The 55,092-nt window shown below is 71.4% G+C and carries 59 protein-coding genes; 35 read left to right on the top strand and 24 right to left on the bottom strand.

Annotation, left to right across the window (positions count from 1 at the left end):
- Positions 1–38 precede the first annotated feature (38 nt).
- From tatA to ABEA34_RS20090, 5 genes are all read left to right on the top strand, one after another.
- Positions 39–317 (top strand): Sec-independent protein translocase subunit TatA, encoded by a 279-nt coding sequence (tatA, locus tag ABEA34_RS20110; protein WP_345523353.1) that lies wholly within the window; start codon positions 39–41, stop codon positions 315–317.
- A gap of 63 nt (positions 318–380) precedes the next feature.
- Positions 381–1,175: a twin-arginine translocase subunit TatC gene (tatC, locus tag ABEA34_RS20105; protein ID WP_345523352.1), complete on the top strand. Its 795-nt coding sequence runs from the start codon at positions 381–383 to the stop codon at positions 1,173–1,175.
- Positions 1,172–1,573, top strand: a complete 402-nt coding sequence (locus ABEA34_RS20100) for a hypothetical protein (protein WP_345523350.1) — start codon at positions 1,172–1,174, stop codon at positions 1,571–1,573. Before tatC ends, ABEA34_RS20100 begins: the two co-directional genes overlap by 4 nt.
- Positions 1,574–1,592: 19 nt before the next feature.
- Entirely contained in the window at positions 1,593–2,474 is an 882-nt protein-coding gene (locus ABEA34_RS20095; RefSeq protein ID WP_345523348.1) for a diacylglycerol kinase, read from the top strand.
- A 21-nt stretch (positions 2,475–2,495) separates the two neighbouring features.
- Positions 2,496–5,303: a DEAD/DEAH box helicase gene (locus tag ABEA34_RS20090; protein ID WP_345523346.1), complete on the top strand. Its 2,808-nt coding sequence runs from the start codon at positions 2,496–2,498 to the stop codon at positions 5,301–5,303.
- Here the strand turns inward: ABEA34_RS20090 and ABEA34_RS20085 are convergent, their stop codons facing one another.
- Positions 5,304–5,960, bottom strand: coding sequence for an SDR family oxidoreductase (locus ABEA34_RS20085; RefSeq protein ID WP_345523345.1), 657 nt, complete (start codon positions 5,958–5,960; stop codon positions 5,304–5,306). It abuts the gene before it with no gap.
- Positions 5,961–6,701: 741 nt separating this feature from the next.
- On the opposite strand from ABEA34_RS20085, the gene ABEA34_RS20080 reads away from it, so the two are divergent.
- Complete coding sequence (locus tag ABEA34_RS20080) at positions 6,702–7,985, top strand: HNH endonuclease (protein ID WP_345523344.1); 1,284 nt, start codon at positions 6,702–6,704, stop codon at positions 7,983–7,985.
- 46 nt (positions 7,986–8,031) lie between these two features.
- On the opposite strand, the gene ABEA34_RS20075 is transcribed toward ABEA34_RS20080, so the two are convergent.
- Positions 8,032–8,511, bottom strand: a complete 480-nt coding sequence (locus tag ABEA34_RS20075) for a hypothetical protein (RefSeq protein WP_345523343.1) — start codon at positions 8,509–8,511, stop codon at positions 8,032–8,034.
- 354 nt (positions 8,512–8,865) lie between these two features.
- On the opposite strand from ABEA34_RS20075, the gene ABEA34_RS20070 reads away from it, so the two are divergent.
- From ABEA34_RS20070 to ABEA34_RS20060, 3 genes are all read left to right on the top strand, one after another.
- The gene (locus tag ABEA34_RS20070) at positions 8,866–9,381 is read left to right on the top strand and encodes a hypothetical protein (protein WP_345523341.1); all 516 of its coding nucleotides are present in this window, start codon (positions 8,866–8,868) and stop codon (positions 9,379–9,381) included.
- Positions 9,382–9,523: 142 nt separating this feature from the next.
- A complete protein-coding gene (locus ABEA34_RS20065; protein WP_345523340.1) occupies positions 9,524–10,156 on the top strand; it encodes a hypothetical protein in 633 nt (210 codons plus the stop codon).
- Positions 10,157–10,311: 155 nt separating this feature from the next.
- The gene (locus ABEA34_RS20060) at positions 10,312–11,046 is read left to right on the top strand and encodes a DinB family protein (protein ID WP_345523339.1); all 735 of its coding nucleotides are present in this window, start codon (positions 10,312–10,314) and stop codon (positions 11,044–11,046) included.
- On the opposite strand, the gene ABEA34_RS20055 is transcribed toward ABEA34_RS20060, so the two are convergent.
- A complete protein-coding gene (locus ABEA34_RS20055) occupies positions 11,036–11,968 on the bottom strand; it encodes a 5'-3' exonuclease (RefSeq protein ID WP_345523338.1) in 933 nt (310 codons plus the stop codon). The two genes, ABEA34_RS20060 and ABEA34_RS20055, sit on opposite strands and share 11 nt — an antisense overlap.
- 40 nt (positions 11,969–12,008) lie before the next feature.
- On the opposite strand from ABEA34_RS20055, the gene ABEA34_RS20050 reads away from it, so the two are divergent.
- Entirely contained in the window at positions 12,009–12,461 is a 453-nt protein-coding gene (locus ABEA34_RS20050; RefSeq protein WP_425576899.1) for an Lrp/AsnC family transcriptional regulator, read from the top strand.
- 39 nt (positions 12,462–12,500) lie between these two features.
- Positions 12,501–12,968 (top strand): hypothetical protein, encoded by a 468-nt coding sequence (locus tag ABEA34_RS20045; RefSeq protein WP_345523337.1) that lies wholly within the window; start codon positions 12,501–12,503, stop codon positions 12,966–12,968.
- On the opposite strand, the gene ABEA34_RS20040 is transcribed toward ABEA34_RS20045, so the two are convergent.
- The 5 genes from ABEA34_RS20040 to ABEA34_RS20020 all read right to left on the bottom strand — a co-directional run bounded on the left by ABEA34_RS20040 (position 12,936) and on the right by ABEA34_RS20020 (position 18,816).
- Positions 12,936–14,402: a KamA family radical SAM protein gene (locus ABEA34_RS20040; protein ID WP_345523336.1), complete on the bottom strand. Its 1,467-nt coding sequence runs from the start codon at positions 14,400–14,402 to the stop codon at positions 12,936–12,938. The genes ABEA34_RS20045 and ABEA34_RS20040 overlap by 33 nt on opposite strands.
- A gap of 62 nt (positions 14,403–14,464) precedes the next feature.
- Positions 14,465–15,055 (bottom strand): GNAT family N-acetyltransferase, encoded by a 591-nt coding sequence (locus ABEA34_RS20035; protein ID WP_345523335.1) that lies wholly within the window; start codon positions 15,053–15,055, stop codon positions 14,465–14,467.
- A complete protein-coding gene (locus ABEA34_RS20030; RefSeq protein ID WP_345523334.1) occupies positions 15,052–16,653 on the bottom strand; it encodes an amidohydrolase in 1,602 nt (533 codons plus the stop codon). Before ABEA34_RS20030 ends, ABEA34_RS20035 begins: the two co-directional genes overlap by 4 nt.
- The gene (locus ABEA34_RS20025) at positions 16,650–18,074 is read right to left on the bottom strand and encodes an AMP-binding protein (protein ID WP_345523333.1); all 1,425 of its coding nucleotides are present in this window, start codon (positions 18,072–18,074) and stop codon (positions 16,650–16,652) included. The genes ABEA34_RS20030 and ABEA34_RS20025 overlap by 4 nt, the downstream gene beginning before the upstream one ends.
- Positions 18,067–18,816 carry an enoyl-CoA hydratase/isomerase family protein gene (locus tag ABEA34_RS20020; RefSeq protein ID WP_345523332.1) on the bottom strand — a complete coding sequence of 250 codons (750 nt, stop codon included), beginning with the start codon at positions 18,814–18,816 and terminating at the stop codon, positions 18,067–18,069. Before ABEA34_RS20020 ends, ABEA34_RS20025 begins: the two co-directional genes overlap by 8 nt.
- Positions 18,817–18,905: 89 nt before the next feature.
- On the opposite strand from ABEA34_RS20020, the gene ABEA34_RS20015 reads away from it, so the two are divergent.
- From ABEA34_RS20015 to ABEA34_RS20000, 4 genes are all read left to right on the top strand, one after another.
- Positions 18,906–19,496: a TetR/AcrR family transcriptional regulator gene (locus ABEA34_RS20015; RefSeq protein WP_345523331.1), complete on the top strand. Its 591-nt coding sequence runs from the start codon at positions 18,906–18,908 to the stop codon at positions 19,494–19,496.
- Between the two features lie 369 nt (positions 19,497–19,865).
- Positions 19,866–21,419 carry an apolipoprotein N-acyltransferase gene (lnt, locus tag ABEA34_RS20010; protein ID WP_345523330.1) on the top strand — a complete coding sequence of 518 codons (1,554 nt, stop codon included), beginning with the start codon at positions 19,866–19,868 and terminating at the stop codon, positions 21,417–21,419.
- Positions 21,420–21,432: 13 nt separating this feature from the next.
- Positions 21,433–22,218: a polyprenol monophosphomannose synthase gene (locus ABEA34_RS20005; protein ID WP_345523329.1), complete on the top strand. Its 786-nt coding sequence runs from the start codon at positions 21,433–21,435 to the stop codon at positions 22,216–22,218.
- Complete coding sequence (locus ABEA34_RS20000) at positions 22,215–22,682, top strand: FxsA family protein (RefSeq protein WP_345523328.1); 468 nt, start codon at positions 22,215–22,217, stop codon at positions 22,680–22,682. Before ABEA34_RS20005 ends, ABEA34_RS20000 begins: the two co-directional genes overlap by 4 nt.
- A gap of 30 nt (positions 22,683–22,712) precedes the next feature.
- Here the strand turns inward: ABEA34_RS20000 and ABEA34_RS19995 are convergent, their stop codons facing one another.
- From ABEA34_RS19995 to ABEA34_RS19985, 3 genes are all read right to left on the bottom strand, one after another.
- Positions 22,713–23,096 (bottom strand): RNA polymerase-binding protein RbpA, encoded by a 384-nt coding sequence (locus tag ABEA34_RS19995; RefSeq protein WP_345523327.1) that lies wholly within the window; start codon positions 23,094–23,096, stop codon positions 22,713–22,715.
- Positions 23,097–23,272: 176 nt separating this feature from the next.
- A complete protein-coding gene (locus ABEA34_RS19990; protein WP_345523326.1) occupies positions 23,273–24,637 on the bottom strand; it encodes an MFS transporter in 1,365 nt (454 codons plus the stop codon).
- A complete protein-coding gene (locus ABEA34_RS19985; RefSeq protein WP_345523764.1) occupies positions 24,634–25,386 on the bottom strand; it encodes a glycerophosphodiester phosphodiesterase family protein in 753 nt (250 codons plus the stop codon). Before ABEA34_RS19985 ends, ABEA34_RS19990 begins: the two co-directional genes overlap by 4 nt.
- 137 nt (positions 25,387–25,523) lie before the next feature.
- Here ABEA34_RS19985 and ABEA34_RS19980 point away from each other — a divergent pair, with 137 nt between their 5' ends.
- A complete protein-coding gene (locus ABEA34_RS19980; RefSeq protein ID WP_345523325.1) occupies positions 25,524–25,796 on the top strand; it encodes a TFIIB-type zinc ribbon-containing protein in 273 nt (90 codons plus the stop codon).
- A 156-nt stretch (positions 25,797–25,952) separates the two neighbouring features.
- Here ABEA34_RS19980 and ABEA34_RS19975 read toward each other — a convergent pair whose 3' ends face one another.
- Entirely contained in the window at positions 25,953–27,479 is a 1,527-nt protein-coding gene (locus tag ABEA34_RS19975; protein WP_345523324.1) for a UDP-N-acetylglucosamine 1-carboxyvinyltransferase, read from the bottom strand.
- Between the two features lie 103 nt (positions 27,480–27,582).
- On the opposite strand from ABEA34_RS19975, the gene ABEA34_RS19970 reads away from it, so the two are divergent.
- On the top strand, positions 27,583–28,599 hold the full coding sequence (locus ABEA34_RS19970; RefSeq protein WP_345523323.1) for a zinc-dependent alcohol dehydrogenase family protein: 1,017 nt from the start codon (positions 27,583–27,585) through the stop codon (positions 28,597–28,599).
- 10 nt (positions 28,600–28,609) lie between these two features.
- Here ABEA34_RS19970 and ABEA34_RS19965 read toward each other — a convergent pair whose 3' ends face one another.
- On the bottom strand, positions 28,610–29,020 hold the full coding sequence (locus ABEA34_RS19965) for a hypothetical protein (RefSeq protein WP_345523321.1): 411 nt from the start codon (positions 29,018–29,020) through the stop codon (positions 28,610–28,612).
- Positions 29,021–29,417: 397 nt separating this feature from the next.
- Between ABEA34_RS19965 and ABEA34_RS19960 the strand changes: the two genes are divergently transcribed.
- From ABEA34_RS19960 to ABEA34_RS19945, 4 genes are read left to right on the top strand one after another with little or no spacing between them, the layout of a single operon-like run.
- Positions 29,418–29,810, top strand: a complete 393-nt coding sequence (locus tag ABEA34_RS19960; protein WP_345523763.1) for a helix-turn-helix transcriptional regulator — start codon at positions 29,418–29,420, stop codon at positions 29,808–29,810.
- Between the two features lie 5 nt (positions 29,811–29,815).
- On the top strand, positions 29,816–30,226 hold the full coding sequence (locus ABEA34_RS19955) for a VOC family protein (protein WP_345523319.1): 411 nt from the start codon (positions 29,816–29,818) through the stop codon (positions 30,224–30,226).
- A gap of 1 nt (position 30,227) precedes the next feature.
- Complete coding sequence (locus ABEA34_RS19950; RefSeq protein ID WP_345523317.1) at positions 30,228–30,464, top strand: hypothetical protein; 237 nt, start codon at positions 30,228–30,230, stop codon at positions 30,462–30,464.
- A gap of 16 nt (positions 30,465–30,480) precedes the next feature.
- On the top strand, positions 30,481–32,826 hold the full coding sequence (locus tag ABEA34_RS19945) for an ATP-binding cassette domain-containing protein (RefSeq protein ID WP_345523316.1): 2,346 nt from the start codon (positions 30,481–30,483) through the stop codon (positions 32,824–32,826).
- A 167-nt stretch (positions 32,827–32,993) separates the two neighbouring features.
- Here ABEA34_RS19945 and ABEA34_RS19940 read toward each other — a convergent pair whose 3' ends face one another.
- Genes ABEA34_RS19940 through ABEA34_RS19930 form a run of 3 tightly spaced genes read right to left on the bottom strand, consistent with a single transcriptional unit; the run spans position 32,994 to position 34,191 of the window.
- A complete protein-coding gene (locus tag ABEA34_RS19940) occupies positions 32,994–33,392 on the bottom strand; it encodes a VOC family protein (RefSeq protein ID WP_345523314.1) in 399 nt (132 codons plus the stop codon).
- A complete protein-coding gene (locus ABEA34_RS19935) occupies positions 33,392–33,877 on the bottom strand; it encodes an SRPBCC family protein (RefSeq protein ID WP_345523312.1) in 486 nt (161 codons plus the stop codon). The genes ABEA34_RS19940 and ABEA34_RS19935 overlap by 1 nt, the downstream gene beginning before the upstream one ends.
- On the bottom strand, positions 33,874–34,191 hold the full coding sequence (locus tag ABEA34_RS19930; RefSeq protein WP_345523310.1) for an ArsR/SmtB family transcription factor: 318 nt from the start codon (positions 34,189–34,191) through the stop codon (positions 33,874–33,876). Before ABEA34_RS19930 ends, ABEA34_RS19935 begins: the two co-directional genes overlap by 4 nt.
- A gap of 81 nt (positions 34,192–34,272) precedes the next feature.
- Here ABEA34_RS19930 and lepB point away from each other — a divergent pair, with 81 nt between their 5' ends.
- Positions 34,273–35,046, top strand: coding sequence for a signal peptidase I (gene lepB, locus ABEA34_RS19925; RefSeq protein ID WP_345523308.1), 774 nt, complete (start codon positions 34,273–34,275; stop codon positions 35,044–35,046).
- Positions 35,047–35,068: 22 nt separating this feature from the next.
- Complete coding sequence (locus ABEA34_RS19920) at positions 35,069–35,566, top strand: VOC family protein (RefSeq protein WP_345523306.1); 498 nt, start codon at positions 35,069–35,071, stop codon at positions 35,564–35,566.
- Here the strand turns inward: ABEA34_RS19920 and ABEA34_RS19915 are convergent.
- On the bottom strand, positions 35,563–36,435 hold the full coding sequence (locus tag ABEA34_RS19915) for an LLM class F420-dependent oxidoreductase (protein ID WP_345523304.1): 873 nt from the start codon (positions 36,433–36,435) through the stop codon (positions 35,563–35,565). The two genes, ABEA34_RS19920 and ABEA34_RS19915, sit on opposite strands and share 4 nt — an antisense overlap.
- Before the next feature lie 10 nt (positions 36,436–36,445).
- Positions 36,446–37,165 carry a M50 family metallopeptidase gene (locus ABEA34_RS19910; protein ID WP_345523302.1) on the bottom strand — a complete coding sequence of 240 codons (720 nt, stop codon included), beginning with the start codon at positions 37,163–37,165 and terminating at the stop codon, positions 36,446–36,448.
- 55 nt (positions 37,166–37,220) lie between these two features.
- On the opposite strand from ABEA34_RS19910, the gene ABEA34_RS19905 reads away from it, so the two are divergent.
- Genes ABEA34_RS19905 through ABEA34_RS19885 form a run of 5 tightly spaced genes read left to right on the top strand, consistent with a single transcriptional unit; the run spans position 37,221 to position 40,516 of the window.
- Positions 37,221–37,433 (top strand): hypothetical protein, encoded by a 213-nt coding sequence (locus ABEA34_RS19905; protein ID WP_345523300.1) that lies wholly within the window; start codon positions 37,221–37,223, stop codon positions 37,431–37,433.
- Between the two features lie 4 nt (positions 37,434–37,437).
- A complete protein-coding gene (locus ABEA34_RS19900; RefSeq protein ID WP_345523298.1) occupies positions 37,438–37,878 on the top strand; it encodes a hypothetical protein in 441 nt (146 codons plus the stop codon).
- A gap of 13 nt (positions 37,879–37,891) precedes the next feature.
- Complete coding sequence (locus ABEA34_RS19895; RefSeq protein ID WP_345523296.1) at positions 37,892–38,728, top strand: aldo/keto reductase; 837 nt, start codon at positions 37,892–37,894, stop codon at positions 38,726–38,728.
- On the top strand, positions 38,725–39,789 hold the full coding sequence (locus ABEA34_RS19890) for an alanine racemase (protein WP_345523295.1): 1,065 nt from the start codon (positions 38,725–38,727) through the stop codon (positions 39,787–39,789). Before ABEA34_RS19895 ends, ABEA34_RS19890 begins: the two co-directional genes overlap by 4 nt.
- A 19-nt stretch (positions 39,790–39,808) precedes the next feature.
- A complete protein-coding gene (locus ABEA34_RS19885; protein WP_345523294.1) occupies positions 39,809–40,516 on the top strand; it encodes a peptidylprolyl isomerase in 708 nt (235 codons plus the stop codon).
- Here the strand turns inward: ABEA34_RS19885 and ABEA34_RS19880 are convergent, their stop codons facing one another.
- Complete coding sequence (locus tag ABEA34_RS19880; protein ID WP_345523293.1) at positions 40,517–41,413, bottom strand: oxidoreductase; 897 nt, start codon at positions 41,411–41,413, stop codon at positions 40,517–40,519.
- A gap of 1 nt (position 41,414) precedes the next feature.
- On the bottom strand, positions 41,415–41,852 hold the full coding sequence (locus ABEA34_RS19875) for an OsmC family protein (RefSeq protein ID WP_345523292.1): 438 nt from the start codon (positions 41,850–41,852) through the stop codon (positions 41,415–41,417).
- A gap of 112 nt (positions 41,853–41,964) precedes the next feature.
- On the opposite strand from ABEA34_RS19875, the gene ABEA34_RS19870 reads away from it, so the two are divergent.
- Positions 41,965–42,249 carry a Fe-S cluster assembly protein HesB gene (locus ABEA34_RS19870; protein ID WP_345523291.1) on the top strand — a complete coding sequence of 95 codons (285 nt, stop codon included), beginning with the start codon at positions 41,965–41,967 and terminating at the stop codon, positions 42,247–42,249.
- 102 nt (positions 42,250–42,351) lie between these two features.
- A complete protein-coding gene (locus tag ABEA34_RS19865) occupies positions 42,352–43,344 on the top strand; it encodes an NADP-dependent oxidoreductase (RefSeq protein ID WP_345523290.1) in 993 nt (330 codons plus the stop codon).
- 19 nt (positions 43,345–43,363) lie between these two features.
- On the opposite strand, the gene ABEA34_RS19860 is transcribed toward ABEA34_RS19865, so the two are convergent.
- Positions 43,364–44,701, bottom strand: coding sequence for an MFS transporter (locus tag ABEA34_RS19860; RefSeq protein ID WP_345523289.1), 1,338 nt, complete (start codon positions 44,699–44,701; stop codon positions 43,364–43,366).
- Between the two features lie 130 nt (positions 44,702–44,831).
- Between ABEA34_RS19860 and ABEA34_RS19855 the strand changes: the two genes are divergently transcribed.
- Positions 44,832–45,902, top strand: coding sequence for an NADH:flavin oxidoreductase/NADH oxidase (locus ABEA34_RS19855; RefSeq protein WP_345523287.1), 1,071 nt, complete (start codon positions 44,832–44,834; stop codon positions 45,900–45,902).
- Here the strand turns inward: ABEA34_RS19855 and ABEA34_RS19850 are convergent.
- Genes ABEA34_RS19850 through ABEA34_RS19840 form a run of 3 tightly spaced genes read right to left on the bottom strand, consistent with a single transcriptional unit; the run spans position 45,899 to position 49,572 of the window.
- On the bottom strand, positions 45,899–47,548 hold the full coding sequence (locus ABEA34_RS19850) for a bifunctional 3'-5' exonuclease/DNA polymerase (protein ID WP_345523286.1): 1,650 nt from the start codon (positions 47,546–47,548) through the stop codon (positions 45,899–45,901). The genes ABEA34_RS19855 and ABEA34_RS19850 overlap by 4 nt on opposite strands.
- Positions 47,549–47,588: 40 nt before the next feature.
- Positions 47,589–47,741, bottom strand: coding sequence for a DUF2200 family protein (locus tag ABEA34_RS19845; protein ID WP_345523285.1), 153 nt, complete (start codon positions 47,739–47,741; stop codon positions 47,589–47,591).
- 10 nt (positions 47,742–47,751) lie between these two features.
- Positions 47,752–49,572, bottom strand: coding sequence for a hypothetical protein (locus ABEA34_RS19840; protein WP_345523284.1), 1,821 nt, complete (start codon positions 49,570–49,572; stop codon positions 47,752–47,754).
- A 201-nt stretch (positions 49,573–49,773) separates the two neighbouring features.
- On the opposite strand from ABEA34_RS19840, the gene pepN reads away from it, so the two are divergent.
- The 4 genes from pepN to ABEA34_RS19820 all read left to right on the top strand — a co-directional run.
- Positions 49,774–52,218, top strand: coding sequence for an aminopeptidase N (gene pepN, locus ABEA34_RS19835; RefSeq protein ID WP_345523283.1), 2,445 nt, complete (start codon positions 49,774–49,776; stop codon positions 52,216–52,218).
- Positions 52,215–53,048, top strand: a complete 834-nt coding sequence (locus tag ABEA34_RS19830) for a formate dehydrogenase accessory sulfurtransferase FdhD (protein ID WP_345523282.1) — start codon at positions 52,215–52,217, stop codon at positions 53,046–53,048. The genes pepN and ABEA34_RS19830 overlap by 4 nt, the downstream gene beginning before the upstream one ends.
- Positions 53,049–53,107: 59 nt before the next feature.
- Entirely contained in the window at positions 53,108–54,289 is a 1,182-nt protein-coding gene (locus ABEA34_RS19825) for an exonuclease SbcCD subunit D (protein ID WP_345523281.1), read from the top strand.
- Positions 54,286–55,092 (top strand): AAA family ATPase (locus ABEA34_RS19820; RefSeq protein ID WP_345523280.1); only part of this gene is annotated, 807 nt, incomplete at its 3' end. The genes ABEA34_RS19825 and ABEA34_RS19820, both read left to right, overlap by 4 nt.

The raw sequence follows: 55,092 nt of genomic DNA, 5'->3' as shown, positions 1-55,092 counted from the left end.
GCCGACTACCAACAGATGAGGTCACGATGCTCAACCCCATGATCGGAATGCCCCAGGGAGCCGAGTGGCTCGTGATCCTGGTCATCGTGGTGCTGGTCTTCGGTGCCGCCAAGCTGCCCGATCTGGCCCGCGGGACCGGCCAGGCGTTGCGCATCTTCAAGGCGGAGACCAAGGGTCTGCGCGACGACGACGACGATGACGACGTCAAGGACACCACGACGCCGCCCGTCGCCCCGCCGCCGGTCGAGCTGCCGCCGACGACGACGCAGGACCAGGCACCCGTCGAGGACCGCCAGGCCGACAAGAACAACGGCTGAGACCGGACGCCCCGCACGCCCGTGGCGCTACGAGGTATTTTTCGGCTGTTCTCCGGCAAACCGATGCACCCGGTGGGTGCCGACGGCCGGATGGCGCTCTCGGACCACTTCCGCGAGCTCCGTGCACGCGTCCTCCGGGTCGCACTGACCTTCCTGGTCGTCTTCGGCGTCTCGCTGTTCTTCTTCGACCAGCTCTACGACTTCGTGTACGGGCCCTACAAGACGGCCAGGGAGAACCTTCCCCAGGGCGCCACGCTGCCCACGACCCAGGGCGCCGGCGGCGGCCTGATGCTGTACCTCAAGCTCTGCGGCTTCACCGCCCTGATCGTCACCTGCCCGGTCTGGCTCTACCAGATCTGGGCGTTCATCGTCCCGGGCCTGCACCCCAGCGAGAAGCGCTGGACCCGCATCTTCGTCGTCATCGCGGCACCCCTCTTCCTGGTCGGTGTGCTCCTCGGCTGGCTCACCTTGCCGAAGGGCCTCGAGGTCCTGATCGGGTTCAACCCCGACGGCATCACCAACCTGATCGACTTCAACGACTACCTGCAGTTCTTCACCCGCACCCTGCTGGTCTTCGGGCTCGCGTTCGAGATCCCGGTCTTCGTGGTGATGCTCAACCTGGCCGGCGTCGTCAAGGGCAAGACGCTCGCGCAGTACCGACCCTGGATCATCATCGGCATCTTCGTCTTCGCCGCGATCGCGACCCCCTCCACGGACCCGTTCACGATGACGATCATGGCCGTCCCGATGGTCATCCTCTACGGCATCTCCGAGGTCCTGGCGCGCACGCACGACCGCCGCAAGGCCGAGGCCAACCCCAACGCAGGTCTCTCGCCCGACGAGGCGTCGCCACTGTGAGGGAGGCGCTCACCCCCGTCGACCCCTTCGACCTCCCCGAGTGGCTCGGGGTCGCGGAGGTGACCTGGTCGGCGCTGGGCGGCCTGCGCACCGGGTACGCCGTACGGGGCGAGCTCCTCGCCGAGGACCACGAGCCGCTCGCGTGCGACCTGGTCGCGGTGGACGAGGCCTACCCCGAGCCGGTCGCCAGCGACGCCGTCCGGCTGCGGGCCCACCAGGCGTGGCGGCACGGTGAGGTGCACCTGGTCCGGCGCGACGACCGGCTGGCCCTCGCCGTGCCCGGCACGTCCTTCACCGCCGACCTCGTGCTCGACGCCTTCGCCCGGCTGGCGCGCTCCGTGGGCGCCTCGGCCGAGCGGTACGCCGTCCTGCTCAGGATCGGCGACTCCGGCCGGTAGTCGGCGCTACTCTTCGCCCGTGACCGGCAGCCTGGGCGAGATCGCGCTCCTGACCAACCCGACGTCCGGCAAGGGACGGGGCGCGAAGGCGCGCGACGCGGCGCTGGAGCGCTTCAAGGAGGCGGGGCTGACCCCGCGGAGCCTGGCCGGCCGCGACGCCGACGAGGCCCTCGACATCGCCCGCCAGTGCGTGGCCGACGGTTTCGACACGCTCGTCATCGCCGGCGGGGACGGCATGGTCCACATCGGGGTCCAGGCCATCGCCGGAACCCCGACCCGGCTGGGCATCATCCCGGCCGGCACGGGCAACGACGTCGCCCGCTACTTCGACCTGCCGCGCAAGGACCCGCGCGCCGCCACCGAGCGCCTGCTCGCCGGCCGGACCCGCACCGTCGACCTGGCCCGCAGCGGGTCGCAGTACTTCACCACCGTGCTCTGCGCCGGGTTCGACGCCGTCGTCAACGAGCGGGCCAACCAGATGACCTGGCCCAAGGGGCAGATGCGCTACAACATCGCCACTCTCGCCGAGCTGCGGACGTTCAACCCCCTGCCGTACACCCTCGAGCTCGACGGCGAGACCCTCTCGCTCGAGGCGATGATGGTCTCGGTCGGCAACGGCCCGTCGTTCGGCGGCGGCCTGCGGATCACCGAGGGCGCGGTCCTCGACGACGGCCTGCTCGACGTCGTCATCATCAAGCCGATGAGCAAGGGTGCGCTGGTGCGCACCTACCCGAAGCTCTTCAAGGGCACCCACACCACCCACCCGGCGTACCAGCACCACCGGGTGCGCTCCGTGACGGTCGCGGCGCCGGGGATCGTCTCGTACGCCGACGGCGAGCGTTTCGGCGCGCTGCCGCTCACGGTGGAGTGCGCTCCCGGCGCGCTGACCGTCCTGTACTGACCCGCCGCCTAGGCTGGCTCCATGAGCACCGCGGACGACCAGCAGCTTTCGCCGTCCGAGCGGTACTCGTCGTACCGCAAGCTCAAGCAGCACCCCGTGCTCCGCGACTTCGCCGGCCTCTACGACTTCCCGCTCGACGACTTCCAGCTGCGCGGGTGCGAGGCGATCGAGGAGGGCCGCAGCGTCCTCGTCGCGGCACCGACCGGGTCGGGCAAGACGATCGTCGGCGAGTTCGCCGTGCACCTGGCCCTCGAGACCGGGCGCAAGTGCTTCTTCACCACCCCGATCAAGGCGCTGTCCAACCAGAAGTACAACGACCTCGTGTCCCGCTACGGCACCGACAAGGTCGGCCTGCTGACCGGCGACAACGTCGTCAACGGCGAGGCCCCGATCGTGGTGATGACCACCGAGGTGCTGCGCAACATGCTGTACGCCGGGTCGCGCACCCTGCTCGGCCTGGGCTTCGTGGTCATGGACGAGGTGCACTACCTCGCCAACCGCGAGCGCGGCGCCGTCTGGGAAGAGGTGATCATCCACCTCCCGGAGTCGGTGGCCCTGGTCTCGCTGTCCGCGACCGTCTCCAACGCGGAGGAGTTCGGCGAGTGGCTCGAGACGGTCCGGGGCGACACCACCGTGATCGTCGAGGAGAAGCGGCCGGTGCCGCTCTACCAGCACGTGATGGTGGGCAAGCGGCTGCTGGACCTCTTCGCCTCCTCGGACGTCGATGCCGCCGCCGGCTTCGTCAAGGAGGGTGCCCCCGTCAACGACGAGCTGCTCAAGGTGGCGCGCGACGACTGGGCGAGCACGCGCATCAAGGACCGGCGTACCCCGCGGGGAGCGAAGAAGACCGGGCAGCGCCAGGTCGGCAACGGCCGCCGGGTGTGGATCCCGAGCCGCGTCGACGTGATCGACCGCCTCGACCGCGAGGGCCTGCTCCCGGCGATCGTGTTCGTCTTCAGCCGGGTGGGCTGCGACGCCGCCGTCACGCAGTGCCTCAGCGCCGGCATCCGGCTGACGAAGCCGGAGGAGCGTGACGAGATCTTCGCGTTCGTCGAGGAGTCCTGCCGCCACCTCCCGCCCGACGACCTCCAAGTGCTCGGCTACCACGACTTCCTCGACGGCCTGACGCGCGGCGTGGCCGCGCACCACGCCGGGATGCTGCCGGCGTTCAAGCAGTGCGTCGAAGAGCTCTACGTGCGCGGGCTGTGCAAGGTCGTCTTCGCCACGGAGACCCTCGCGCTCGGCATCAACATGCCGGCGCGGACGGTCGTGATCGAGAAGCTCGACAAGTGGAACGGCGAGACCCACGCCGCGATCACGCCGGGGGAGTACACCCAGCTCACCGGCCGCGCCGGTCGTCGTGGCCTCGACGTCGAGGGCCACGGCGTCGTGCTCTGGCAGCCGGGGATGAACCCGCGCGAGCTGGCCGGCCTCGCCTCCACTCGCACCTACCCGCTGCGCTCGTCGTTCCGGCCGTCGTACAACATGGCCGTCAACCTCGTGCACCAGTTCGGCCGCACCCGCTCGCGCGAGCTGCTGGAGCAGTCGTTCGCGCAGTTCCAGGCCGACAAGGCCGTCGTGGGGCTGGCGCGGCAGCTGCGCAAGGCCGAGGACGCGCTGGCCGGCTACCGGGAGGCGGCCACGTGCGACCGGGGCGACTTCATGGAGTACGCCGCGATCCGCCAGCGGATCAGCGACCTCGAGAAGGGCGCCAGCAAGGCGCGCAAGGCCGACCAGCGCGAGGAGGCCGTGGAGTCGCTGAAGGAGCTCAAGCCAGGGGACGTGATCATGGTGCCGACCGGCAAGTTCGCCGGCTGGGCCGTCGTCATCGATCCCGGTTGGTCGCCGGAGGGGCCGCGGCCGTACGTCGTGACCTCCGACCGCCAGGCGCGCCGCCTCGCGATGATCGACTTCCCGGCCCCGGTGGAGGCCATGGGGAAGGTCCGGATCCCCAAGAACTTCAACGGCCGCAACCCGCAGATGCGTCGCGACCTCGCCTCGTCGCTGAAGGCCAAGACGCACGACCTGGCACCGCCTCGGCTGACCAAGCAGCGTGGGGTGCGTGGCGACCAGGTCCGCACGCACGCCGACGAGGAGATCAGCCGGCTCCGGGAAGAGCTGCGTACCCACCCGTGCCACGCCTGTCCCGACCGGGAGGACCACGCACGCTGGGCGGAGCGCTACGGCAAGCTCGACCGGGACGCGCAGACGCTGCGCCGCCGCGTGGAGCAGCGGACCAACACCGTGGCCCGTCAGTTCGACCGGGTCTGCGACGTGCTGACCGCGCTGGAGTACCTCGAGGGCGACACGATCACCGACCGCGGTCGCCACCTGATGCGGCTCTACTCCGACATGGACCTGGTCGCGGCGGAGTCGATCCGCCTGGGCCTGTGGGACGAGCTCTCGCCGTCGGGGCTGGCGGCCGTGCTGTCGGTGCTCGTCTTCGAGGCGCGCCGTCCCGACGACGCCTCGTCGCCGCGGCTGCCCGGCGGCGCCGTGCGCGAGGTCATCGGCGAGATGGTGAAGCTGTGGGGGAGCCTGGACGCCCTCGAGCGGGACCACAAGCTCGACTTCCTGCGCGCGCCCGACCTCGGCTTCGCGTGGATCGCCTACCGCTGGGCCGAGGGGGACGACCTCGACGACGTGCTGAAGGTCAGTGACCTCGCCGCGGGTGACTTCGTCCGGTGGATGAAGCAGCTGATCGACCTGGCCGGTCAGGTCGCCGGAGCCGCCGGGGACAGCCCGGTGCGCGAGACCGCGCGCCAGACCGTCGCGGCCCTGCGCCGGGGCGTCGTCGCCTACAACAGCCTGGTCGACGACGAGGTGTAGTCAGCTCGCGGTGGCGATCGCCTCGCCGACCGAGGTGGTGCCGCTGACCAGGACCCACTGCTTGCCGATCGTGCGCGGGGCGTCCAGCACACCGGCGACCACGGCCGCCACGTCGGCGCGGGGAACGTCGCCTCCGCCGAGGTCCGCGCCGAGCGACACGAGTCCGGTCGCGGGGTCGTCGGTGAGACGGCCCGGGCGGATGATCGTCCAGTCGAGGTCGCTGGCCCGCAGGGCGGCGTCGGCGTCGCGCTTGGCCTCGACGTACGCCCGCCAGACGTCGGAGGTGTCCTCCGGCAGCGGGTCGTCGACGCCGATCGCGGAGATCTGGACGAAGCGCCGGATGCCCGCTTGCCGAGCGCCCTCGATCGACTTGAGGGATCCCTCGAGATCGACGGTGCGCTTGCGCTCGATGTTGCCGTCCGGCCCACCGCCCGCCGCGAAGACGACCGCCTCGCAGCCCTCGAAGGCCCGGGCGAAGTCCTCTGCGCCCTGCTGCTCGATGTCGAGGATTCGCACCTCCGCGCCCTTGCTCTCGAGCTCGTCCCGGTACTCCTCCTTGCGCACGAGCGCCACCGGGTCGTGGTCGGACCTGCGTAGGTCGTGGATGAGGTGCCGGGCCACCTGCCCGTGCCCCCCGACGATCGCGATGCGTGTCATGCCGTCCACCGTACGAGGTCGGGGCCTCGAAAGCACCACGACTGACAGAGGCTTGCGGGTGGTCTCGGGTGGGCCGCCGATAGGCAGCTGCGACGGGTACGGCGCGCGCGGGTCGGCGCCGCCTCCCGGCTTGCAGGCTTGTCGGTGGTCGAGCAGCGAGCGCCAGCGAGCGTCGTCGAGACCCCGGAAGGCTGACCGTGGCCTGCGGGTGGTCAGTGGCAGACCGACAGGCAACAACGCGGATACAGCGGGCTCGGGTCGGCGCCGACTCCCGGCGCGCCGGCCTTCCGGTGGTCGAGCAGCGAGCGCCAGCGAGCGTCGCCGAGACCGCGGAGGGCTGGCTGCGGCCTGCGGGTGGTTCGTGGTGCAGACCGATGGCAGTTATGCGGGTACGGCGGCCTCGGGTCGATGCAGGCTCCCGGCTTGTCGGTGGTCGAGCAGCGAGCGCCAGCGAGCGTCGTCGAGACCCCGGAAGGCTGACCGTGGCCTGCGGGTCGTCAGTGGTGTCAGACCGAGAGGCAGCTATGCGGGTACGGCGGTCTCGGGTCGACGCCGTGTGCCGGCTTGCCGGTGGTCGAGCAGCGAGCGCCAACGAGCGTCGTCGAGACCCCCGCACCCAAGCGCCCGCCTTGGGCTGCGGGGATCTCGACACGGTTGCTGAGCAACCTGCTCGATCAACGGGAACCAGAAAAGTTCTTGATACAGACTTGTCATTCGAACACACGTTCGATACCATGAGACATGACCACGCCCTTCGTCCCCGACACCGCCACCACGGCGGCGCCCACGGACGAACGCGCCCTCCTCGACCAGATCCGCGCCCTCGAGGACACCAAAGCCCGGATCGCAGCAACCCAGGCCGAGCTGACCGTGCAGCTCGACCACCTGGTCCGGACCCGCCACGCCACCTCCCGGATCCCCGCTGCCCGGCAGGGCCGCGACGTCGCCAGTCTGGTCGCCTACGCCCGGCGTGAGTCCCCCGCGAAGGGATCGCGGCTGCTGGGGCTCGCGCATGCGTTGACCGAGCAGCCGCACCTGTGGGCCGCGATGCGCGCCGGCGTGATCTCCGAGTGGCGCGCCACCCTCATCACCCGCGAGACCTCCTGCCTCTCCCGTCAGGACCGGGCACTGGTCGACGCCGAGATCTGCCAGCCAGGTCCGGACGGCACCTACCCCTTCGACGGGTGGGGCGACCGACGTCTGACCGCGGAGACCCAGAAGGCCGTCATCCGCATCGACGCCGCCGCCGTGGTCAACCGCCGGTCCAAGGCCGAGGCCGACCGTCACGTGTCGATGCGGCCCGCACCCGACACCATGGCCCGCCTCTCCGCCCTGCTCACCGCCAAGCAAGGCGTCGCCGTCTGGGCGACGCTCACCCGGATCGCGGACCAAGCCAGGTCCGCCGGCGACCCAAGAACCCGCGGCCAGGTCATGGCCGACACCCTCGTGGAGCGCATCACCGGCGTCCCACGCGCCGATCAGATCCCGGTGGTCGTGAACGTCGTGATCTCCGACCAAGCCCTCCTCGACGACAGCATCGAGCCCGCCTGGCTCCACGGATACGGACCCATCCCCGCCGACACCCTCGACCCCGACCACCTGACCGCGATCCGCCGCCTCTACGCCAAGCCCGCCACCGGCACCCTGGTGGCGATGGAGTCCGTCGCCCGCGAGTTCCCCACCGCACTCGCCCGCTTCATCGAGCTGCGCGACCGCACCTGCCGCACCCCCTTCTGCGACGCCCCCATCCGCCACCGCGACCACGCCGAAGACCACGCAACCGGCGGACCCACCACCGCGATCAACGGCCAAGGCCTCTGCGAACACTGCAACCACACCAAACAAGCACCCGGCTGGCGCAGCCGACCCGTCAACGGACCACCAGACACCCGCCACACCATCGAAACCCGGCTGCCCACCGGCCACGTCGCCCGGTCAACCGCACCCGCGACTCCCACACCAGCCACCCTGCAACCAGTCAGTCGCGCCGAGACCTACCTCCTCGAAGTCATCCTCGCCGCCTAGTGGCACCGCATTGCTGCACGCGCTCACATACCGATGACCGTGCGCCCTAACGCAGTCGTGGGCGGACGAAGCCGCTTCTGAACATGCCCTCGCCCACAGCGCAACGCAGCGCCTCGGCCGTCGACAGCTGGGCTCCGAGATTCCGCATCTCTTGAGCCATGAATGCGAAGGCATCAAGACGGGCTTCGGGGCCAAGGAGGTCGTGCGTGTGGTCGAAGACCATCGTGAAGTAGGAGCGATGGTCGTTAAATCTTGTGCCAACCGCGGCAGGCGGCACTCCCAACGGCATCAGGGTGTAGTCGATAACCACGTCGCAGTCGGCGACGCGTCTCGGGTCAGTCTGATGCCACGCACGAACAGCGCATCCCACGAGCGGAGCCCAGCGAGACCACGACGCGCCGCGATCAAGCTCGAACACCCACAACAGCTCATCGGTCGCGATCGACCAACGGGAGGCTCGACCCTGGCGCTCGGCGACCTCCCCGATCGCACGCGCAGCCGCCTTCCTGATCTCCGCAGCGTCCACGGTTGCACCCTGTCAGGCGCGGGCCGACTGCGACCGCGAGTTGCCGGATCTGCCGCGTTCCGCTCGGTCGTGCCGCGACCCGAGCGTCCGTTCATTTCGAGGAGCAGGCGTCGCTCATGCCCGATGCGTGTCAACGCCGTCGTCCCGCAACAAGTCGTGAATGCTTGATGAGTTCGGCAAATCGCTCGGATAGTGGTGGCAAATGAGTCGCACTGAAGAGTGCTTCTGAGGTTGCCGACAACGAGGGTGGCAGTGTGGCTCGTGGGGCCTGCATCTGCCATCAGTGTTCGGAGAGCTGGCGAAACTGCGTCAAGGCGGAGTGCGTGGCCGCGCGCCGATGGCACGATGTGCGGCGTGAGCCTGATCGAGGACCAGATCCTCACCGATCGACCTCGCTGTCGTTGGCGCCGCATCGCCGCGGTCGTTGCGGCGACGCTCATCCTCTGCGCTGTTCTCGGCGTGCTCGTAGTTCGCGACCTCGAGCGGAACCGGGTCGTGGAGGTGGGCAGCGCAGTTGTCGCGATCGAAGGACGAGACATCCACTTCTGGCCGCCGACGCGGGTTGTGGTGCACATCGGCGTCGGCGTCATGGGTCAGCTGGGTCTTGTCGGCGGCCGGTGCGTGGGATTCGTGAACGATGTGGATCCGTCGTCCGGGAAGGCCGCTGGCGTCGTCATCGTTTGGCCGCCCGGGACGTCCGTCAGCGGCGAGGGTGACGAACTCCGCATCAAGACGCCGGGGAATACCCTGCGCCTCGGGCAGCAAGTCGACGGCGGCGAGGACTTCGGCCACGACTTCAGGGGCATCAGGGACCAACTTCCAGACGAGTGCCGCAAGTACGAGCTGACCCAGTTCGGCCCAGCGGAGTAGCCCGGGCCGGGCAGGGCCAGAGCTTGAGAAGGTTCGGCCGGACGCGGTTCCGCGGGAAGTGACTGCCGCGGGAGTGTTGAACGAGAGGCCGCTCGGGCTTCGCCCGGGCGAGTGCTTCTGCGTAGGGGCCGACGACCCAGTCGTGCAGGTCGTGCCGACCGTCGTAGGTGGTCCCAACCGGCGGGTCGCATGCCTGGAGGATGGCGTCGACGTCGGCGAGCGCGTCACGGATCGCCGATCGGCAACCATCCAGATCTGCCGCGTTCCGCCCGGTCGTGCCGATGAGCGAGCTCACCCGATCGGCGACTGGGATACTGCCGGGGTGGATGAGATCCAGGTCCTTCCGGTCGACGAACGCGACGGCAGCTGGGAGGTCGACACGCCTCGCTTCCGGGTCTACCTCCACGGCAGCGGCGAGGCGACGACGCATGGCTGGACTGCCACCTACGACATCACGGGTGCCGATGTTCTACAGGTGATCGATTGGGCGCAACGTGAGGCGGGTGACTCCCTCACGTACGCGGTGGCACTCGTCTATGACGACAATGCAAAGGCGCAGCTCAACTCAGGCGGCGGTCGCGGGCTGCTGTGGCTTGTCGGCACGGACGGCAACACAAACGCGCGATCTCCCGAGGAGACAGCGGTCCTGAACCGGATGCTGGCGCGGCGTACAGATCGCGTAGGTGTGCCCCAGGCCGACCGCATCCCCGAGGGGGCGCTGTCCGTCGGGAAGGACTTGATCGCGCGCCTCAATGGAGCGCAGTCACCGCACTAGAACATCCTCTTCTGCCGCGATGAGGCGGCCCCGTCGGAGAGCCTTCTGGATCGCCTCAGGCGCGCCCGGCATCGTCGCCCTGTGCTTCGGGCCTACGTGTGTTCCATCCTGCCGTCGTCGTGGCTGTCGTGGCCCGCAGCGGTGATGATGGAGCGATGACGACCTATTCCGACACGAAGGAGTTCGAGGGCGCGTCGTTCGTGAAGGCGAGCCTCAAGGGCGCCACGCTGCGGTTCTCCGACGTCAGTGGCGTGACCATGCGCAGCGTCGACGTGGGCGGGCTCGACATCGACAGCCACGACCTGGCCTTCGGCACGCTCTTCGTCAACGGCGTCGACGTGGTGCCGCTCGTGGAGGCGGAGCTCAACCGACAGTTCCCGGGACGGGAGCTGCAGAGTGCCCAGACACCCGAGGGCCTGCGCGAGGGCTGGGTCGCCGTGCAGGCCGCGTGGGCGACGACGGTGGTGGACACGCCGCCGGAGCTGGTGGACGCCCACGTCGAGGACGAGTGGTCCCTGGCCGAGACCCTGCGGCACCTGGTCCTGGCGACCAACGCGTGGTTGGGCGGCGGCATCCAGCGGTTGGAGCAGCCCTTCCACGAGATCGGCCAGATCTTCACCGGCGCCGGCGAGATGGGCTTCGACCTGTCGATCTTCCGCACGGACACACCGTCGTACGACGAGGTCCTCGCGGTGCGGGCCGAGCACCAACAGCTGGTGACCGACTTCCTGGCCACGGCCACGCCCGAGCTGCTCGCCGAGGAGCGCGTCAACCCGTGGGGCGGCGGCGACTGGCACCCCAGCGTCGGCGACTGCATCCGCGTGATCCTCGAGGAGGAGTGGGCGCACCTGCGCTACATCCGACGAGACCTGGCGCTGCTCAGAGCTTGAGCAGCACCTCGGTGAGCCGCTGCACGGGGCTCTCGATGCCCCACTTCGTGCCGAGCTCGGCAACGCGGGCGAGGTCGACCGGTTCGGACGGCAGTCGCGTGGCGGGGGAGCCGAGGTCGATGTCGCGGGCGACGGCCACCACCTGCGGCGCGACGGCCAGGTAGTCGGCGGCCGCCTTGATCTTGCCGCGCGGGCCAGGGCCCATGTCGCCGTCGGGGTCGATCGCCGCCGCGACGATGCCGTCCATGTCGCCGAACCGCTGGAGCAGGGTGGCCGCGGTCTTGTCCCCGACGCCGGCGACGCCCGGCAGCCCGTCGGACGCGTCCCCGCGCAGGGTCGCGAAGTCGGCGTACTGCCGGGCGCCGATGTCGTACTTGGCCCGCACCCAGTCGTTGGTGACGCGCTCGTGGTTGCGCACGCCCCGGGCGATGTAGAGCACGCGTACGTCGGCGTCGTCGTCGACGAGCTGGAAGAGGTCGCGGTCTCCCGTCACGATGTCCACCGGCTGCCGCGCCTGGGCGGCGAACGAGCCGATGACGTCGTCGGCCTCGTAGCCGTCGACGCCCTTCACGCACAGCCCGAAGGCCTCGAGGACGTCGAGGATGATCGGCACCTGGACCTGCAGCGGGTCCGGCACCTCCTCGATGTCCGGGGCGCCGGTCTTCTCGGCGACCACACGGTGGGCCTTGTACGACGGCAGCAGGTCGACCCGCCACTGCGGGCGCCAGTCGTTGTCCCAGCAGCACACCAGGTCGGTGGGCTCGTAGTCCCCGACCAGCCGCGAGATGAAGTCGAGGAAGCCCCGCACCGCGTTGACCGGCGTACCGTCCGGCGCCTTGATCTCCGGGACCCCGAAGAACGCGCGGAAGTACATCGAGGCGCTGTCGAGCAGCATCAGCCGGCCGGTCTGCGAGTCGGTCACGTCCGCATCCAATCATGGGATCGCGGCTAGTCTGTGCGCCGTGAGCCAGTCGGAACTCGAAGCAACGGACCGCAAGATCCTCGAGCTTCTCGCGAACGACGGGAGGATGTCGTTCACCGACCTGGGCAAGGCCACCGGTCTTTCGACGTCCGCCGTCCACCAGCGTGTCAAGCGACTCGAGTCACGCGGCCTGATCCGTGGGTACGGCGCGAGCATCGACCACGAGCAGCTCGGGCTGCCGCTGACGGCCTTCATCTCGATCCGTCCGATCGACCCCTCGCAGCCCGACGACTCACCGGAGAGGGTCCGCGGCATCCCGGAGATCGAGTCCTGCTGGTCGGTCGCCGGCGACGAGTCCTACATCCTCAAGGTCCGGGTGGCGACGCCCAGCAGCCTCGAGGACCTGCTTGCCCGGATCCGGGCGTCCGCCAACGTCTCGACGCGCACGACGATCGTGCTGTCCACGCCGTACGAGAACCGCTCCGTCACCTGAGCCGGAGGCCGACGCCCCCGGGAGGGGTAGCGTCGGAGCATGGGGGCCGGCACCGGACGCGCGACGCGGGCACATCTGCAGCTCGCCGCCGCGATGGTGCTGGTCGTGGTCGGGGTGGTCATGAGGATGCTGACCGTCAGCTACGACGCGCAGACGACCGCCCACGTCACGGACGTCATCCGCAGCGCTGACACCGCCTCCGGGTCCGGATGGGGAGCCGGGACGTCGTTCGCGCCCATCCCGGCATGCCAGGTCCGGGTCGACTTCACGGCCGCCGGCCGCCACGAGCAGGCCACCGTCTCCGACCACCCGACCCTGTGCGGCCGGCACGAGGGCGACCCGGTCACGGTCTACTACGCCTCCGACAACCCCATCCAGGTCGGCCTGGCGCCGAGCTCAGGCTTCGGGGCGTTCCCGATCGTGGTCGGTCTCACCTGGCTGGTCGTGCTGGGCGTACGACGCAGGTTGCCCGGCTCACCAGGCCTGGAGCGCCGCCGTACGTCGTGATGCCTCGGCCATCTCGGCGGCCCGCAGCGACGACTCGTCCAGGTCGCCGTGCTCGGCCCACCACTGCTGGCCCTCGGCGGGCAGCGTGTGGATCGGGTCGTAGTACTCGTAGGTCTTGGTGAGCGCGTCGGAGGCGGTGGCCTCGATCGAGGTCCGGTAGTTCTTGGTCCAGTACGAGATGCCGCGCTCGGCGTCGTAGTCGGCGAGCTGGTGCACCCAGCGCTTGCCGACGAACGGCACGTCGCACACGATCCGCGGCGTCGCGAAGCCGGGCAGGTAGCCCATGATGTGGTGCTGCAGCCGCTGGGCGTCGGCGACAGAGACCCGCCAGTGCTCCGAGTAGGGGATCAGGTCGCACATGTAGAAGTAGTAGGGCATGATCTGCGCGCCGTCGAGCAGCCGGAAGCACAGGTCGAGCAGCGCGTGCGGGTCGGCGTTGACGCCGTTGAGCAGCACGCCCTGGTTGCGCACGTCGCGTACGCCGGCGTCGAGCATCGCGCGCGACGCCTGGGCGACCAGCGGCGTGATCGAGTTCGCGTGGTTGGCGTGGGTGTGGATGGCGAGCGACACCCCGCGCGACCGGGCGAGCGTCGCGACCCGCTCGACCCCGGCGCGGACGTCGTCCTGCAGCCAGTGCTGGGGGAGCCCGATGAGCGCCTTGGTGGCCAGCCGGATGTCGCGGATGTTCTCGATCTCCAGGAGCTGTGTCAGGAAGTCCTCGAGGCGCGGCCACGGCATGTTGGCCACGTCGCCGCCGGAGACGACGACGTCGCGCACCTGCGGCGTACGACGGAGGTAGTCCATCATCGAGCCCAGCCGGTCAACCGGCTTGCCCACGAACTTGAGCTTGTCGACCGTCGGCGTCGAGTTGCCGACGAGGTCCATGCGCGTGCAGTGACCGCAGTACTGCGGGCAGGTCGGCAGCAGCTCGGCGAGCACCTTGGTGGGGTAGCGGTGCGTCAGCCCCTCGGCCACCCACATGTCGTGCTCGTGGAGGGAGTCGCGGGTCGCGTGGGGGTGCGACGGCCAGTCGGTGCGTCGGTCCGAGAAGACCGGGATCATGTAGTGCCGGACCGGGTCGGCGTAGAACGCCTCGGTCAGCGAGCCTGGGCCGGCGGGCGTCTCGTGCGGCACCATCGTGTTCATCATCTGCGGGGGCACGAGCATCGACATCGTGGCCCGCTCGGACTGGTCGCGCTCCAGGTCGGCGTAGAACCGGTCGTCGACCAGGTCGCCGAGGAGCTCACGCAGCTGCTTGACGTTCTTGACGCAGTGCGAGCGCTGCCACTGGACGGACGCCCACTCGTCGGCGGTGACGTCACGCCACCCCGGGAAGCGGGTCCAGTCGGGCTCGACGAGCTCGACCCGTTGGTACGGGTACGGCTGGCCGGTCTGGTCCTCGACGAGGGCTGCGATCGACGTCTCGATGCTCATGGAGGGAGCGTAGACGGAGATCTTGCGGCGGACCAATCGAACCGCCGGATGTTCTCCCGTTGTTACAAGTCGCTGGCCAGCAACGTCCGGCGTACGACGGGATCGGTCGCAGGGACGCCGTACCGCCGCAGGTAGACGGTCTCGACCAGCACACGCAGCGGGGGGTCGGGCTCGTCCGCGAGCGGGACGTCCATCAGCAGCAGCTGCGGGGCGTGGCCGTCGTCGTGCGGCGGCAGGTAGTCGCGCACCGGCTGGAGCCGCCCGCCCAGGCGCTCGTAGAACACGATCCGGCGCCGGTGCTCGTCGACCAGCTCGGGGGAGAGGCCGGCCTCGTCGGGGTCCTCGACGTCCCAGATCAACCGCGTCCTGCCGTCGGCCGCCAGCCGGGCGGTGAGCTGGCCCCACATCGTCGAGCCGGTGCCGCGGCCGCGACGGCCGACGGCGTAGTAGCGCAGGAAGGTCCAGCGCGTCTCGGGGAGGTCCCGCACCAGCGCGAAGCCGGCCGGGCCGTCCTCGTCGAGCAGCACCAGCATCCGGTCGACGAAGAGGTCGTCGAACGGGACCTGGAGCTCCTCGGGGAACGCGTCCTCGTAGATCGCCCGGACGATCCCACGCTGCTGCGGTGTCAGGCTCCCTGCCTCGACGAGCGTCATCGCTCCCACACCACCTCTCCGGCCAGCACGGTCCGGAGCACCTCGATGTCGCGGATCGTCGTCGGGTCGACGGTAGCGGGGTCGTCCGAGAGGACCGCCAGGTCGGCGTACTTGCCGACGGCGATGGTGCCGCGGTCCCGCTCCCCGTGCGAGGCGTACGCCGAGCCGAGCGTGTACGCGGTCAGCGCCTCGAGCCCCGAGATCGCCTCCTCCGGGCCGCAGGCGAGCCCGCTGTCGGTGCGCCGGTTGACCATGTCGTGGAGGCCGAGCAGCGGGGCGCCGTCGACGACCGGCCGGTCCGAGCTGCCCGGTGGGGTGATGCCCGCGTCGAGCAGGGAGCGGTAGCGGTAGGCCCATCCCGCGCGGTCCGGACCGAGCGCGCGCAGCATGCCGTCACCGATCTCGCCGACGAACCGGCCCTGGGGGACCGGCACCACGCCGAGCGCCGCGGCCCGGGCGACCTGGTCGGGGCGGGACACACCGAAGTGCTCGATCCGGTGGCGTACGTCGGGCCGCGGCCAGCGCCGCTGCGCCTCGTCGACGGCGTCCAGGACCAGGTCGATCGCCGCGTCGCCGATCGCGTGCGCCGCGACCTGCCACCCCGACCGGTGGGCGTCGAGGATCCGGGTGTGCAGCGCCGTGGCGTCGTCCTGCAGGTAGCCGCGCTCGCCGGGGGTGTCGGCGAAGTCCTCGGTCATCGCACACGTGTGCCCGATGAGCGAGCCGTCGCTGAAGACCTTCACCGGCCCGATGCGCAGCCGGTCGTCGCCGAGCCCACTGCGGATGCCCAGGTCGAGGCCGAGCACGATCCCGTCGGTCTCGTGCGCCGCCAGGCCGTGCAGCACGTCCATGGCGACCATCAGCTCGACCCGCACCGGCAGCCGACCGAGGTCGAGCGCGCGTTGGTACGCCGCCACCTCGACCGGGCTCTTGCCGATCCAGCCGCCGCCCACGCCGGCCTCGACGACGCTGGTGATGCCCTGCGAGAGGTACATCTGCCCGGCCCGCTCGATGGCGTCGACGAGCGTGTCGACGGGGTAGGGGAGGACCAGCCGGTTGAGCAGCTGCTGGGCCTGCTCCTGGAGCAGGCCGGTCGGGCGTCCCGCGGAGTCGACCACGACGAGGCCGCCGGGCACGTCGACCGGGGCGTCCGCGATGCCGAGGTCGGACAGCAGCGGGCCGTTGGCCACGCACATGTGCCCGGACGTGTGCTTGAGCCAGACCCGCCGGCCCGGCGCCGCGCGGTCGAGCGCGTCCCGGTCGGGGTGGGCGCCGAGCTTGTTCTCGTCGTACCCCGCGCCGACGATCCAGGCGCCCTCCGGCGCGGACGCTGCCCGCGCGGCGACGGCGTCGTACAGGGCGTCGAGGCTCGGCAGGCGCAGGTCGACCTCGTCTAGGGACAGGCCGTACCACGCCATGTGGTTGTGGGCGTCGTGGAAGCCAGGCGTGACGACGGCGCCGTCGAGGTCGATGGTCCGCTCGGCGGGGACGTCCTCGAGCGCGACCACCCGGTCCCGCCAGATCGCCACGGCCGGTGCGACCGTGTCGCCCTCCAGGGTGCGGACCCGGGCGTTGGTGAGGACCAGGTCCGCCTTCACGCGCTGCCTTCTCTCAGGGCGGCCTTCTCGACCCGGTGGGACGCCGTCAGCGGCAGGTCGTCGCGGAACTCCCACAGGCGGGGCACCTTGAAGGCCGCCAGCCGCTCGGCGCACCAGGCCGTGAGCTCGTCGGCGGAGACGCCGGGTGCCACGACGTACGCCTTGACCTCCTCGCCGCGGATCTCGTCGGGCACGCCGACGACGGCCGCGAGGCGTACGGCGGGGTGCGCGAGCAGCACGTCCTCGACCTCGCGGGCCGCGATGTTCTCGCCACTGCGCCGGATCATGTCCTTGAGCCGTCCCTCCAGGTAGACGCGACCCTGGTCGTCGACGCGGGCCAGGTCGCCGGTGGGGAACCACCCGTCCACGAACGGCGGGGGCTGTCCCAGGTAGCCCTCCATCATGCCGGGTCCGCGCAGCCACATCTGGCCGCCGTCGTCGATGCGCACCTCGCGGTGCGCGGCCGGGCGCCCCAGGCAGCCGGACCCGACGAGCTCGTCGTGGTCGTCGGGGGAGACCCGGATGTCCGCGCCGGTCTCGGTCATCCCGAACGCCTCGTACCACGGCACGCCCCACCGCTCCTCGAGGTCGGCGTGCAGCGCCGGGGGGATCGCCGAGCACTGCACGGCCCGCACCCGGTGCGCGCGGTCCAGCGGGTCGGCCGGCATCTTAAGCAGCAGCGTCGGCATCGCGGCGAGGCAGTAGAAGTAGGTCACCTCGTGCTCACGAACCTTGGCCCAGAAGGTCGACGGGTGGAAGCCGTCCAGCGCGACCAGGTGGGCGCCCGACATCAGGGCGGTGACGACGTTCCACTGCGGGTCCAGGTAGAAGAACGGCTGGGCGGTCAGCATCACGTCGCTCGCGACGACGTGCGGGAACTCCTCGAGCATGGAGGTGCCCAGCGTCGTCCAGTAGCGGTGGGTGAGGACGCAGCCCTTGGGGTGGCCGGTCGTGCCCGACGTGTACTGCACGTTGACCGGCGCGCCCGGGTCGACCGGACCGTGCACCCAGTCACCGCCCGGGACGAGGTCGTCGACCAGGGCGATGTCGGCGAGGGGCGCCAGCAGGTCGGCGTACGCCGGCGAGGTGACCGCGAGCCGTGCACCGGCATCGCTGACGACGTGGCCGGCGTCCGCGGACCGGTAGCGCACGTTGAGCGGCACCATGGCGGCGCCGAGGCGCATCAGCGCCAGCCAGACGAGCGGGAACTCCGGCTGGTTGTCGAGCATCACCGCCACCCGGTCACCCGGCTCGACGCGGCGCTCCCGCAGCGCCTGGGCGTACGCCGCCGAGCGCAGCGCGACCTCGGCGAAGGTCAGTGTCTCCGCGGGACCGTTGCCGGGGTCGAAGGTCCACGCCGGCCGGTCGGGCCATCGCTCCGCGGCGACCAGCAGGTGGTCGACGAGCGTCTGGTCAGCCACGGGTGAAGGCCTCCTTGGGCGCCTCGCCCTCCCCGGACAGGGAGGTCAGGATGGCGTGGTCGACCTCGCGGACCATCGCCTCCTCCAGGGTGGCATCGAGACCGTGGTCGAGCACCTGCTTGGCCAGGCTGAGCGCCAGCGCCGGCCGCTCGACGAGGCGACGGGCGAGGTCCAGCGCGGCGGTCTCGTGCTCACCCGGGGGTACGGCGCGGGCCACCATGCCAATCCGCGCGGCCTCGGCGCCGGTGACGCGTTCCCCGAGCAGGAGCAGCTCCTTGGCCTTGGCCCACCCGACCAGCATCGGCAGCAGCCGCGAGATGCCGCCGGTGACGCTGAGCCCGACCCCCACCTCGGGGAACCCGAGCTGCGCGTCCTCGGTCGCGACCACCACGTCGCACGCCAGCGCGAACTCGCAGCCGGCACCGAGCGCGTACCCGTGGACGGCGGCGACCACCGGCCCGGGGAAGCGGCGCGTCAGCCGGGTGACCTCCTGGATGGCCTCGAGCCGGAGCCGGGTCTCCACGGGCGTCTCGACAGGCTCGGGCTCCTTGAGGTCGTGGCCGGCGCAGAACGCCCGCCCCCGCCCGGCCAGCACGACCACCCGGGCACCCTCGGCAGCAGCGCGTGCCAGCGCCGCGCCCAGCTGCTCGGTGAGCTCGACCGTGACGGCGTTGAGCCGCTCGGGCCGGTTGAGATGGACCAGCGCGACCGCGCCGTCTCGGCTGTACTCCACGACCTCCACCGGAGGACTCCTTCACCTGGGGCTACCGATCGATCGATCGATCGGGCATCATCGGCACCGTAGGACGTCCCGGTGAGAGGGGTCAAGCGGTGGTGCAGTCGACGGAGGAGCGCGTGCGCTCCGCCGCGCTCACGCTGTTCGCCGAGCGCGGCTACCACGGCACCGGCATCCGGCACCTCGCCGACGCCGCCGGTCTCTCGTCGGCCTCGCTCTACCACTACATGGGCACCAAGGAGGAGCTGCTGGTCGCGATCATGCGCAGCAGCCTCGACGGCCTGCTCGAGGCGGCCGACGAGCTCTCCGCCACGGGCGACCCGGGGGAGCGGCTGGTCGCCCTCGTGCAGCTGCACGTGCGCACCCACGCCACGGCACCCGAGCAGACCCGCGTCGTCGACGACGAGGTGAACGCACTCTCCGCCGAGGCGCGCGCCGAGGTGGTCGCGCTGCGCGACCGCTACGAGGGACGGTGGCAGGAGGTCCTCGAGGAGGGCGTCGCCCGGGGCGACTTCCAGGTCGGGTCGGTGGCCGTCGTACGCCGCGCCCTGCTGGAGATGTGCAGCGGCGTCGCACGTTGGTGGACGCCCGCCGGCGAGCTCGATCTCGACGCCCTCGCGGCGGAGTACGCCGCCCTCGCGCTGCGACTCGTCGGCGCGTCGGAGCGACACGCCGACGGCCGGTGAAATTTTGCGTTGATCTCGGCGTACAGACTGCCGGTCTGACCTGCAGATTCGCGTGTCTGCGCAGGTCATCAGGCGGTTGACAGGCGGCGCGCTTCGAGTCCAAGGTGTGCCGTCCGCTCATGCAGATCGTGGCGGGCGAACCGACGTCCGAGTGGCCGGGTCGGAGGGTGGGGTGCCAACCACGCCTCGGACCTTGTTCGCGGAGGTCGGTTCGCCACCGCGAGAGCGGACGCGGAAGGAACCCGTGTCCCCTAGACAACAGCCACGGTCTCGGCAGCCGGTCGAGGTCGGACTGGTCCGAAGGGCGCGGGATCCTTCCGGGGCCTCCCATCGACGCCCTGCCGTGGGAGCCCTCGGTATCGTCGACTCGTGCTGCTCCGGATGCTGGTCGCCTTTGCGTGCGGCGTCGGGCTCTCCCTCGCGTTCGAACCCGTGGCCCTCCCGTGGGTCATCCCGTTCGCCGTCGCGGGGTTGGTGCTGACGACCCGCGGCCTGCGGGCGCGCGCCGCCTGGCTGCCGGGGCTCGCGTTCGGGATCGGCTTCCAGTTCGTGCTGCTCTACTGGATGCGCGCCGTCGGCACGGACGCCTGGATAGGCCTCTCCATCTGGCAGTCGCTCTTCTTCGCGGTCCTCGGCCTGGCCGTCTGCCTGCTGCAACGGCACCGGTGGTGGCCGCTCTGGGTCGCGGCCGCCTGGGTCACCAACGAGCTGTGGTTCAGCACCTGGCCGTTCAGCGGCATGCCCTGGGGCCGGCTGGCCTTCGCTGTCGCCGACACGCCGCTGGCCGACGCCCTCCCGTGGATCGGGACCGTCGGCGTGAGCTTCGTGCTCGCGCTCAGCGGTGCGCCGCTGGCCTGGGCCGTCGCCGAGCGGGGACGCGCCCGGCTCGTGGCGGCCGGGGCGTTCGTGGCACTGGCGGCGGCGGCGCTGCTGCTGCCGCTCGCCGTGCCGTGGCAGCCCGACACCGAGGGTGAGGCCACCGTCGCCGTGGTCCAGGGCGACGTGCCCGGCAACGGCGACGACATCCTCTACGACTTCCGCCAGGTCACCCAGAACCAGGTCGACGTGACCACCCGGCTGGCGGCGGACGTGGCGGCCGGTCGAGAGCCACGCCCCGACTTCGTCCTCTGGCCCGAGAACTCCACCGCCGTCGACCCCTTCCGCGACCAGCAGACCAACGCCGGCATCCTCTCGGCCAGCAACGCGATCGGGGTCCCGATCCTGGTCGGCGCGATCGTCGACGCGGGACCGACCCACGTCCTCAACCAGGGCATCGTCTGGGACCCGGTCACCGGCGCGGGGGACCGCTACACCAAGCACCACCCCGTGGTGTTCGGCGAGTTCATCCCGTTCCGCCGCTACCTCGACGACCTCCAGATCGGCCGGCTCACCATGGTCGGGCGCGACATGGTGGCGGGCACCCGCCTCGAGCCGCTCCGGGTCGCCGGGCTGGAGGTGGCCGACTCGATCTGCTTCGACGTGGCGTACGACGACGCGATCTACGGGCAGGTGTCCCGCGGCGCCCAGCTGCTGACCGTGCAGACCAGCAACGCGACCTTCATCCACACCCACCAGATCGACCAGCAGTTCGCGATCACTCGGCTGCGTGCGGTGGAGACGGGTCGGTGGCTGGCCGTCTCCTCGACCAACGGCGTCTCGGGCGTCATCGCGCCGGACGGCTCGGTGGTGTCGAGCGCGGAGCCGCGCACCCAGGCCGCGCTGGTCGAGACCGTCGGGCTGGACACCGGCATCACCCCGGCCGTCCGGATCGGCCCGTGGTCGGGGCGGGTGTGCATCGCCCTGACCGCGCTGGGCCTCCTGATGGCGCTGGTCCCGTATCCTCTGAGCCGCACCAGGCGGCGGGCCGAGGAGGCAGCGGTGCCGCCCGGTCACGCCGCAGCGAACGAGAGCAGGAGCGAGTGAAGAGGCGGCAACGGTGAGTCCCGCAGAGCCCCGCGTCGTCGACGGACTCGGCCGGGTGGTCGTGGTGATCCCGACCTACGACGAGGCCGGGAACCTGGCCTGGATCGTCGAGCGCCTGCGGGTCGCCCAGCCCGCGATCGACGTCATCGTCGTCGACGACGGGTCGCCCGACGGCACCGGGCAGATCGCGGACGGGCTGGCCGCCGCCGACCCCGCCGTACGGGTGGTGCACCGCACCGCCAAGGCCGGCCTGGGCGCGGCGTACCTGCACGGCTTCCGGGTCGCCCTGGAGGCCGGGTACGACGTGATCGGGGAGATGGATGCCGACGGCTCGCACCAGCCCGAGCAGCTGGACCGCCTGCTCGACGCGATGCGTGCCGGGGCCGACCTGGTCATCGGCTCGCGCTGGGTGCCGGGGGGATCGGTGGTCAACTGGCCCCTGCGCCGCGAGCTGCTCTCGCGCGGCGGCAACCTCTACGTCCGGATGCTTCTCGGCGTGAAGGTGCGCGACGCCACCGCGGGGTTCCGGCTCTTCCGCCGCACCGCGCTGGAGAAGATCGACCTCGAGGCGGTGCAGTCCACCGGCTACGTCTTCCAGACCGACATGGTCGCGCGCACCCTGGCGGCGGGCCTCACCGTGCGCGAGGTGCCGATCGAGTTCGTCGAGCGGGTCCGGGGCGACTCGAAGATGAGCGGCTCGGTGGCCACGGAGTCGCTCAAGCGGATCACCACCTGGGGCCTGCGTGAGCGCCGCAACCAGGTCCGCAAGGCGCTGCGCCGGACGGGGTCGTCGCGATGAGCCGCCGGCGCCGGTTCGTGCAGGGAGCGCTCTTCGTCGCCTTCGTGGTCGTCCCGCTGCTCGAGATCTACGTCCTGGTCCAGGTCGGGCAGGTCATCGGGGCCGGCTGGACGATCCTGCTGCTGCTCCTCGACGCGGTCCTGGGCTCCTGGCTGATCAAGCACGAGGGTGGGCGCGCCTGGCGGGCGATGCGCGAGGCGCTGCAGAGCGGCCGGATGCCGGCCACCGAGATCGCCGACGGTGCGCTCATCCTGGTCGGCGGCACGCTCATGCTGGCGCCGGGGTTCATCACCGACGCGTTCGGGATCCTGCTGATCCTGCCCTTCACCCGTCCGTTCTTCCGGCGGGTGCTGGCGGCCACGGTGGCCAGGCGGCTGCTGATCAGTGCCGTGGACGTACGACGCCCCGGACCCGGGCCCGCTGAGGGGCCCGTCGTCCGGGGCGAGGTCATCGACGACGAGTAGCCGCCGAGAGAGCGTGAGGTCTGACCTGGGTCAGGAGACCTTCCGCTTCTTCTGGTTGGCGCGGTGCAGGTGAGCGGGGCCGATCTCGCCGCCCCGGAGCAGCTCGAGCCGCTCCTTGAGGATGTCCTCGAGCTCCTTCTCGGACCGCCGCTCCAGCAGCATGTCCCAGTGGGTGCGGGCCGGCTTCTCAGCCTTGGCCTCGGGCAGGATGCCGGAGACGTTCATCGCCTCGGCACCGCAGCGCGGGCACTCCCACACGGCGGGGACGTCGGCCTCGACCGACATCGTCACCTCGAACTCGTGCCCCTGGGCACAGCGGAAACCAACTTGCTGACGAGCCGCGAACTCGATGCCGCGCTCGTCCTCGAAGCTTTGGCCCCCGAGCCGCGCTCCACGCAGTGTGCGCTCTGCCATGAGCCACCTCCCGAATCTTGTCCCCCGAATGTGCCTGTCCGAGACCGACGGGTCCGCGCACAGGCGCAGGCCTGTCTTCGATGTACCCCACGGTCGTCGGTCTCAATCCGTTCAACGGTAGGGGTCAGAGCAAGATTCCGGGAATCGGGCGCTATGACCACACTCACAGGAACTTCTCAGACGACCGCAGGCACCCGGTTGCCGGCCTCCTCGATCCCGCGGCGCGGGTCGAGGCGGAGCAGGAAGAACGCCCCGAGGAGGAAGAAGACGATCAGGGCGAAGATCGCGGGCCGGTAGGAGTCGGTCAGCTGGAAGACCAACCCGAAGACGAAGGTTCCGAACCACGACGTACCGCGCTCGGCGGCGTTGTAGAGCGCGAAGTACTCACCCTCACGACCACGGGGGATGAGCAGGCTGAAGAACGACCGCGACAGGGCCTGGGTGCCGCCCAGGACGATGCCGATCGCGACGCCGACGACCAGGAACAGCGCGACGTTCTTCTCGGGCAGGAACATCGCGACGACGACGATCACCATCCACGCGAAGACGCCCCAGAGGATCGAGCGGTAGGAGCCGTACCTCGCGGCCAGCCGCCCGAAGAAGAGCGCGCCACCGAACGCGACGAACTGGATCAGCAGGATGGTCGCGATGAGCACCGAGTCACCGAACTTCAGCTGCTTCGAGCCGTACGTCGACGCCGCGTAGATGACCGTCTGGATGCCGTCGTTGTAGAAGAGGTAGGCGACCAGGAAGGTCAGCGTCATCGGGAAGGCCCGCATCTCCTTCAGGGTCGTGAAGAGCTGGCCGAAGCTGCGCGCGAAGAGGCCGCCGTCCTCGCGCACGACGCCCTGGGGCGCCCGGTTGCGCAGGCGGAGCACCGGGATGATCGTGAACCCCGCCCACCAGACGGCGGCGCTGAGCAGCGACAGGCGGACCGACATCCCCTTGGACAGCCCGAAGGTGTCGTGCCCGAGCACCATGACCAGGTTCAGCAGCAGGAGCAGACCACCGCCGAGGTAGCCGAACGCCCAGCCTCGCGAGGACACGTGGTCGCGCTCGTCCTCGGTCGAGATGTCGACCAGGATCGCGTAGTAGCTGACCAGCGAGCAGCCGCCGAGGATGCTGCTCAACACGATGACGACGGCACCGATCTGCCAGTTGTCGCCCTTCATCAGGAAGAGCAGGCCGGCGAAGAAGGACCCGGCCCAGGCGAAGCCGGCCATGTGCCACTTCTTGCGCCCCGAGCGGTCGACGAACGCACCGACCACCGGCAGCAGGAAGGCGCTGGCGATGGTCGCGAAGCTCGTCAGGTAGAACGGCAGCGACCCCGCGGCCAGGTGCAGCCCGAGGACGTCCACGGTCTTGCTGCAGGTGTCGTCCGCGTCGACACAACCGGCGGCCTTGCCGGCGACGCTGATCATGTACGGCGCGAAGAGGACCGTGAGGATGGTCGTGTAGAACGCGCTGTTGGCCCAGTCGTACCAGTTCCAGGCGTGCTGCTCGCGGGTCCGGTCCTGCGGGTCGAGGTCGAGTGCGGTCATGACGGCTCCCTCCACTGGCCCCGTTCGACGAGGACGGCCTTGAGTATGTCGGTGCGGTCGGTGAAGAGCCCGTCGACGCCCCGGTCCAGGAGCACCTGCATCTCGTCGGCGTCGTCGACGGTCCAGACGTGCACGTGCCGCCCGGCCGCGTGCGCCCGACGGACCAGGCCCGGGGTGGCGACCCGGAGCCGGCCACGGTGGTGCGGGATCTGCAGGGCCGCCGCTCCCCGACCCGCGGCCAGCGCGGCCAGCCGGGCGCTCGGCAGCAGCCGGAAGGCGGCGATCTGGCCCGGGGTCGCGCTGGTCGGCACCCGCCCCTGCGTGAGCTCGCGGAACCGCGCCGTACGCCGTCGCGAGAACGACCCGACGAGGACCCGGTCCCAGGCGTCGCGGGCCGCGATGAACGCGGCCAGCGCGGGCACGGCTCCATCGGACTTGAGGTCGATGTTGAAGCGCGCCTCCGGGAAGGCGTCGAAGAGCTCGGCCAGCGTGGGCACCGCCTCCCGCCCGCCGACGAGCGCCTCGCGGACCTCGGCGAGGCTCAGCGCGGCGATCTCACCGCGGCGGTCGGTGACCCGGTCGAGCACGGAGTCGTGGAACGCGAGCAGCACCCCGTCGCGGGTCACGTGCACGTCCGTCTCGAGGTAGTCGTAGCCGAGCCCGACGGCGTGGCGGAACGCGGCCAGCGTGTTCTCGAGCCCCTCGATCTCGGGGTGGTAGGCCCCGCCGCGGTGCGCGAACGCGAGCACGGAGCGCCGCCCGTCGAGCACCTGGTCGAGATAGGCGAACCCGGTCCGAGGTGCGGTGCCCTGCGACGTCACGACGTGAGTATCGCCGACCGGCGAGGGTCCGCGCGCCCTCACCACGCGAGCGGTAGCGTCGGGACATGGAGACCTTGACCTGCCCCCGGTGCGGCGCGGAGATGGAGACGCGCGCCATCAGCTCCTCCCTGGGAGAGGGCGCGGTCAGCGCCTGTCCCGACGGACACGGCGTGTTCCTCGCCCGGTCCGACCTCGGCGCCCTCAGCGAGGCCGAGAGCGACTGGCACCGTCACACCACCCAGCAGACGACCGCGATGCCGCGGATCACCCCGGAGATGACCGCACCGCCGGTCAGCAAGCCGCCCGCCCGGTCGTGGGTGGAGACGCTCTTCAACTGAGCCCGCTTCGCTCAGGTCGCCCTCTGGGGTCACCGATGGGATCTCGATGAAGGGCCGTAGGACGATCGCCGAGTCGGCGCTAGTTTCTGCTGCGGGCGCTGCGCGCCATCGGAAACTAGCGCCGACTCGGCTCCTATCTATTTCCGCTTCGCTTCGCTAGATGTCTCTGAACGTCTCGATGTTGGCGCCCAGCAGGTTGAGCCGCTCGGCGAGGTCCTCGTAGCCACGGTGGATGACGTACGTCGAGCGCAGCACCGACGTGCCCTTCGAGGCGAGCATCGCCAGCAGGATGACGACGGCCGGGCGCAGCGCCGGCGGACAGACCAGCTCGGTGCCGCTGAAGCTCGTCGGGCCCTCGATCATCACCCGGTGCGGGTCGAGCAGCTTGACCCGGGCACCGAGCTTGTTGAGGTCGGTGAGATAGATCGCGCGGTTCTCGTAGACCCAGTCGTGCAGCAGGGTCTGCCCCTCGGCGACGGCGGCGATCACGGCGAAGAACGGCAGGTTGTCGATGTTGAGCCCCGGGAACGGCATCGGGTGGATCTTGTCGAGCGGCGCGTGCAGCTCGGACGGCTTGGTGGTGAGGTCCACCAGGCGGGTGTAGCCGTTGAGGGCGACGTACTCGTCGCTGCGGTCGTACTGCAGCCCCATCTCCTCGAGCAGCGCCAGCTCGATCTCGAGGAACTCGATCGGCACCCGGCGGATCGTGATCGACGACTTCGTCACGATCGCGGCGGCGAGCAGCGACATCGCCTCGATGGGGTCCTCGCTCGGCGCGTAGTCGACGTCGACGTCGATCTCGGCGAGGCCGGTGACGCTGAGCGTGGTGGTCCCGATGCCCTCGACGACCACGCCGAGGCGCTGCAGGTAGAAGCACAGGTCCTGGACCATGTAGTTGGACGACGCGTTGCGGATGACGGTGGTGCCGGGGTGCAGTGCCGCGGCCATCAGGGCGTTCTCGGTGACCGTGTCGCCGCGCTCGGTGAGCACGATCGGGCGCTTCGGCTCGACGGCGGGGTTGACCTGCGCGTGGTACATCCCGTCGGTGGCCTTGATCTCCAGGCCGAAGGGCCGCAGCGCGGCCATGTGCGGCTCGACGGTGCGCGTGCCGAGGTCGCAGCCGCCGGCGTACGGCAGCTCGAAGACGTCCTCGCGGTGCAGCAGCGGGCCGAGGAACATGATGATCGAGCGCGTACGGCGAGCCGCGGCGGCGTCGATGTTGTCGAGGTCGAGCTGCTTGGGCGGGATGATCTCGAGGTCGTTGTCGTCGTTGAGCCACCGCGTCTGCACCCCGAGGCTGGTCAGCACCTCGAGCAGGCGGTTGACCTCCTCGATCCGGGCGACCTTGCGCAGGGTGGTCCGCCCGCGGTTGAGCAGGGTGGCGCACAGCAGCGCGACGCCGGCGTTCTTGGAGGTCTTGACGTCGATGACGCCGGAGAGCGTGGTCGGCCCGGTCACCCGCAGGTGGGTCGGCCCGGCCCCGACGGCGACGATCTCGGAGTCGAGCGCGGCACCGATCCGGGCGAGCATCTCCAGGGACATGTTCTGGTGACCCTTCTCGATCCGGTGGATCGCGCCCTGGCTGGTGCCGAGCAGATCGGCCAGCTGCTGCTGGGTCAGACCGCGGTGCTTGCGCGCGTCGCGGATCAGGTTGCCGATCCGGTTCTTGTATCCGTCACTCATGCAAACCACGGTAACTCATATATGAGGTAATGCAACCTGACCGGGCTGACGGGGTGTCGCGGGCCCCGAGGTGGGGGAGCGGCGGTCCTGAGAGGATGGCTCCATGCGCGCAACGACCATCCACGGTACCCGAGACATCCGCGTCTCTGACGTACCCGACCCGGTGATCTCCGCCCCGACCGACGCGATCGTGAAGATCGTCGCCGGGTGCATCTGCGGCTCGGACCTGTGGCCCTACCGCGGCGACAACGAGGTCACGCCCGGCGACACCATGGGGCACGAGTGCGTCGGCGTCGTGGAGGAGGTCGGCGCGGACGTAACGTCGTTCCGGCCCGGGGACTTCGTGATCGTGCCGTTCGACCACTGCGACAACACCTGCGCGCACTGTCGCGCGGGCGCCCAGGCGGGCTGCGTCAACCTCGGGTTCACCGAGAGCGGCCAGGCCGAGTACGCCGTCGTCACGCAGGCCGAGGGCAGCCTGGTGAAGACCGACGGGATGCCCGACCCCGCGCTGGTCCCGTCGCTGCTCACGCTCGCCGACGTGTTCCCGACGGGCTGGCACGCAGCGGTCTCGGCCCGCGTGCAGCCCGGGGGTACGGCCGTGGTGATCGGCGACGGCGCGGTCGGGCTCTTCGGGGTCCTCGCGGCGTCGCTCCAGGGCGCCGAGCAGGTGATCGCGATGTCGCGTCACGAGCCCCGGCAGGCGATCGCGCGGGCCTTCGGCGCCACCGCCGTCGTGGCCGAGCGGGACCAGGCCGGGGTCGAAGCGGTCATGGAGCTCACCGACGGCATCGGCGCGGACGCCGTGCTGGAGTGCGTCGGCACGGACCAGTCGATGCAGACCGCGTTCAAGATCGCGCGACCCGGCTCCACGGTGGGCTTCGTGGGTGCTCCGCACGGCATCGAGCTGCCGGTGCGCCGGATGTTCACCCAGAACATCGGCCTCGCCGGCGGGATGGCGCCGACGCGCAAGTACATCCCGGAGCTGCTCGAGCGGATCCTGGCCGGGGGGATCGACCCCGGCATCGTCTTCGACCTCACGGTGCCCCTCGACGAGGTCGCCGAGGGCTACCGCGCGATGGACGAGCGACGAGCGATCAAGGTGCTCGTCCAGCCCTAGCGGGGCAGGGTCAGCTGCGGCGACCGGAGACGGACAGGCCCGCGCCGAGCAGGAGCCCGATGCCGGCGAGCAGCTCGCTGACGAAGACGGCGGTCTCGTTGTCGAGGAACACCGCGAACAGGATCAGCAGGATGCCGGCCAGCCCGCAGATGCCCAGCAGCGGCGCCTTGGGCAGCGAGGTGTTGAGGCCCATCGCCACCAGCACGATCGTCGTGCCGATGACACCGTCGCGGTAGCCGGCCCACATGCCGCTGGCCTCCGCGCCGTACAGGAGCCAGCTCGCCAGGATCAGGCCGATGCCGGAGACCAGGATCAGCAGCCACCCGAACGGTGCCATGACCGGCACCGGGCCGGCCGCCGCGGGGGCGCCGGTGGAGACTGCAGGGGTGCCGGTGGCCGTACGTCGCTCGGGTGTCGCCATGCCGCAAAGCCTAGGGCACGGAGGCCGCTCTCAGGCGACGACCCGGCTCCGAGCAGTTGCCGGCACGCAGCTGCAGGAGTCGCCACACGCAAGGTAGGAGTGGGGAGCGTGCCCGCACTGCGGGCACGGCATGTCGTGCGAGAGATGCACGGTGTTCGTCTGGACGGTGTCCCACATGGCGCTTACCTTCCCCCCGGATGTCCAAGCACCTACGACGGTAGGCATCGGGCGCCGCGGCTGGGGCGGATTGCGCGCGAATGCCCCGACCTGGGGTATCCGCCTAGCCCGTTCGGGCCACGCGCAGCCATCCATCCGGCGTGGCAGAATTTCGAAGGTGAGCAGCCCGGACGAGCAGCGCCTGCGCGACCTGACCCTCCTGCGCCGGGTGCGCGACCGGATGGATCGCGAGTACGCGCAGCCGTTGGACGTCGAGTCGCTGGCCCGGGGCGTGCACATGTCCGCGGGGCACCTGAGCCGGGAGTTCAAGCGGGCGTACGGCGAGTCGCCGTACTCCTACCTGATGACCCGCCGGATCGAGCGAGCGATGGCGCTGCTGCGGCGCGGCGACCTCAGCGTCACAGAGGTCTGCTTCGAGGTCGGCTGCCAGTCGCTCGGCACGTTCAGCACCCGCTTCTCCGAGCTGGTCGGGATGTCGCCGAGCACCTACCGCCAGGCCGCCGGCGAGATGCAGGGCGTGCCGTCGTGCGTGGTCAAGGCGGTGAGCAGGCCGGTGCGTGCCACATCGATCAGGAATGGAGAAGCGCCCGCCCGCGACCCGCACCTAGCGTGACGGTCATGAACCTCACCATCCACACCACCGTCCTCCCGCACGAGGACCCCGATGCCTCGGTCGCGTTCTACCGCGACGTGCTCGGCTTCGAGGTCCGCACCGACGTCGGCAGCGGCACGATGCGCTGGATCACCGTCGGGCCCGTCGACCAGCCCGGTACGTCGATCCTGCTCGGGCCGCCGGCGGTCGACCCGGGCATCACCGACGCCGAGCGTCAGATGATCACAGACATGATGGCCAAGGGCACCTACGGCTGGATCCTCCTGGCCAGCGACGACCTCGACGCCACGTTCGACGCCGTCCAGGCGAGCGGCGCGGAGGTGGTGCAGGAGCCGATCGACCAGCCGTACGGCCTGCGCGACTGCGCGTTCCGCGACCCCGCGGGCAACATGGTGCGGATCCGGGCGGTGGCCTGAGATGAAGACGATGACGTGCCGGCAGATGGGCGGTCCCTGCGACCAGGCCTTCCAGGGCGAGAAGGCCGACGACGTGATCAACCAGCAGGACCAGCACCTCAAGGACATGGTCGCGGCGGGCGACGAGGCCCACGTGCCCGCCAACGACGACATGCGTGGCCGCTGGAAGCACCCGATCAAGGGCATGGGCTGGTACAAGGACACCAAGAAGGCGTTCGCCGCGCTGCCCGACGACTGAAGGAGCGCCTCACCGCATGCACGGAGCCGACAGCCACGACCTGATCCGGGTGACCGGCGCGCGGGTCAACAACCTCAAGGACATCAGCGTCGAGATCCCGAAGCGCCGGCTGACGGCGTTCACCGGGGTGTCGGGGTCGGGCAAGAGCTCCTTGGTCTTCGGCACCATCGCCGCCGAGTCACGCCGGCTGATCGACGAGACGTACTCGACCTTCGTGCAGGGCTTCATGCCCAGCCTGCCGCGCCCGGACGTCGACGCGCTCGAGGGACTCACCACCGCCATCCTGGTCGACCAGGAGCGCCTGGGCGCCAACCCGCGCTCGACGCTCGGGACCGTCACGGACGCCAACGCGCTGCTGCGCTCGCTCTTCAGCCGGCTCGGCACGCCGTACATCGGTGGGCCGACCGCCTTCTCCTTCAACATCCCCACCACCCGGGCCAGCGGTGTCATGACCGGTCCCAAGGGCGAGAAGAAGATCGTCCAGGACGCGGTCTACCTCGGCGGCATGTGCGCCGAGTGCGAGGGACGCGGCACGATCTCCGACCTCGACCTGTCGGTGATCATCGACGAGTCGAGGTCGCTGGTCGACGGCGCCATCCTGGTGCCGGGCTACACCGCCGACGGGTGGATGGTCGCGACCTACATCGAGTCCGGCTTCGTGGATCCGAACAAGCCGATCAAGGACTACACGGACAAGGAGCGCAACGACCTCCTCTACAAGCAGACGACCAAGATCAAGGCCAAGGGCATCAACGTCAGCTACGACGGGCTGATCCCGAAGATCCGCAAGTCGATGTTCAGCAAGGACGTCGAGTCGTTGCAGCCCCACATCCGCGCGTTCGTCGAGCGGGCCGCGGTCTTCAAGACCTGCCCGGTCTGCGACGGCACCCGGCTCAACGAGTCGGCCCGGTCGTCGCTGATCGGCGGGCTCAGCATCGCCGACGTCTGCGCGATGCAGGTCGTGGACGCGGCAGCGTGGGCGCGCACCATCGACGACGGGGGAGTGGCGCCCCTGGTGGAGGGACTGCTGCACCTCTTCGACTCGTTCGTCGAGATCGGTCTCGGCTACCTGTCCCTGGATCGGCCGTCGGGCACGTTGTCCGGGGGCGAGGCCCAGCGCACCAAGATGGTCCGAGCCCTCGGGTCGTCGCTCACCGACGTCACCTACGTCTTCGACGAGCCGACCGTCGGCCTGCACCCGCACGACATCGCGCGGATGAACAACCTGCTGCTCGAGCTGCGCGACAAGGGCAACACGGTCCTGGTGGTCGAGCACAAGCCGGAGACGATCGCGATCGCCGACCACGTCGTCGACCTGGGGCCGGGAGCGGGCACCGGGGGAGGCACCGTCTGCTTCGAGGGCACCGTCGACGAGCTGACCGCCTCCGACACCCTCACCGGCCGGCACCTCCACCACCGGGTGCGGCTCAAGGACGACGTCCGCGCCCCGTCCGGGCAGCTGGAGATCCGCGGCGCCAGCGAGCACAACCTGCGAGACGTCGACGTCGACGTACCTCTCGGCGTGCTGTGCGTCGTCACCGGCGTCGCCGGGTCCGGCAAGTCGTCCCTGATCCACGGGTCGATCCCGGCTGAGGAGGACGTGGTGTACGTCGACCAGGGCGCGATCCGGGGGTCGCGGCGGTCCAACCCCGCGACGTACACCGGGGTGCTCGAGCCGATCCGCAAGGCCTTCGCGAAGGCCAACGGCGTCAAGCCGGCGCTCTTCTCGGCCAACTCCGAGGGCGCCTGCCCGACCTGCAAGGGCAACGGGATGATCTACACCGAGCTCAGCTTCATGGAGACCGTCGCGACCCCGTGCGAGGACTGCGGCGGCAAGCGCTTCCAGGCGGCGGTGCTCGAGCTGCGGTTCGGCGGCCTCACCATCGCCGAGGTGCTCGACCTGCCCGTCGCCGAGGCGCACGCGTTCTTCGCCGACGGCGAGGCGAGGACGCCGGCCGCGGCCGCGATCCTGGCGCGGCTCGAGGACGTGGGACTCGGCTACCTCCGGCTCGGCCAGCCGCTGACCGCGCTCTCCGGTGGCGAGCGCCAGCGGCTGAAGCTGGCCATGAGCATGGGGGAAAAGGGTGGCGTCTACGTCCTGGACGAGCCCACCACCGGGCTGCACCTCGCCGACGTCGAGCACCTTCTCGGCCTGCTCGACCGGCTCGTCGACGGCGGCAAGTCGGTCATCGTGATCGAGCACCACCAGGCCGTGATGGCGCACGCCGACTGGATCATCGACCTCGGGCCCGGGGCTGGCCACGACGGCGGCCGGGTGGTCTTCGAGGGCACGCCGACCGACCTCGTCTCCGCCAGGTCGACGCTCACCGGCGAGCACCTGGCGGCGTACGTCGGCTCCTGAGGCGACGCCCGCCGGGGTCGCGTGCGCGTTCGGCACCGGACTGGCGGTGGTACCGCCCGCTCGGTAGCCCCGACACCGGTGTAGTTCTGGCCGGAAGGGGTTTCCTGAGCGTGAATGCATCGCCGATAACTGACATTATGTCAAGTAATACGGAAACGAGGCCCCTGCTACTCCTCCTCCGCGACGTCCTCGGAGAGCGTCGGCAGACCCCAGGTCGACAGGCAGAACGGGTGACCGACCGGGTCGGTGTACACGAAGCAGTGGTCAGAGTTCGGCTGGAACTCGAGCAGGGTCGCGCCGGCAGCGACCGCGCGGGCGCCGGTGGCGTCCAGGTCGTCGACGAGGAAGTCGAGGTGCAGCTGCATCGGGACGTCGCCGTCGGGCCAGACCGGCGGGCGGAAGTCGGCGACCTGCTGGAACGCCAGGGATCCGTGAGGACCCGTCACGGTCGCCCAGTGCGAACCGCCTCGGGCGACCCCGTCGGTCAGCTCGGCGTAGAACCGCGCCAGGACCAGCGCGTCGGGCGCGTTGACGGTCACCCCACTCAGGGCGATGCGGTCCGACATCAGTCGACCGCCATCTCGCGGTAGGACGGCGTGAGCTCGTCCCAGCGCTCGCGCCAGGCAGACACGTCACCAGCCAGCATGCGGTCGAGGTCCTCGAGGTGCGCCTGCCACCCGGCGCCGTGGAAGTACAGACGGTCGAGCGGCAGGCCGCGCTCCTCCACGACGAGCCTCGTCCCGGCGCCCTCCTCGGCGAGCCACGCCTCGATCTGCGCCTCGTCCTCGGTCCCGGGCTCCATGGTGAGCAGCAGGTGGTACGGCGGCTCGCACACCTCGATCCGCCCGGCGCCCGTCCACGTGCTCACGAAGCTGGCGTGGATGGTGCCGCCCAGCCGGAGGTCGCCGGAGACCTCGGCGATCCAGCGGGCGAGCCGCTCCGGTGTCGTGCACGCCTGCCACAGGTCGTCGATGTCGGTGGCGTAGACGTCCTCGACGCGCACCGCCCCCGTGGTCGCGTCGAGCGCCCGCATGGTCCCGATGATCCTCATGTCCTCGTCCTCTTCCCTCGTGCGATCTCGGTGTGCAGGGCGTCGAGCCGGTGCTCCCAGAGCGCGCGGTACTCCCCCAGCCAGTCGTCGACCTCGACCAGCGCCTCCGGCCGGAGGCGGTAGATCCGGCGTTGCGCGTCCTGCTCGACGTCGACCAGCCCCGCCTCCCGCAGGACCCGCAGGTGCCGGGACACGCCGGGGCGGGCGATCGGGAGCGCGTCGGCCAGCTCTCCGGCCGTGGCCGGGTGGTCACGCAGGATCTCCAGCACCGTGCGCCGGCTGGGATCGGCCAGGGCCTGCAGCACCGCGTCCATCAGGCAAATGTACCCATCATGGTACGTAACCGCAAGGGTACATAGCGGCGTGTGCCCGGAGCGCAGCCTAGGCTCGCGCCTGTGACGACCTCGGGAGACGAGACCACGGCGGAGAGGCCACCGGCGAGCAAGCCGGCGAAGAAGCCGGCGAAGAAGCACCGGCCGCTGTGGCAGGAGACGCTGTTGCTCGTCGTGATCGCGATCGTCGTGGCGGTCCTGCTGAAGACGTTCTTCGTGCAGGCCTTCTACATCCCGTCACCGTCGATGGTTCCGGGACTGGTCAAGAACGACCGCATCATGGTCGAGAAGCCGTCGTACTGGTTCGACGGCACTCCCCAGCGCGGCGACGTGGTGGTGTTCGAGGACCCGGGTGACTGGCTCCCCGCCGAGGAGGCCGGCCCACCCGGGCCGGTCACGACCGGCCTGTCCAAGATCGGCCTCTACCCCGCCGGTGGTCACCTGGTGAAGCGCGTTATCGGCGTCGCCGGCGACACCATCGTCTGCTGCGACTCCGAGGGCCGGATCAGCGTCAACGGGCAGCCGCTGGACGAGGACGACTACGTCAACCAGCCGACGACCTCACCCTGCCGGGGCCCTGAGGGTCCGGGCGACTGCGACTGGACGGCCGGCCCGGTGCCGGACGGCAACATCTTCGTGATGGGCGACAACCGCTACCACTCGGCCGACTCGAGCTACCACCTGTGCTCCCCCGACGACACGGCCTGCGTGCCCGGCGACGAGTTCGTCGACGAGGACCTGGTGGTCGGCCGGGTGGCGGCCGTCATGTGGCCGCGCGGGCACGCCGGCTGGCTGCACCGCCCGGCCACCTTCGCCGACGTACCCGACGGAGGTTGAATCTGGGAGTACCGTCCTGCCCATGGCTGACGTCGACCTGGACCGCATCAACGCCGAGCGCGAACGGATCCGTACGACGTACCTCGCGCCCGAGGAGAGCCGGCCGGCGTCCTCGGCCCGCGGGCTGCACCACTTCGCGATCGTCTGCGCCGACGTGGAGCGCACCGTGCGGTTCTACCAGGAACTGCTCGAGTTCCCGCTGACGGAGATCTTCGAGAACCGCGACTATCCCGGCTCCAACCACTTCTTCTTCGACATCGGCAACGACAACCTGCTCGCGTTCTTCGACTTCCCCGGACTCGACGTCGGGCCGTACGCCGAGGTGCTCGGCGGCCTGCACCACGTCTGCATCTCCGTGGAGCCCGAGCGCTGGCAGCACCTCAAGGACAAGCTCGACGCCGCCGGCGTGGAGTACGTCGCCGAGTCCGGCAGCTCGATCTACTTCCGCGACCCCGACGGCGCGCGCCTGGAGCTGATCTCGGACCCGCTGGGCGAGATGTACGGGACCGTGGTCCTCTAGATCGTCGCGAGCCGCGGCACCACGTCCGCGCAGACCGAAGTGGTCCACCCGACCGGGTCGTCCGTCGGCGGCACCAGCGTGACGAGGGAGATGCCGAGCGCGGCGTACTCCTCCATCGACGACAGGAAGGCGTCGGTCTCGGCCACCGGGTCGGTGCCCATCGTGATCATCGTCTTCTCGATCGCGTCGTAGTCGCGGCCGAGCGCGTCGCAGTGCCCACGGAGCACCTCGAGCTTGTGGCGGACGACGTCCGGGCTCTCGCCGAAGAGGTTGCAGGCGTCGGCGTACTGGGCCACCAGGCGCAGCGTCTTCTTCTCGCCGCTGCCGCCGATCAGGATCGGCGGGTGCGGCTGCTGCACCGGCGGCGGCACGCAGACCGTCTCGGCGAGCTGGAAGTGCTTCCCCTCGTACGGCCCGTCGTTGTCGCTCCACATCTGCTGACAGATCTGCAGCGCCTCCTCCAGCCACTCGAAGCGGTCGCTCGTGGACGGGAAGACCACGCCCAGGCCCTCGTGCTCGCGGTCGTACCACGCGGCGCCGATGCCGAGGGTCGCCCGGCCCTGCGACAGCACGTCGAGGGTCGTGACGATCTTGGCGAGCAGACCGGGGTAGCGGTACGTCGTGCCGGTCACCAGCAGGCTCAGCCGCACGTTCTCCGTCACCGCGGCGAGGTAGCCGAGGGTCGTGTAGCCCTCGAGCATCGGCTCGGCCGGTCCACCGAGGTTCTCCATCTGGAACCAGTGGTCCATGACGGTGAACAGCGAGGCGCCACCCTGGTCGGCGACCCGCGCGGTCTCCGTCAGCCGGTCGGCGAGGCTGGTCTGCCAGTCGGGGTGGGTGAAGTTGGCGTAGTGGATTCCGATGCGCACGATTTCGACACTACGCCGCGAGCCACAACCACCGTCCGCCGACGACCAGGCAGCCGAGGGTGGCGGCGAGGAAGACGGCGACCCAGACCAGCCCCGGCACGCGCGTCAGGCGGGCCAGCACGTCGGCGTCGGACGTCCGCGCCCGACCGCGTCGACGCAGCTGCTGGAGCTCGAGCACCGGACGGGGCGCGGCGACCAGCAGGAACCAGGTGCCGACGTACGCCGCGACCGTCTGCACCTGCCCGGTCCCCCACCAGCTCACCGCGGCGACCGCGACACCGGCCAGGGCCACGACGTACAGGCCGAAGAAGTTGCGGATCTGCAGGAGCAGCAGCGCCAGCAGCAGGACCGCCAGCCACAACACGGCGAGCGCGTGCTGCCGCCCGAGGAGGTACGCCGCGCCGAGGCCCAGCAGGGCCGGTCCGATGTACCCGGCGAACGCGGTCGCGACCATGCCCGGTCCGCTCGGTCGGCCGCGGGAGACGGTGAGGCCGGACGTGTCGGAGTGCAGCCGGATGCCCTGGAGCGAGCGGCCCGTGAGCAGCGCCGCGACCCCGTGCGCGCCCTCGTGCGCGATCGTCACGACGTGCCGGCTGATGCCCCACCCGGCCGGCACGGCCACGAGCAGCACGGCGACCGCCGCGGTCAGCACCACTCCCCTGTCCCCCAGCGGCTGCTGCGTGCCGCTGACGTCCGCCCAGATCGAGGACACGACGTCGGAGGTGCTCACGGGTCCAGCCTGCCGGAGGCGCGTGTGCGAGGCGGGGACTGGGTACGCGCTGGGCATGAGCAACGAGCGCATCGAAGCAGTCCAGGCGGTCGTCGACCGCGTCTCCTCCTACCAGGACGGTGCTCCGGAGGGCACGGTCGCCAAGGAGCTCCGCGACGGCCTCGCCGAGGTGGGGGTCGAGGTCTCCGACGCCGAGGTCCAGCAGCTCGCCGACGCCATCGAGACCCAGCACGGCTCCGTGTCGGCGGGCGACGTCCTCGGCGGGTGAGCCGATGAGCGGGCCTGACCCGGACCACCAGCGGCCCGACGGCGTCGACGACGCCAGCGTCGAGGCGCTGGGCAAGCTGTCCGAGGCGTTGGAGGTCGTCGAGGAGGCACGCGGTCTGCTCTACGCCTTCCACCGGCGGTGCGGCACGGCCGACCTGACGCTCGGCGAGTCCGTCGACCTGCTCCGCGAGGCGGGGCACGCCGAGCTCGCCGACCGGATCGACGAGGAGCTGGTCGGGCGCAACATCCTGGCCGGCCGGTGGAGCTTCCAGGTGGTCGAGGAGTACGACGACGGCTACTACGCGTCCTTCCGCGACCTCGAGCGGCGGGCCCGCGACGAGCTCGCCGGCGGCCGCCGCCACCTGTTCGAGGCCGAGATGAAGGAGGACCGGCGCACCGACGGCCTCCCCGGCCACGAGGCCACGCCGGACGACGTGACCGACTAGATACCTTGGTCGCATGGCGATCCCGACCCGCACCCTCAACGACGGCTCCACCCTGCCCGCGATCGGCTTCGGCACGTATCCCCTCAAGGACGACGAGGCGGTCTCCGGGATCGTCTCGGCGATCGAGGCCGGCTACCGGCTGCTCGACACCGCGGTGAACTACGGCAACGAGCAGGAGGTCGGCGAGGCGGTCCGCGTCTCCGGACTGCCTCGCGAGGAGCTGCTGGTCGCGAGCAAGATCCCCGGCCGCCACCACGGGTACGACGACGCGATCGCCAGCGTGCACGGGTCGCTGGAACGGCTCGGCCTCGACTACATCGACCTGCACCTCGTGCACTGGCCCAACCCGAGCGTCGACAAGTACGCCGAGGCGTGGCGGGCCCTGGTCGACCTGCGCGAGCAGGGGCTGGTGCGCACCATCGGCGTCTCCAACTTCGCCGCTGCCCACCTCGACCGGATCATCGGCGAGACCGGCGTGACCCCGGCCGTCAACCAGATCGAGCTGCACCCCTACTTCCCCCAGGTCGACATGCGCGCGGTCAACGCGGAGCGCGGCATCCAGACCGAGTCGTGGAGCCCGCTGGGCAAGCGGCAGGCCCCGTTCGCCGAGCCGGCGGTGGCCGACGCCGCCGCGGCGCACGGGGTCACGCCCGGACAGGTGATCCTGCGCTGGCAGGTGCAGCTCGGGTCGGTCCCGATCCCGAAGTCGGCGACGCCCGAGCGGCAACGCGCCAACCTGGACGTCTTCGGCTTCGAGCTGAGCGACGACGAGGTCGCCGCGATCACCGCCCTCGGACGGTCCGACGGACGCCTCTTCGGTGGCGACCCGGACACGCACGAGGAGATGTGAGCCCCGAGAGCCCGGCGACGCCGTACCTGCGGGTCGACGTCGCGCGCGTCCGGTCTGCGATCACCTCGGTGGCCGAGCGCGCCGCCGCGGCCGGGGTCTCCCTGCGGCCGCACGCCAAGACCCACAAGTCGCCCGAGATCGCGCGCCTTCAGCTCGAGGCCGGGGCGATCGGCCTGACCGTCGCGACGGTCGGCGAGGCCGAGGTGTTCGTGGAGCACGGCGTCGAGGACCTCTTCGTCGCCTACCCCCTGTGGCTCTCCGATGCCGTGGCGCGGCGGATCCGCGACCTCGCCGACCGGGCCGACCTGGCCATCGGGGTGGACTCCGTGGCCGCCGCGCAGCGCGCCGGGTCGCTGCTCGAGGGCACCGGGGTGGCCGTCCTGGTCGAGGTCGACTCGGGCCAGCACCGCAGTGGGGTCGCGGGCGCCGACGCGGGTGCGGTGGCCGCGGCCGCTGCCGAGGCGGGCCTCACGGTGCGCGGGGTGTTCACGTTCCCGGGTCACGGCTACTCCCCCGACGCGATGACGACCGCCGCCGACGACGAGGCCCGGGCACTGCGGGCCGCGGTCACGTCCTTCCGCGACGTGGGGCTCGAACCCGACGTCGTCAGCGGCGGCTCCACCCCCACGCTCGCGCACAGCCACACCGACCAGCTCACCGAGCTCCGGCCGGGCGTCTACGTCTTCGGCGACGCCCAGCAGTGGGAGCTCGGGACGACGGACCCGGGCTCGATCGCCCTGACCTGCCGGGCCACCGTGGTCAGTCACGCCGGGGGCCGGATGGTGCTCGACAGCGGGAGCAAGGCGCTCGGGGCCGACCGTGCGGCGTACGCCTCGGGCTGGGGGCGGCTGCCCGACCACCCCGACGCCCGGGTGGTCCAGCTCTCCGAGCACCATGCCGTCGTCGACCTCGTCGGCGGCGCGCTGCCCCCGCTCGGGTCGCTCGTCGACGTCGTGCCCAACCACGTCTGCGCGGCGGTGAACCTCGCCGACACCCTGTGGGCGGACGACGGTGGTCCCCTCGTCCCGTGGCCGGTGGCCGCACGCGGCCGCAACGGGTGAGGGCCCTACCATCGTCGCCATGCGCACCCGCTCTCTGACCGGACTCGCCGGCCTCACGGTCGTCGCCGCCCTCGCCCTCGCCGGGTGCTCCGGCTCCGACTCCGACTCCGGCAAGGCGTCGGACTCCGCGCCGACGACGGGTGTGTCGTGCGACTACACCGACGACGGCAGCTCACCGGCCAAGAAGGTCGACCCGCCTCCGGCGACGGCGACCCAGACCGGGAAGGTCGGCGTCACGATCGCGACGAGCGCCGGCGACCTGGACGCCGAGCTCGACGCCGACGCGGCGCCGTGCACGGTCAACTCGTTCGTGGCGCTCGCCCAGCAGGGCTACTTCGACGGCACCAGCTGCCACCGGCTGACCACGTCCGGCATCGCCGTCCTGCAGTGCGGGGACCCGACCGGCACCGGCTCGGGCGGTCCCGGCTACTCCTTCGACGACGAGCTCGAGGCGCTGCCGAAGGCCGGCGCCGACGGGGCCATCGACTACCCGGCCGGCACGCTCGCGATGGCCAACGCCGGGCCGAGCACCAACGGCTCGCAGTTCTTCGTCGTGTACGGCGACACCAAGCTCCCGCCGGCGTACACCGTCTTCGGTCAGATCGACGACGCCAGCGTCAAGGTCGTCGAGAAGGTCGCCGAGGCCGGGACCGACAACGCGTTCGGCGACGGCGACGGCCACCCGACCACCCCGGTCGACATCAGCAAGGTCACCGTCGCCGACTGATCACTCGGTGGGGGCGACCGGCAGCGGGAACCGCACGCCCGTCAGCTCCTCCGAGCGCTCCCAGAGTCCCTTCGCGAGGTCGGGGTCGACGGCGTCACGGCTGCGGGCCACCCCGGTCGGCCACCCGCTCATCTCCTTGAACCCGTCGGGCCCGATGAAGCTGTTGCCGGGGATGTCCATGGTGGCGGCGTAGAGCGAGCTGAGCGCGCCCTTCTCGACCGACATCCCGGCGATCTTGTGGCCCCACGAGCCGACCCAGGTCTTGAACCCGTTGCCGGTGTTGCCGGTGATCGAGGTCGCCGTCGACCCGGGGTGCGCGGCGACGGAGCGCAGGGTCGACCCCGTCTGGGTGAGCCGTCGTTGGAGCTCCGCCGTGAAGAGCAGGTTGGCGAGCTTGGAGGTCGTGTACGCCGTGAATCCCTTGTAGGGCCGGCGCTCCCAGTTGAGGTCGGTGAGGTCGAGCTTGGCGAGCCGGTGGCTGTCGGAGGAGATCGCGACCACGCGGTCGCTGATCTGGGGCAGCATCAGGTTGGCCAGGGCGAAGTGGCCGAGGTGGTTGGTCGCCAGCTGGGTCTCGAAGCCGTCGACGGTCAGGGCGTAGGGCACGGCCAGCACGCCGGCGTTGTTGATCAGCACGTCGACCGGCCCGATCTCCGCGGCGAACTCCCGCACGGAGGACAGGTCGGCGACGTCGAGGCGGCGTACCTCGACCGAGCCCGTCAGCGTCGCGGCCGCGGCCGCGCCCTTCGCGACGTTGCGGACGGCGAGCACCACGTCCGCACCGTTGGCGGCCAGGACCCGTGCCGTCTCGAGCCCGAGGCCGCCGCTGCCGCCGGTGACGACGAACCGCCGACCGGTCTGGGGCAGGTCGGCGACCCAGTGGTCCGCCTTCGCCACCTCAAGCCTCGCCGTAGGTGATGTCGGCGCCGACCTTGATGGTCCGCCCGACCGTGCAGAGCCGGTCGCGGGTCTGCTCGATCGAGCGCGGCAGCGCCTCGCGCGCGGCGTCCCCCTCCGGGCCCTCGGGGAAGCCGATGTCGAAGGTGACCCGCAGGTCGACGAGCCGGTTGCCCTGGTCGTCGCGGATCTTGTGGCCCTCGGCGACCACGTTGAACGTCGTCGCCTCCGCCCGCTTGCCGGTGATCAGGTCGACGTCGATCGCGCCGCAACCGGCCAGCGCCGCCAGGAGCAGCTCCACCGGGGTGAAGTCGGGGTCGTCGCCCGACCCCACCGGCAGCACTCCCCCGCGGGCGTTGGTCGCCTTGTACCGGCCCTCCCCCATCTTGGTCAGGTCGATGCGTCGTGCGCTCCCGCGCGGGGTGTCCGAGGTCGTCATGACGCACAGCGTGCCAGAAGTCCGACACGCCGGGGCTGACCTGCGGACTTGTCTGGGGCCCCGGAATCCGACACGGTGGTCTGGACCAGCAACCGTCGTCGGAAAGGCGAGCATGCTCACCCTCACCGAGAACGCAACTGCCATCGTCAACGAGATCACCACGCAACCCGGGCTCAGCGACGAGGCCGGCCTGCGGATCACCTCGACCCCCACCCCTGAACCCGCGTTCGAGGTCACCGCTGCCGCCCAGGGCGAGCCCGGGGACCAGGTCGTCCAGCAGGGCGGCGCCACGATCTACCTCGACGAGTCCGCCGCTCAGCTGCTGGACGACAAGGTGCTCGACGCGGCCGTCGACCAGTCCGGCAAGGTCGAGTTCGCCCTCGGGCTCCAGGGCTGACGCGCCACCCCCTCAGACGGGCCCCGGTCCACGGAACCGGGGCCCGTCGCCCTGTCCCCAGCCGGTGACCCGGGCGCGGGGACGGACTGGAAGGATCCACCCATGACCACGTCGCGCGAGATCCACCTGGCCGCCCGCCCGCAGGGCTGGCCCACCCCCGCCGACTTCAGGACCGTCGACGTCGACCTGGCCGAGCCCGGCCCCGGCGAGGTCCTGGTGCGCAACACCTACCTGTCGGTCGACCCCTACATGCGCGGTCGGATGAACGACGTGAAGTCCTACGTCCCGCCCTTCGCGCTCGACGCCGTCATGGACGGCGGCGCCGTCGGCGAGGTCGTGGCCTCCGGGTCCGACCGGCTCCAGGTCGGCGACACCGTGCTCCACCAGGCGGGCTGGCGCACCCACGCGCTGCTCTCGGACCGCGCGGCCCGCAAGGTCGACGTGTCCCAGCTGCCGGCCTCGGCGTACCTCGGCGCGCTCGGGATGCCGGGGCTGACGGCGTACGTCGGCCTCACCCGGATCGCCGAGGTACGCGAGGGCGACACCGTCTTCATCTCCGGTGCCGCCGGGGCGGTCGGGTCCGTCGCCGGCCAGATCGCGAAGCAGCTCGGCGCGGCGAAGGTGATCGGCTCGGCCGGCTCCGCCGACAAGTGCGCGTGGCTGACCGAGCTCGGCTTCGACGTCGCGCTCAACTACAAGGACGCCCCGATCGGACGGCAGCTGCGCGAGCACGGTCCGGTCGACGTCTACTTCGACAACGTGGGCGGCGACCACCTCGAGGCGGCGATGTTCGCGATGGCCGACCACGGCCGGATCGCCGCCTGCGGCGCGATCGCCGACTACAACGCCGACGCCCCCTCCCCCGGCCCCCGCAACATGATGATGATCGTCAGCAAGCGCCTCACCCTGCGCGGCTTCATCGTCACCGACCACGGCGACGCGGCCTCCGACTTCTACCGGCAGGCCGGTGGCTGGGTCGCCGACGGGTCGCTGACCTGGCGGGAGACCGTGGTCGACGGGATCGACAGCGCGGTGGACGCGTTCCTCGGGCTGCACCGCGGCGACAACACCGGGAAGATGCTCGTCCGGCTCTGACCCCGTCCGTCCGGGCTGCTCAGCTCGTCGGTGCGTCCGTGTCGATGAGTGACGGCGGGCCGGTCACGACCTCGTCCTCGGGACCGTGGGTGGAGGCCCGGGCGTCGGCCAGGACGTCGGCGGGGACGTGCTCCTCCAGGAAGCGCCGCGCCATCCGCGTCGACGGGTGGATGCCGATCGTCGCGACGACGATGATGCCGGCGATGACCACCCAGCCGGCGGCGCCCCAGTTCATCGCGAGGAACGTGTAGAGCGCCGGTGCCCAGACCTTGCCGAGGGTGCCGGTCAGCTCGCCGGCGCCCTGGTAGGCACCGCGCTGGCGTGGGTCCATCAGCTCGGCCTCGAACGCCCAGCTGGCCGCCGAGAGGTAGAGCTCGGCGCCGGTCACGGTGACGTGGCCGAGCCAGACGAGGGCGATCGTCGTCCAGCCGACGGTGTCGTGGGTGGCCAGCGTGATCAGGCACGAGACGACGAAGAACGAGGACGAGATCCGGACCGCCTTGAGCGCGGTCGGGACGTCCTCGACGCCGCGGGCCGCCGCCATCGGCAGGAAGATGCACATCACCGTGTTGGTGCCGAACAGGAACGCGAGCAGCACCCGCGGGGCGTCCGTCTCCTGCACGAGCCACAGCGGGATGACGATGTTGAGCAACACCTGGTTGGTCCAGAAGACGCCGCCGAAGAACTCGGTGAGGAGCCACCCGGGGTTGCGCATCGGACCCGGCCCCGGGACCTTGATCTTGCGGTCCTCGGCCGTGCGCTCGTCGTGCGGGGCCCTCGGCAGCCGGCTGATCGCCGTGGCGTTGGCGAGGAAGACCGCCGCCGTGAACCACGGCAGCGCGTGCAGGAGGTCGTTGGAGTGGAACGCCAGCGCGATGCCGCCCACCAGGGAGCCGAGCGTGAAGCCGACGTTGAGGGCGGAGTACATGTACGCCCGCGACCGGACCCGCTCGTCGGCGGGAAGCACGTCGATCGTGTACGCGCCGTGCGCGGCACCGCCCAACGTGCCGATGACCTCCATGCCGACGGCCATCAGGACGTAGCCCTGGAAGTCGTCGATGAAGGGCCACAGGGCGAACATCGCGGCCTGCCCGGTGGCGCTGACGGCCCACATCTTCTTCGGGCCGAACCGGTCGACGAGCCGCCCCATCGGCCAGGCGGCGAGGAAGGAGGCGACCCCGGCGATCGTCAGCCCGAGGCCGACCTGCGCGGCGGACAGGCCCACGATCTGGGTGAAGAAGACCGCCGACCCCGTCATGAACGTGCCCTCGCCGAGCGCGAACAGCAGGGACTGGGCGGAGAGCCGCCCAGCGAGGGGTGAGGGTGGACGCGCGTGGCGGAGGAGATCGGTGGGCATCACCGTCATCGTCGCCCTTGGCACCGACACCTGTCGTCCCAGTTTCCCGCCCCGGGGAATCGTCGGCACCCCGTCCGGGTTGGGACGCCGGGACACCACGGTCCCGCCGTACCCAGGAGGCACCACACCCGTGAGCCAGCTCTTCTCGCCGATCACGCTTCGCGACGTCACCGTCCGCAACCGGGTCTGGGTCGCGCCGATGTGCCAGTACTCCGCCGTCGACGGCGTGCCGAACGACTGGCACCTCGTGCACCTCGGCTCCTTCGCACGCGGCGGCGCCGGCCTGGTCTTCACGGAGGCGACCGCGGTCGTGCCCGAGGGCCGGATCTCGCCGGAGGACGCCGGTCTGTGGAACGACGAGCAGCAGGCCGCCTGGGCGCGGATCGCGGCGTTCGTGCGCGGTCAGGGCGCCACCGCCGGCATCCAGCTGGCGCACGCCGGGCGCAAGGCGTCGACGTACTCCGGGTTCACGCAGGAGCGGGGTGCCGTCGCCGACGCCGACGGTGGGTGGCGCCCCGTCGCCCCGTCGGCCGAGCCCTTCCCGAGGCTGCGCGAGGACCCCGAGCCGCTGGACGCCGCCGGCATCGCCCGGGTGGTGACGGCGTTCGGTGACGCCGCCGAGCGCGCGGTCGCCGCGGGCTTCGAGGTCCTCGAGATCCACGCCGCGCACGGCTACCTGCTCCACGAGTTCCTCTCGCCGCTGTCCAACCACCGCGAGGACGAGTACGGCGGCTCCTTCGACAACCGCGTCCGGCTGGTGCTGGAGGTGGTGCGGGAGGTCCGTGACCGGGTCGCCACCGGCGTCCCCGTGGTCGTGCGGCTGTCGGCGACCGACTGGGCCGAGGGCGGCTGGGACGGGGACGACACGGTCCGCCTCGCGGCGCTGCTCCGCGACGCGGGCGTCGACCTCGTCGACACCTCCACCGGCGGCAACGTGCTCGCCGACATCCCGGTCGGCCCCGGCTTCCAGGTGCCGTACGCCCGTCGGGTGCGCACCGAGGCCGGGATCCCCTCGGGCGCCGTCGGGCTGATCACCGAGCCGAAGCAGGCCGAGGAGGTCCTCGCCGAGGGCTCGGCCGACGTCGTGCTCCTGGCGCGCGAGCTCCTCCGCGACCCGCACTGGCCGCTGCGGGCGGCGTACGAGCTGGGCGACGAGGTGCCCGAGCTCTGGCCGGCGCAGTACCGCCGGGCCGCCCGCTAGGAGTCGACCGCCGCGCCCGGCTTGCCCGCCTCGGCGTACGACCTCACCGTCGAGATGGTGAGCGGGAAGTCGATGGCCAGGTCACGGAAGAGCAGCCCAGCCGCGGTGGTGGCCGCAGCGGTCGCCTCCGCGGCGACCTCGTCGGCCAGGTCGGCCGGGGTGTGGATCACCACCTCGTCGTGCAGGAAGAAGACGAGGTGCGGCCGGTCGACGAGCGAGCCGGCGCCGCCGAGCCGCCACAGTCGGTTGCGCAGGTCGGCGATCCAGCACAGCGCCCACTCGGCGCCGGTCCCCTGCACGATGAAGTTGCGGGTGAACCTCCCGTAGGCGCGCCGGTAGCGGGCCTGGCTGTCCGCGTCGGGCGGCGGGTCGTCGGGGTCGCGTTCCCAGGCCTCGCCGAGCGCGGGCGAGCCGCGGCCGAGCAGGGTGCGCACCACCTGGCCGCGCTCACCGGCTCGGGCCGCCTCCTCGACGAGGCCGAACGCATCGGGGTAGCGCCGGGTGAGCCCGGCGACCATCCGGCCGCTCTCACCGCTGGTCGCGCCGTACATCGCCCCGAGCAGGCCGAGCTTGGCGTCGTTGCGGCTGGCGACCGCGCCGTCGTCGACCATCCCCTGGTAGAGGTCGGCGCCGCGGGCGGACTTCGCCAGTGCCTGGTCACCGCTCATGCCCGCGAGCACCCGGGGCTCGAGCTGGGCGACGTCGGCGACCACCAGTCTCCAGCCGTCGTCGGCCATGGCCGCGGGCCGGACCTGGGCGGGGAAGGACAGCGCGCCACCGCCGTTGGACGACCAGCGTCCGGTGGTGGAGCCCGCCGGCTGGTACGACGGCCGGAAGCGGCCGCCGCTCACCCACTGGTCGCTCCAGGCCCAGCCGTTGGTCTGGAAGAGGTGGGCGAGCTGCTTGTAGCGGAGCAGCGCGACGACGCCCGGGTGTGCGTGGGCCCGCAGGGTGGACGCCCTCAGGTCGGTGACGTCCAGCCCGGCGCGGCGCAGCGCCGCCAGCATCTCGGGCCGCGAGTCCGGGTTGAGCCCCGGTGCGTCGAAGGCGGCGCGCACCTCGGCGACCGTGGCCTCGAGCTTCTCCGGCCGGGCGCCGCGGGGCGGACGGGGACCGAGCAGGTCGGCGAGCAGGCGTTCGTGCACGTCGGACCGCCACGGCAGCCCGGCGTACGTCATCTCGACGGCGACCAGGGCCCCCGCCGACTCCGCCGCCAGCAGCAGACCCAGGCGGGTGGCCTCGCTCGACGCCGCCACCGCGGCCAGCTGGCGGGAGTCCTCGAGGTCGGCGCGCAGGTGCTCGGCGGTCTCGTCGACCGAGAAGAGGGCGGGGTCGGAGGGGGTGCTCGGACCGAGCCGGTCCCAGTACGCCGACTCGGCGCCCTGCAGGAGCTGCGCGTCCACCGCGGGCGCCCGCCGGAGCAGGTGGTGGCCCAGGCGCAGGTCGTGGCAGCGCTGGACGCGGACACCGGCGGCCAGCAGCGAGGGATACCAACGGACCGTGTCGTCCCACACCCAGCGCGGCGCCTCGGGCTCCCGCACCCCGACGTACGACGGGAGCTCGGACGCCGCCAGCACGCTCTCGGCGCCGTCCTCGACCACCAGCACGCGGTCGCCCGGCAGGCGGGAGAGCGCGACGCGGGTCATGGGGACACCCTGGCACCCCGTGGGGACAGCGCGTCCGGCGCTAGGCCCTCAGCACCTTCTCCATCGGCCTGCCCTTGGCCAGCTCATCGACCAGCTTGTCCAGGTAGCGGATCCGCTCCCGAGGCGACGCTGGTCGTGAAGATCCGGTGCATGGGCCGAGGCTAGTCCAGCGCGGGGAGCTCGTGCCCTCCACGACAGGGCGCTCACCGGATCATGACCGGCACCAGAGCGGACCCGCCCATGACCGCAGCCCGAGGGGCCGTGGTCGTGGTCTTGAGGAACGTCACCATGCGGGGGCCGCCACCCTTCGCGCCGCGCAGGAACTCCTCGTAGTCGCCCTCGTCGCCGTAGTCAGAGACGTCGGCGTTGGCGCCCCGTCCGAACTGGGCGCGCACGGTGTCGCTGCGGACGGCCGCCTTCAGTGCCTTCTGCGCCGAGGCGATGGTCTCGCCGAAGTTCACCGAGGTCGACTGGCCGCCGGCGATGCCGAGCTCCGCCAGCTGACCCGCGGCCTTGCGCGGGACGGCGAAGGAGAACGGCAGGGTGAGGACGCCCTTCTTGCCCTTCAGGACGGCGCGCACCTTCAGGGTGCTTCCGGCGCGAACGACCGCGGGCTTGCGCGGCGACATCCGGACCCAGGCCCCGGCGCGACGCTGCTCCACCCGGACGACCTGGTAGCTCGTCTGGTCGGCGCTCGCGGCGCCCGTCGTCGAGATCGAGTCGACCGTGACGTCGGGGATGGAGGCGATCTGGGAGGACAGCTCGGCGGAGAACATGCTGATCTCGTCCGCGAGGTCGTAGCCGGCCAGGTAGCGGTCGGTCCACGACAGCGTGAACGGCTTGGCCGCGGCATCGGTGCCCGTGACGGCGAGCGTGAAGACCTCGCTGCCCCGCGAGAGACCGTCGATGACCCGCGCGTGGTTCATCGAGCCCTGGAGGTAGGTGACCATCGCGAGGTCGTCGGGGGCACCCGTCGAGACGTACGACGTGCCCGTCCGGCTCCGGCTGCCCCACGTGACCGTGGACGTCACGGAGGCGGACGACGGCACGGCACCGAACCGCCCGGTGATGCCGGTCATGTGGTCGCCGAACACGGTCCCCACGGCGTCGCCGATGTTGGCCACCTTGAACGAGGGCGCGTCGCCCTGGACGTACAGCGCCTCCGCCGGGTGCAGCGTGAAGCTGCTGTCGCCGCCGAAGGTCATCGGGTGGCCGAAGCCGACCACATCGCCGTCGCAGACCGACGTCGCCGTGCCGAGACCGGCCATCAGGATGTCTCCGGTGGACATCGCGGCGGCCATGTTGCCGCCGGCGACCATCGTCTCGGCGCCGGGGCCGGCCGCGCCGGCCCGGCCCACGGCGTACGTGTCGGTCCGCATCCACGGGTGGGCAGCGACGGTCTTGGCCGACGGGTGCAGGAAGCGGGAGGACACCCCGGCGACGGCGAGCGGCATCGGCAGCTGCTCGAAGCCACGGGCGGCCTGCGCGGTCGTGACCCCGGCGGCGGCCGCGACCCGGGCCGCCGTACGACGGTCCAGGCCGTGCCGTGCCGCCGGCTCGGTGCCGAGGTAGTCGTCCATGGCCTCGAACGGCGTCACGCCCGCGACCCACGACTGCTGGGTCGAGAGGCCGTAGGCGACCGCTCCGATGAGGCGGCCGTCATCGGCGTACACCGGCGAGCCGGACATGCCCTGCCAGATCCCCTTCACCTCGGTGGGGTCGACGTCGAGGCCCGCCGGGTCGACCTTCACCAGGACCATGTCGACACCCGGGGCGATGCCGTCCTTCAGGGTGCCGAGCACCTCGCCGGTGAAGCCCTGCGGCGTCGTGCCGGTGGTGACGGTCAGCCCGTCGACGGGGTCGCCGACGGCGAGGTCGGCGACCGGGAACGGGGCGACGCAGTCCGCGGTCGGGTCGGCGCCCACGGCGGTCCCGCTGCCGGTGAGGACGCTCGCCCCCAGCGAGGCGGCGAGCACGAGGCCGAGCGATCGGATGGCGTAGCGCGAGCGCTTCGAGTGGGACATGTGCATGCTCCTGGGTCGGGCCGCGCAACCGCACCGAGGTGCGGCTCCGAGGCGAGGCAGAGGTCACCCGAAGGCGACGGCACGCGTCGCTGGCCCGAGCGGCAGGACGTTAACCCGACCCGGGGCTCCGTGTCTGCCAGACCGCGAAGTTGGTGCCGACCCGCGACCGACTGCTGTGGTCCTGCGACCTAGGGTGGGCCCGTGAACAGCCCGTCGCAGAGCCTCCAGCGGACCGAGGCGATCGCTCGCCGCGAGCTCCTGGAGGTGCAGGAGTACGACGTCCGGCTCGACCTCGCGAGCGACGAGAAGACCTTCGGGTCGGTGACCACGATCCGCTTCCGCAGCCGGGGCGGTGCGACGTTCCTCGACCTCAAGCCGGTGCGCGTCAACGCCATCCGGCTCAACGGCTCGCCGGTGGACCCGGACCTGCTCGAGCGCGGCCGGCTGCCGATCCAGACCCTCGAGGGGGACAACGAGCTCGTCGTGGACGCCGTGATGCCGTTCCGCAACGACGGCGAGGGGCTCCACCGGAGCACGGATCCGGCGGACGGTCGGTCGTACGTCTACGGGATGATGTTCATGGACGCCGCTCCTTCCGTCTTCGCCTGCTTCGACCAGCCCGACCTGAAGGCGCCGTACACGCTCCACGTGGTCGCGCCCGAGGGCTGGACCGTCGTCGCCAACGCGTCAGGCACCAACCCGGAGCCGGGCGTCTGGGAGTTCGAGCGGACGCAGCCGCTGTCGACGTACTTCGTCACCCTGGTGGCCGGCCCCTACTTCCTCCTCGAGGACGAGCACGACGGCATCCCCCTCGGCCTGGGCGTGCGGATCTCGATGGCGGACGCCCTGGAGGCCGACGCCGACGAGCTGTTCACCCTCACGAAGCAGTGCTTCGACGAGTTCCACCGGCTCTTCGGCGTGCGCTACCCGTTCGGCAAGTACGACCAGATGTTCGTCCCGGAGTTCAACGCCGGCGCGATGGAGAACCCCGGCTGCGTGACCTTCCGCGACCCGCTGGTCTTCACCAGCCGGGTGACCCGGGGCATCCGGATCCAGCGCGCGTCGACGCTCGCCCACGAGATGGCGCACCAGTGGTTCGGCAACATCGTGACGCCGACGTGGTGGGACGACCTCTGGCTCAACGAGTCCTTCGCCGAGTACATGGGCAACCGGGTCACCGCCGACGTCACGGAGTACGACGACGCGTGGGTCGACAACGCCTACGCCCGTCGTCAGTGGGGACTGTCCGCCGACCTGCGGCCGAGCACCCACCCGGTGGCCGGCAACGGCGCCGTCGACGCGAGCGCGGCGCTGCAGGACTTCGACGGCATCTCCTACGCCAAGGGCTCGAGCATCCTCAAGCAGCTCAACGCGACCATGGGCGACGACGTCTTCTTCGCGGGGGTGGTCGACCACTTCGACCGGCACCGCTTCGGCAACGCGACGATGCACGACCTCTTCGAGTCGTGGGAGCGCGCGGGGGCCGGCAACCTCGACGCGTTCACCAAGAACTGGCTCCGCACCGCGGGACCGGACACGATCCAGCTCGACCGGGCCGCCGGCGTCGTGCGCCGTACCGCGCCGGAGGAGCACCCCGCCGACCGGTCGCACACGTTCCGCTACGCCGTCCACGCCGACGGCGCGTGGAGCACCCGGTCGCTGACCCTCGACGGGCCCGAGACGCCGCTCGAGGTCGAGGGCGACGCCGTCGTGCTGGACCCGTACGAGGACACCTGGGCCGTGCTGCTGCCGGATCCCGAGACCGTCACGCGGCTCAAAACGCTGCTGCCCTCCGTCGACGACCCGGCCCTGCGGGCCGGCATCTGGAACAACGTCCGCAGCGCCTTCCACAGCGCGGCCCTCTCCCCCTCCGACGTGGTCGACCTGGTCGTCGCGAGCCCGCCCGTCGAGTCGACCGAGGACTCCAAGCGCCGGCTGGGGGCGTGGCTGCTCGGCGACGTCCTCCCGCTCGCGCCGGCCGGGTCGGTCGAGCGCGTCCACGCGGCGGCGCTCAGCAAGCTCGGCTCGCTGCCGACGGGCTCCGAGCACCAGCTGGCGGCGTTCCGGATGGCGATCTCCACGGCCACGGACCCGGGCGAGCTGCGCGGCTGGCTGGACGTCACGCCCGACGGCATCGACCTCGACCTGGACCTGCGCTGGCGGCTGCTCGGCCGCCTCGCCACCCTCGGCGCGACCGACGCCGACGAGCTGCGGTCCGCGCTGGAGGCCGAGCCGACCGGCGAGTCGCGCGTGGCGCACATGCGCGCGGCGGTGTCCCTGCCGACGGCGGAGGCCAAGGCGCTCGCGTGGAACGTCTTCACCGGACGGCTCGACGTGGCCAACTACGAGCTCGAGGCGGCCGGCCTCGGCATGTGGCGCGGGGGCCAGGAGCACCTCACCGCGCCGTACGCCGACCGCTACTTCGAGGAGCTCCCGGCGACCGTGGGGGTCCGGAGCGGCTGGGTGCTGGCCGACGCGACCGAGTTCTTCTTCCCGGTCACCTCGCTGACCGACGAGACGCTCGAGCGCGCGCGGCTGCTCGCGGCCGACCAGGCCCTCGACCTCTCCGTACGCCGTCGCCTCGGTGACGCCGCCGACGACCTGGCCCGCCGGCTCGCCGTACGACGGGCGTACCCGACGTCATGACCCTCGACCGTGCCCGGCGACCCGGACCGACCGTCCGCACACGCGTGCACGAGGTCACCGACGCGGGCGAGCGCAGCCGCGAGGACCGGCTGGCGACCGAGGAGCCCCTGGAGATCCGGCTCGGCTGGCCCGGCGCCCCGGTCCGCCGGGTCTGGGTGACGATGCGGACCCCGGGGCACGACTTCGAGCTCGCTGCCGGCTGGCTGGTGCACGAGGGCCTGGCCTCGACGGCGTCGATCCACGGCGTCGCCTACTGCACGGACACCGACCTGGCACCGGAGCAGGAGTTCAACGTCGTCACGGTGACCCTGTCGTCCCCGCCGCTCAAGGACCCCGGCCACCGGCACGTCGGCCAGTCGTCCGGCTCGTCCGCGTGCGGGGTCTGCGGCAAGGACAGCATCGCCGAGGCGCTCGCCGCCCCGGTGTCCGGTCGCTGGCCGGGCGCGCTCCCCGCGTCCGACGTCGTACGACGGCTGCCTGATCTCGTCCGCGAGCGGCAGGCCGTCTTCGACCGCACCGGCGGGGTGCACGCGGCCGGCCTCGCCACCGCCGACGGCGAGCTGCTCGTCGTGCGCGAGGACGTCGGGCGGCACAACGCCGTCGACAAGGTGACCGGCGCGCGGGTGCTGGCGGGGTCGTCGCCCGCCGAGGCGTGCCTGGTGGTCAGCGGCCGGGCCGGGTTCGAGCTCGTCCAGAAGGCGATCGCGGCCGGGGTCGGGTCACTCGTCGCGGTCGGAGCCCCGACCTCGCTGTCCGCACGGCTGGCGCAGGAGTCCGGGCTGGTGCTCTACGGCTTCACGCGTCCCGATCGGTGCGTTCGCTACACCTGAGCCGGCCCCGCCCGGCGTGGGGTCGAGGGACTGTCGGTGCCGCCTCCTAGCGTTGCCATATGCGCATCCTGCACACCTCCGACTGGCACCTGGGCCGGTCGTTCCACCGTGAGGGGATGCTGACGCACCAGGGGGCGTACGTCGACCACCTGCTCGACGTCGTCGACCGCGAGCAGGTCGACCTCGTGGTCATCGCCGGGGACATCTACGACCGGGCGCTCCCCCAGGTCGACGCGGTCCGGCTCGCCGACGAGGCGCTGGCGCGGCTGGCCGCCTCACGCGCCCAGGTGGTGCTGACCAGCGGCAACCACGACTCCGCCCAGCGGCTCGGGTTCAGCTCGCGGCTGATCGACTCCGCCGGCGTCTTCATCCGCACGGACGCCACGACCGTGGGCACGCCCGTGCTGCTCGGGGACGAGCACGGTGACGTGGCGGTCTACGGCCTCCCCTACCTCGACCCCGACTCGGTCCGCGAGCCGTGGGGACTGCCCGCGCGCTCGCACGAGGCGGCGCTCGACGAGGCGATGCGCCGGGTCCGCGCCGACCTGGGCCGCCGCCGGGCGGGCACCCGGTCGGTCGTCCTCGCCCACGCGTTCGTCGCCGGCGCCGAGCCGAGCGAGTCCGAGCGCGACATCAGCGTCGGCGGCGTGTCCCTCGTGCCCACCAGCACCTTCACCGGCGTCGACTACACGGCGCTCGGCCACCTGCACGGCCGGCACACCCTCACCGACGCCGTCCGCTACTCCGGCTCGCCGTTGGCCTACTCCTTCTCGGAGGCCGCCCAGCTCAAGGGCTCCTGGCTGGTCGAGCTGGGCGCCGACGGGTTGAGCTCCGCGGAGTTCGTCGAGGCGCCGGTCCCCCGGCCGCTGGCCCGGCTCCGCGGCACCATCGACGAGCTGCTCGACGACCCGCGGTTCGACGTGCACCGCGAGGCCTGGGTGCAGGCGACGCTCACCGACGACGTCCGGCCCGTGCAGGCGATGGAGCGCCTGCGCGTGCGCTTCCCGCACACGCTGGTGATCGGCTTCGAGCCGGTCGGCGGCACGTCGCAGGCGGTGCCGCTGGCCAACACCACGGGACGCTCCGACCACGCCATCGCCCTCGACTTCGTCGCCGACCTCCGGGGGGCCCCGGCCTCCGACGACGAGGCCGCGCTGCTGCAGGCCGCGTGCGACGCCTGCTGCGAGGACCCCGAGGTCGACGTCCTGGTCTCCGACGCCGTGACGGAGGGTCTCTGGTGAAGCTGCACCACCTCCGGGCCACTGCGTTCGGTCCGTTCGCCGGGACGGTCGACGTCGACTTCGACCAGCTCTCGGCGGCCGGGCTGTTCCTGCTGTCCGGGCCGACCGGCGCCGGCAAGACCAGCGTGCTCGACGCCGTCTGCTTCGCGCTGTACGGCGACGTGCCGGGTGACCGCAACGCGGCCAAGCGGCTGCGCTCGGACCTCGCCGCCCCCGGCGTACGCCCGCAGGTGGTGCTGGAGGCGACGCTGTCCGGGCGGCGGTTCCGGATCACCCGGTCCCCCTCGTGGGACCGCGCCAAGAAGCGCGGCGAGGGGATCACCACCGAGCAGGCGTCCGTCGTGATCGCCGAGCGCGTAGGCGGCTCCTGGGTCATCCAGTCCACCCGGCTCGACGAGACCGGTCACCTGGTGTCGCGCCTCCTCGGCATGAACGTCGCCCAGTTCACCCAGGTCGCGATGCTGCCGCAAGGGCGGTTCCAGGCGTTCCTGCGCGCCCGCTCCGACGAGCGGCACCGCCTGCTCCAGCAGCTCTTCCGCACGGGCCGGTTCGAGGACGTCGAACGCTGGCTGCGCGACCGGCGGCTCGACCTGCGCCGCCGGGCCGACGCCGCGCGCGAGGCCGTCGCCGACCTGGTCAGCCGGGTCAGCGAGACCACGGGCACGCAGGCGCCCGAGGACGCCGTACCCGAGGAGTGGGCGCGCGCGCTGCGCGACGCCGCCGTCACGACCTGCGCCGAGACCGCCGCCGCCGCGGCCGACGCCGCCGAGCGCGAGGCCGACCGGCGCGCCGAGGCCGAGGCC

It is taken from the genome of Nocardioides conyzicola (genome assembly GCF_039543825.1).
Lineage (GTDB): Bacteria > Actinomycetota > Actinomycetes > Propionibacteriales > Nocardioidaceae > Nocardioides > Nocardioides conyzicola.
The sequence above is the reverse complement of the archived record's forward strand: the minus strand, read 5'-3'. Positions and strand labels throughout refer to the sequence as shown.

What these genes read in the sequence shown, in the direction of transcription:
- ABEA34_RS19850 (WP_345523286.1), bottom strand. Translation starts at nt 47,548, where the DNA reads ATGACCCGCGTCGCGCTCTCCCGCCTGCCGGGCGACCGCGTGCTGGTG.
- tatC (WP_345523352.1), top strand. Translation starts at nt 381, where the DNA reads ATGCACCCGGTGGGTGCCGACGGCCGGATGGCGCTCTCGGACCACTTC.
- ABEA34_RS19960 (WP_345523763.1), top strand. Translation starts at nt 29,418, where the DNA reads ATGGATCGCGAGTACGCGCAGCCGTTGGACGTCGAGTCGCTGGCCCGG.
- ABEA34_RS19830 (WP_345523282.1), top strand. Translation starts at nt 52,215, where the DNA reads ATGACCCTCGACCGTGCCCGGCGACCCGGACCGACCGTCCGCACACGC.
- ABEA34_RS20080 (WP_345523344.1), top strand. Translation starts at nt 6,702, where the DNA reads ATGACCACGCCCTTCGTCCCCGACACCGCCACCACGGCGGCGCCCACG.
- ABEA34_RS20000 (WP_345523328.1), top strand. Translation starts at nt 22,215, where the DNA reads ATGAGCCGCCGGCGCCGGTTCGTGCAGGGAGCGCTCTTCGTCGCCTTC.
- ABEA34_RS19980 (WP_345523325.1), top strand. Translation starts at nt 25,524, where the DNA reads ATGGAGACCTTGACCTGCCCCCGGTGCGGCGCGGAGATGGAGACGCGC.
- ABEA34_RS19860 (WP_345523289.1), bottom strand. Translation starts at nt 44,701, where the DNA reads ATGCCCACCGATCTCCTCCGCCACGCGCGTCCACCCTCACCCCTCGCT.
- ABEA34_RS20060 (WP_345523339.1), top strand. Translation starts at nt 10,312, where the DNA reads ATGACGACCTATTCCGACACGAAGGAGTTCGAGGGCGCGTCGTTCGTG.
- ABEA34_RS19965 (WP_345523321.1), bottom strand. Translation starts at nt 29,020, where the DNA reads ATGGCGACACCCGAGCGACGTACGGCCACCGGCACCCCTGCAGTCTCC.
- ABEA34_RS19875 (WP_345523292.1), bottom strand. Translation starts at nt 41,852, where the DNA reads ATGACGACCTCGGACACCCCGCGCGGGAGCGCACGACGCATCGACCTG.
- ABEA34_RS19865 (WP_345523290.1), top strand. Translation starts at nt 42,352, where the DNA reads ATGACCACGTCGCGCGAGATCCACCTGGCCGCCCGCCCGCAGGGCTGG.
- ABEA34_RS20085 (WP_345523345.1), bottom strand. Translation starts at nt 5,960, where the DNA reads ATGACACGCATCGCGATCGTCGGGGGGCACGGGCAGGTGGCCCGGCAC.
- ABEA34_RS19870 (WP_345523291.1), top strand. Translation starts at nt 41,965, where the DNA reads ATGCTCACCCTCACCGAGAACGCAACTGCCATCGTCAACGAGATCACC.
- ABEA34_RS19940 (WP_345523314.1), bottom strand. Translation starts at nt 33,392, where the DNA reads ATGTCGGACCGCATCGCCCTGAGTGGGGTGACCGTCAACGCGCCCGAC.
- ABEA34_RS20045 (WP_345523337.1), top strand. Translation starts at nt 12,501, where the DNA reads ATGGGGGCCGGCACCGGACGCGCGACGCGGGCACATCTGCAGCTCGCC.
- ABEA34_RS20090 (WP_345523346.1), top strand. Translation starts at nt 2,496, where the DNA reads ATGAGCACCGCGGACGACCAGCAGCTTTCGCCGTCCGAGCGGTACTCG.
- ABEA34_RS19920 (WP_345523306.1), top strand. Translation starts at nt 35,069, where the DNA reads ATGGCTGACGTCGACCTGGACCGCATCAACGCCGAGCGCGAACGGATC.
- ABEA34_RS19990 (WP_345523326.1), bottom strand. Translation starts at nt 24,637, where the DNA reads ATGACCGCACTCGACCTCGACCCGCAGGACCGGACCCGCGAGCAGCAC.
- ABEA34_RS20035 (WP_345523335.1), bottom strand. Translation starts at nt 15,055, where the DNA reads ATGACGCTCGTCGAGGCAGGGAGCCTGACACCGCAGCAGCGTGGGATC.
- ABEA34_RS19825 (WP_345523281.1), top strand. Translation starts at nt 53,108, where the DNA reads ATGCGCATCCTGCACACCTCCGACTGGCACCTGGGCCGGTCGTTCCAC.
- ABEA34_RS19975 (WP_345523324.1), bottom strand. Translation starts at nt 27,479, where the DNA reads ATGAGTGACGGATACAAGAACCGGATCGGCAACCTGATCCGCGACGCG.
- ABEA34_RS19905 (WP_345523300.1), top strand. Translation starts at nt 37,221, where the DNA reads ATGAGCAACGAGCGCATCGAAGCAGTCCAGGCGGTCGTCGACCGCGTC.
- ABEA34_RS19840 (WP_345523284.1), bottom strand. Translation starts at nt 49,572, where the DNA reads ATGTCCCACTCGAAGCGCTCGCGCTACGCCATCCGATCGCTCGGCCTC.
- ABEA34_RS19970 (WP_345523323.1), top strand. Translation starts at nt 27,583, where the DNA reads ATGCGCGCAACGACCATCCACGGTACCCGAGACATCCGCGTCTCTGAC.
- ABEA34_RS19995 (WP_345523327.1), bottom strand. Translation starts at nt 23,096, where the DNA reads ATGGCAGAGCGCACACTGCGTGGAGCGCGGCTCGGGGGCCAAAGCTTC.
- ABEA34_RS19900 (WP_345523298.1), top strand. Translation starts at nt 37,438, where the DNA reads ATGAGCGGGCCTGACCCGGACCACCAGCGGCCCGACGGCGTCGACGAC.
- ABEA34_RS19955 (WP_345523319.1), top strand. Translation starts at nt 29,816, where the DNA reads ATGAACCTCACCATCCACACCACCGTCCTCCCGCACGAGGACCCCGAT.
- ABEA34_RS19945 (WP_345523316.1), top strand. Translation starts at nt 30,481, where the DNA reads ATGCACGGAGCCGACAGCCACGACCTGATCCGGGTGACCGGCGCGCGG.
- tatA (WP_345523353.1), top strand. Translation starts at nt 39, where the DNA reads ATGATCGGAATGCCCCAGGGAGCCGAGTGGCTCGTGATCCTGGTCATC.
- ABEA34_RS19895 (WP_345523296.1), top strand. Translation starts at nt 37,892, where the DNA reads ATGGCGATCCCGACCCGCACCCTCAACGACGGCTCCACCCTGCCCGCG.
- ABEA34_RS19930 (WP_345523310.1), bottom strand. Translation starts at nt 34,191, where the DNA reads ATGGACGCGGTGCTGCAGGCCCTGGCCGATCCCAGCCGGCGCACGGTG.
- ABEA34_RS19935 (WP_345523312.1), bottom strand. Translation starts at nt 33,877, where the DNA reads ATGAGGATCATCGGGACCATGCGGGCGCTCGACGCGACCACGGGGGCG.
- ABEA34_RS19950 (WP_345523317.1), top strand. Translation starts at nt 30,228, where the DNA reads ATGAAGACGATGACGTGCCGGCAGATGGGCGGTCCCTGCGACCAGGCC.
- ABEA34_RS19885 (WP_345523294.1), top strand. Translation starts at nt 39,809, where the DNA reads ATGCGCACCCGCTCTCTGACCGGACTCGCCGGCCTCACGGTCGTCGCC.
- ABEA34_RS20040 (WP_345523336.1), bottom strand. Translation starts at nt 14,402, where the DNA reads ATGAGCATCGAGACGTCGATCGCAGCCCTCGTCGAGGACCAGACCGGC.